The organism is Segatella copri (assembly GCF_009494395.1).
Lineage (GTDB): Bacteria > Bacteroidota > Bacteroidia > Bacteroidales > Bacteroidaceae > Prevotella.
Window position 1 is genome coordinate 1 of sequence record NZ_VZCB01000042.1, and the last position, 46041, is coordinate 46041.

Genomic DNA, 46041 nt, shown 5'->3' on the forward strand with positions numbered 1-46041 from the left:
AACCGCTTCTTGTACTACTTGTCTGTTTATGTAAAATCTTTCAAAGAACTCTTTCTTTATATTGCTAAGAGAAACCGTATTTCTCAAAAGCGAGTGCAAAAATACTAACTATTTTTCATTCCACCAAATTCTTCGGCAAAAAAGTTCGGTAAACAGATATATTTTAACACTCATAAACATTTAAAACATTCCTTATCCGTATTACACCTCTTTATATTATGCAAAACATGTGCTCGTACACACCGTATTTGAAAAGGGGAATGAAGCCACCAAGAATAACTTCATTATACACCTATACTTTAACACGTATATTTTACAATAGGTATATAGACAAATTGATTTAAATGATACCAGGATACGAATTGACCTAAATCAACAATTCTAAAACATAATTTTACCTATTAACAGGCAACTCGCCATAAAATAGCAGACATGGGCAGCTTGAATACTTAAAAAGTATAAAAAACAGCACATTTTCCGCAATTAAGTGCTTGAAAATCTTTCCAATTGAAAAAAACTATAACCTTGCAGCGGTATATATACAATTTAATAAGAAAAAATAACGAGCTAAGAATGTAATGTCAAAGCGTGACCTAAAACAACAAAGCAACTAAATGCTATTGTATAAGAGGGTCATGAACGACATATTTAGAGTTAGACAACATAAGTTTAATTAAATTTTTATCCAAAAATGAAAAGACAATTAACTAGTATTTTGCTCTTCTCTGCCCTCTTGATGGGTGGAGCTAGCACTTTTGTGTCTTGTACAGACCACGAAAGCGACAATGCTTATAACGCTAGCATTTCTATTGCAGATGCAGTTGCAAAGCAGCTTGACGCTTTGAAGTTGGCAAACCAGCAGTTGCAGGCAAACATCGACGACCTGAAGAGCGATGTTGCAACCAACAAGGACAAGATTGCTGCACTTGAAGCACAGGTTGCTGCAAATAAGGCTGCTATCGAGAACTTGAACGGCACTTGGACTGAGAAGTTCCAAAAACTCAACACACAACTTAATGAATCAATTGGTGCGCTCGGAAATAGAGCTACAGCATTGGAGGAAGCAGTTGACAAAATTAACGGTCAGCTTCCTGCTGAACTTGCAAAGTTGAACCAGGCTATTCAGGATATCGCTGAGCTCAAGACTAAATCTAAAGAGGTTGATGAGTTGCAGAAAAAGCTTGATGAACTCAACGAAAAGCTCTATGGCAAATTGGCCGGTGAGGGCGACATCAACACTTTGAAGGATGCCATAGATACTATCAATGGTCAGTTGAAGGAAGCTGCAAAATATGTACTTGCTAAGTTGCAGGATCCTAAGTCAACAAGTCTGAACCTGTCAGGTCTTGCTTCTGCTTTGTATAGCAACCTCAACAACCAGTTGACTGCATACGGCGTCCAGGCTTCTTGGAAGCAGAAGAATCAGAATGGCAATGAAGTAGAGAAGGTTGTTACATCTGAGATCAAACTGGCTGCATTTGCTGTTAAGCCATTGAGTTTCGATTTCTTGGCAAACAACAGCAAGCTCGACAACCTCAGCCTCGACCGTTTCATGTTGCCAACTAATTTGTCAGAGAAGCAGAAAGGTATCAGTGGTCTTGACTTCAATAACATTATCGACCCATCAACAGGTAAGACAATCGAGGTTGCTACAATAGTAGCTGTACCTGGCGTAAAGATTGTTCCTAATGGCACAGATCTCGACATCATCCAGATTTCTGACGGCAAGAAGCTTAACACCATCAAGAACGCTTATATCGTAAGCTGGGAAAAAGCTAGCAAGGACATCTCAATTGAAGTTAACGGTGAGGCTGGTAGCGCATCTGGCAGCACAACTTTGGATACATACATCTATCAGATCAAGGTGAAGGATGATACCATGAAGGATCTTATCGCAGACCTCAACAAAAACTTGTCAACAACATTGGGTCCTGTGAAGACAGCTCTCGATTGGGCTAACACATTAGCAGGTAAGTATGACCAGAATGTTGCTAAGGTAAACAACTTGATTAAGAAGGTAGAGGGTGTTATCACGAACGTCAACAAGTACTTGCAGCCAGCCATCATGTTCAAGGCTGATAATGGTTCATGGAACTTCGTCAGCACAGGTAGTCACTTCGCAACAAGTTTCGTAGGTGTTGGTGCAACTCCATTGGTTGCTACTTCTTACACTGCTGAACTTTTGGCTCCTGCTTACAAGAAGCAGTTGTACGTTAAGGAGGCTGGTGCTGAGATTCTGGTAAACGGTAAGGCAACAAAGTCTGCTTTCAACGGTCAGATCCAGAAGGTAGTATTCAATGCTTCTAAGGCAGGTAACTATACCATCGTTTACAAGGCTATCGATTACTCTGGTAAGGTAGTAGAGAAGAACTTCTACGTTACAGTTAAGTAATAAAACATTCGATAATAGGCAATTAAATTAATAACAATACTGCGTTAAATTAACATTTAATCGTCTGTAAATCAATAACTTATATTAAGAAATGCTTATGAAAACTTAACTATAAAAAGCTGGTCAAGTCGCTGATTTTCAGTAACTTTGTAGATCACGACAAATACAATATTACATGAATACAGGACTTGACCAATATATGGATATCTTTAAAGCTGCAGTTGAAAATTCAGCTGCAAAGATAACAAAAAGTTTCGAGAAAATACTCATCGAGGTGATATTTTTGTTCATGGTAATACCAAGAAAGATAAATTTCACCAAAATGGGGAGGTATGGCTCGCATGTTGAGCAAACCTATCGCAACGCATTCGGCTTGAAAAAGTCGAAGTGCATTAATTGGCTCAAACTTAATGTCTCACTTGCCAAGCGCTTCTTCGGTAAACAGGGAAGATGGGCTATTGCCATTGATCCCAGCTACATCAGCAAAGCTGACAAGAAAACTCCACATATCGGTCGTTTTGGGTCGGGATGTGCACAGTCTGTTAAACATGGTCTCGAAATCATGGGTATTGGACTCATTGATAGTCTTATGGACTGCCAGGCTCGCGATAAGTGGAAACTCGATTTTGCTTTCAATGCTTCGTTCACATCACTAAATGTTGCCAAGGTAACTATGAAGGAGATGGGAATGGAATATTCTATGTCTTCATTCAAGTCACTGATGACCAACATTTATCTGGTGAAACGAATTTTTAAAGCAAGCGGGTACACCCCGAACCGAACTTTAATTAGCAAGATTTTCAAAGATCTCTCGTACTTACAGCGTATAGCTGCTTAGCACATTATTGAATTATTAACGAACTATTGAAATAAAGAATCATATCAATAAAAACGCTAGAGTTTCACAATCGTAAACTCTAGCGTTTTTTATTGATGATATGAAAAATATCTTAATATTCTTTTACTTCTGCTCTTTCAATTTCTTATCCCATTTCAGCAGATTCAGATATTCCTTCTTGGTAATTCGCATAAAACTACCATGCTGAGGACCTGTTACACCCTTGATATCCACAGGGTCAGAGAAATTGCGGAGATACTTATCAGCCTTACAGATGCGATAGTGCTTAGGGTTGTCGCTATACTGGATATAAGCCACTCGCCAGGTATCATCACCCATCAACTGGAAGGCAGAGCTGCCCTCGCAATTCTTGCGGCCCTCGAAGTTGACATAATCATTCTCTACAGGCTCACCCCAACCATGATTCAAATACTTGCTTGTAGCGGTATAAATACCCGGCTTTCCTCCCTCTTTCTTGATAAGCATGTGGAAGAGGCCATCGCTCTTGAGATAGTTGATATCAGCATCGATGGTAGCATATCCCCAGTCGAAGAGCAACTTTGGAGTGGTAATCTTGGTGAAAGTCTTATCTGCATAGCTGTAGTACATGCGGTCGTACTTTTCCTCTGCACGGTTGAGCATAGAATAGTAAATCATGTATCCACCCTTCTCACCATTTTCCCAGCGATAATCAGGATCCCAAAAGATCTGAGGTGCCCAGACACGGTTGATAGTACTCCAGTCCTTATAAGGAGACTGAGCAGTGGCAGCATCGCAGAAGTTCTGCATACCCTTGCGATAATCGAAGGTAACGCTGGTCCAATGAATCAGGTCCTTACTCTTCAGGAGGTCAATGCCATAATTGTCCCATTTGTGGCTCTTACGAACGCACATATCAGTAGTAACCATAATATAGCCTTTGCCGTCATGGGTACGGGTGATGTAAGCATCGCGGGTACCGCCTTCGATACGGGCATGTTCCTCTGGGTCGAAGATAGGTTTACCATCGTTGATATCCTGATAGTTGTAGCCATCACGAGAAACAGCATAGGCTGTCCATTCACCCTTATCACTCATGTGACAGTAGAGATAGCCATAATCTCCCTTTACAAGATTCTGTGCGGTCATTGGCATGAAGGCAGCCAACGCCAAGAGAACGGTTGATAATTTCTTCTTCATTTCTTGATCTTCTTAGTTTAATTATTATTAGTCGAATTATTGGGTGCAAAATTACACTTTTTATTTGAGACTACCAAATCAAGAAGGCTACAAAGCTATAGTTTTATCGGAAAAAACTCCTTTTTGAACGATTTATACTCGGGGGACAGACGATGGAATCGCCTGGAACGGGGGCGAAAGGGGGAAAGGGAGGACGAGGAAAGGGAAACGAGGGAAAGGGAGGACGAGAAAAAGGGAGGCAAACCTCATCACAAGGTCCGTCTCCCCTACTTATAGTTATAAATAACCGATTTATTTGATTCATCTCAATGCAAGTACTTACGATGGTCATTGCAAATACTTGCGTTTGCCAATGAAGCTTACTTCGTGAATATCCGGAAATTACTTGTTTAAGAACTTGTCAACCTGGGCAGCAATCTTTCTGCCGCTTGCCATAGCACGAACTACCAGAGAAGCTCCGCTTGCTGCATCCCCTGCCACGAAGACATTTTCTGCAAACTCTGGCTGCTGTGGCTTCAGGAAACCCATTGCCAGGAATACAGCCTCTGCCTTGATGATTTCAGGCTCGCCTGCCTCTACCATCAGAGGGCGACCACCTTCTGGGTTTGGCTTCCAGTCGATTGGCTGAACCTTCACACCTGTCAGCTTGCCATTCTTTCCCAGGAACTCCAGAGAGTTGATGTTCCAGCGGCGGGTACAACCTTCCTCATGACTGGAGGTGGTCTTCAGGGTGCGAGGCCAGTTTGGCCAAGGATTCTTAGGATCCTCAGGACCCTCTACCGGCTTAGGCATAATCTCAATCTGAGTTACGCTCTTGCAGCCCTGGCGATGAGCGGTACCGATACAGTCGGAACCCGTATCACCACCACCGATGACCAAGACATCCTTGCCCTTGCAGTTGACCAGTTCATCCTTAGAGAACTCCATGCCTGCAAGGACTCGGTTCTGCTGAGAGAGGAGTTCGAGGGCGAAATAAACACCCTTCAATTCTCGTCCAGGAATCTTCAGGTCGCGGGCTGTAGGAGTACCCGTAGATACCACGTAGGCATCAAAGCCCTCTGGCAACTTAGTGACATCTATCTGCTGATTGTATTTGAACTCGATGCCTTCCTCTTCGAGAAGACGGAGGCGGCGGTCGATGATACTCTTGTTGAGTTTGAAGTTTGGAATACCATAGCGCAACAAGCCACCGGCATTCTCACGTGCCTCGAACACTGTTACCTTATATCCCTTATGGTTCAACTGGTTGGCAGCAACCAATCCCGCAGGACCGGCACCGATGACAGCCACCGTCTTGCCATTACGCTCCGGAATCTCAACATGCACATAATCCTCTGAGAAGGCGTGCTCCACGATGGCGCACTCATCCTCACGGTTGGTGGTTGGTTCATGATCCATGAGATTCAATACACACGCCTTCTCGCAGAGTGCAGGACAGATGCGTCCTGTGAACTCCGGGAAGTCGTTGGTGGAATTGAGGAGACGGTAAGCCTGCTCCCAGTCGCCCTTGTAGAGGGCATCATTCCACTCCGGTGCCTTGTTGCCCAGCGGACAAGCCCAGTGGCAGAAAGGCACGCCACAATCCATGCAACGGGAAGCCTGCTGTCGGCGGTCGTTGCTATTCAAAGTCTGTTCTACCTCGCTGAAGTCGAGGATTCTATCGTGAATTGGTCTATAACCTGCTTCCTTGCGAGGTATAGTCAAAAATGCTTTTGGATTTCCCATCTTTTTTCTAATTTTAAAATTAGTAATCGCGCTGCATATCCGCAATCTTCTGCTGCAACTTCTTTACCTGCTCCTCCTGGAGAACTCGCTTGTACTCGATTGGCACTACCTGGATGAAATCCTCTACGTAGTGGTTCCAGTCGTCGAGCATGGTACGGGCGAGCTTACTGCCGGTGTAGAGATAATGCTGACGGATCAGCTCGTGCAACTCCTTGCGATAGGTGCTGTCCTCCACGAGGTTGATCTCCACCATATCCATGTTACAGAAGTAATCGAAGTTGTGGTTCTTATCCCATACATAGGCAACACCACCACTCATACCAGCGGCGAAGTTACGGCCGGTTTCACCGAGCACTACTACTCTACCGCCCGTCATGTACTCGCAGCAGTGGTCGCCAGCACCCTCAATCACAGCGATGGCACCGGAGTTACGAACACCGAAGCGCTCGCCTACCTTACCATTGATATACAACTCACCGCTTGTGGCACCATACAATCCGGTGTTACCGGCGATGATGTTATCCTCGGCAGAGAAGTTGCTGCGGATAGGAGGAAGGATGGAAATACGACCTCCTGAAAGTCCCTTGGCGAAATAGTCATTGGTCTCACCCTCGAGTTTGAAATCCACTCCCTTGACCAGGAAGGCACCGAAACTCTGACCTGCAGAACCCTTGAACTTCACGTTTACGGTCTTGTCTGGAAGACCAGCCTCACCATATTTCTCGGCAATCATACCGCTCAGCATGGCACCTGCGGCACGGTCGGTATTCTTGATGGCGAAGTCGAGGTTCACCTCTTCCTGGTTCTCGATGGCACGCTGTGCACCACGAATCAACTGCTGGTCGAGCACATTGTCGAGGTCATGAATCTGCTCGGTAGTATGATAGAGCGAGCAATGGCCTGTCTCACGATGCAGCAAACGGGAGAAGTCGAGCAAGTCTGCCTTTTCCTCGATACTCTTAGCCACCTCTGGCTCTACGGCATCAGCACCCTCGGTAGGAACAATCTCCTCATCCTTCTTGCGGACGATGAGCTCGGTATGACCGATGATATCGTTCAATGAGGTGTAACCCATCTCAGCCAGATACTCACGAACCTCCTCGGCGAGGAAGCGGAAGTAGTTGATGAGGTACTTGTAACTGCCACGGAAGTGCGCACGGAGCTTAGGATCCTGTGTAGCAACACCCATAGGACAGGTATTCAGGTTACACTTACGCATCATAACACAACCTAATACGATGAGGGCAGCGGTACCGAAACTGAATTCCTCTGCACCGAGCAAAGCCATCAGGATGATGTCGCGACCGCTCTTCAACTGACCATCCACCTGCAGGCGAACCTGACCACGAAGACCGTTCTTCACCAGAGTCTGCTGGGTTTCAGAAAGTCCGATTTCAGGAGAGATACCTGCAAAACGCATGCTGGATGCAGGGCTGGCGCCTGTACCACCCTCGGCACCGGAGATAACGATGAGGTCTGCCTTCGCCTTAGCCACACCGGCAGCGATGGTACCCACACCACTCTCAGCTACCAACTTCACGGAGATAGCCGCCTTAGGGTTCACATTCTTGAGGTCGAAGATGAGCTGAGCCAAATCCTCGATACTGTAGATATCGTGATGAGGTGGAGGAGAAATCAGGCTGATGCCAGGGATAGAGTGACGGGTCTTGGCGATGACCTCGTTAACCTTGAAGCCAGGCAACTGACCACCCTCACCCGGTTTAGCACCCTGTGCCACCTTGATCTGGATTTCCTCTGCATTTACCAAATATTCTGTTGTCACACCGAATCGACCGGAAGCCACCTGCTTGGTCTTGCTGGAGAGGCTGATGCCATCCTGAGTAGAATGGAATCGCTCGTTATCCTCACCACCTTCACCGGTATTGCTTCGAGCACCCAGGGCGTTCATGGCGAGTGCCATTGCCTCGTGAGCCTCCTTAGAGAGGGCACCGAAACTCATCGCACCGGTAACGAAGTGCTTGACGATTTCCTCTACCGGCTCCACCTTATCTATAGAGATAGGGTTCTTGCGGAAGCTGAAGAAGTCGCGGATGAAGATAGGCTCCTGCTTATCGTCAACGAGATGTGTATATTTCTTGAAGAGATCGTAATCGCCCTTGCGGGTTGCGAGCTGCAGGGTAGCGATGGTCTCTGGGTTCCAAGCGTGCTTGATACCATCCTTGCGGTAGTGGAACTGTCCCATACTTGGCAGGAAGTCGAGCTTCTTGATCTCGAATGCCTTGTCGTGCAGGCGGATAGCATCACGGGCGATGGTCTCAAGTCCGATACCGCCGATGGTGCTCACCTCTGTTCCGAAGTAGCTCTTCAGGAGGCTCTCGCTCAAGCCGATGCTCTCGAAGATCTTGGCACCACGATAGCTTCGGATGGTAGAGATACCCATCTTAGCCATAATCTTGAACAAGCCCTTCTTCACAGCCTTGATGTAGTTCTGCTCGGCTGTATGGTAATCCTCCTGAATCTTTCCCTTCTTTACCAGGTCGTCGAGGATGGCGTATGTCAAATATGGACAGAGGGCTGATGCACCGTAACCCAGCAACAGGGCTGCGTGCATTACCTCACGAATTTCACCGCTCTCAACGATGAGGGCTGTCTGTACACGCTTGCCGGCATCAATCAGATAATGATGTACGGCACTCACGGCGAGCAGAGATGGAATGGCAGCATGGGTCTCATCCACGCCACGGTCGCTCAAGATGATGTAGTTGTAACCATCATCCACACTCTGTGCAGCCTGCTTGCAGAGTTCATCCAGAGCCTCATGCAATCCTTCTTCGCCCTTGGCGGTTTCGAAGAGCATGTGGAGCTTTACAGTATTGAAGCCCTTGTAGCGGATATTCTGAAGGATATCCAACTGAGTATTCGTCAAGATAGGATGTGGCAGACGAACCATCTTGCAGTTGCTTTCGTCCGGGTTCAGGATGCCGGAACCTACTCTACCGATATACTCGGTAAGACTCATCACGAGGTTCTCACGGATAGAGTCGATGGCAGGATTGGTAACCTGAGCAAACTGCTGACGGAAGTAGTTGAAGAAAATCTGTGGCTGGTCTGAAAGCACGGCAAGTGGGGTATCATTACCCATAGATGCAGTAGGCTCCTGCCCCTTGGTAGCCATCGGGATGATGGTACCATCGATGTCTTCCTCGCCAAAACCGAACTCCAATTCCTTGCGAGTGAGGTTTTCTACAGCGTTTTCCACTTTTCGTCCGCTGCGCAACTTTTCCAGTTCAATACGGTTGGTATTCAACCACTGGCGGTAAGGATGAGCCTCAGCCAGGCGCTCCTTGATTTCGCCATCATAATAGATTTTGCCTTCCTGGGTATCAATCAAGAGGATCTTACCAGGCTGCAGACGGCCCTTCTCGGCAATCTCGGTTGGGTCGAAATCCATCACACCTACCTCAGATGCGACTACCATCATATCGTTCTTGGTGATGGTATAGCGGGCAGGACGCAAACCATTTCTATCGAGCATACCACCGGCATAACGGCCATCGCTGAAGAGCAGGGCGGCAGGACCATCCCATGGCTCCATCAGGATAGAATGATACTCATAGAAAGCCTTCAAATCCTCAGAGATAGGGTTCTTGTCGTTGAAGCTCTCAGGCACCATGACAGCCATGGCGTGAGGCAATGACAGACCGCTCATCACGAAGAACTCGAATACATTGTCGAGGCTGGCAGAGTCACTCATATCAGGCTGGACGATAGGAGAAATCTCACGGATATCGCCCAGAGCCTCACTGCCCAACACACTCTCGCGCGCCTTCATCCAGGCACGGTTACCACGGATGGTGTTGATCTCACCATTGTGGGCAAGGAGACGGAATGGCTGAGCCAGACTCCATGTTGGGAAGGTGTTGGTAGAGAAGCGGGAGTGAACCAATGCCAAACCGCTTGTAAAATAATTATTGGTCAAATCAGGATAGTACTGACGCAGCTGGAGGCTGCTCAACATACCCTTATATACGATGTTCGAATTAGACAACGAACAGATATAGAAATCAGGATCGCTGATTCGTTTCTCGATGCGCTTGCGGATGAGATAGAGGGTGCGCTCGAAAACAGGCACCTTATCATCTGTAACACCCGTGATGAACACCTGTTTGATGGCAGGTTCGTTGCTCAATGCAGCCTCACCCAGACAGTCAGGGTTGGTAGGCACATTGCGCAGGTGCATCAGCTGCAATCCCTCGCGCTCAATTTCCTCGATCATGATAGAGAGGATGTCCTGCTGTTTCTTCTCGTCCTTAGGCAAGAAGACGAGACCCGTTCCGTATTTTCCCTTCTCAGGCACTGGGATACCCTGAAGAAGAATAAACTCATGTGGAATCTGGAGCATGATACCGGCACCGTCGCCCGTCTTGTTATCAGCACCCTCTGCACCACGATGGCGCATGTTTTCGAGTACCTTCAAGGCGTTATCGACCAGCTCATGACTCTTGTTACCGTGGATATTCACCACCATACCTACGCCACACGCATCGTGCTCATAGGCTGAACTGTACAATCCTTTTTCCATTTCTTGTTCGTTTTATATCGGTTATTTATAACTATCTATATATCATCATTTTATGTTGACTATTTATACGCCTGTTCATGAACACCCGCCACGGCTCTGCCGCTAGGATCGTTCTGGTTCTTGAACGAGGCATCCCAGGCAAGGGCTTCGGCTGTAGAGCATGCAACACTAGGAACGCTTGGCACACTGCGGGCAGCACTGTCGCTTGGGAAGTGCTCGGCAAAGATAGAGCGATAATAGTACTCCTCCTTGTTCTGTGGAGGATTGATAGGGAATCGCTCGGCAGCATGCGCCATCTGCTCATCGCTTACGGCAGAAGCGGTAATCTGCTTCAGGGTGTCAATCCATGAATAGCCCACGCCATCGGAGAACTGCTCCTTCTGTCGCCATGCCACTTCTTCAGGAAGCAAATCGGCGAATGCCTCACGAACCACCTTCTTCTCGATGGTCTTGTCCGGACACATCTTCAACACAGGATTCATGCCCATCGCTACATCCAGGAACTCCTTGTCGAGGAAAGGCACACGGCCCTCGATGCCCCATGCAGCCAGACTCTTGTTGGCTCTCAGGCAATCGTAGAGATAGAGCTTGCCCAGCTTGCGCACGGTTTCCTCGTGGAAAGCCTTGGCATCCGGTGCCTTGTGGAAGTAGAGATAACCTCCGAATACCTCATCGGCACCCTCGCCCGAAAGTACCATCTTGATACCCATGCTTCGGATGACTCTCGCCAGGAGATACATCGGGGTAGAGGCACGCACGGTGGTTACATCGTAGGTCTCGATGAAGTAGATGACATCACGGATGGCATCCAATCCTTCCTGAATGGTGTAGTTGATTTCATGATGCACGGTTCCGATGTGCTCGGCTACCAGTCGTGCCTTCGCCAAATCAGGCGCACCCTTCAAGCCCACGGCAAAGGAGTGCAAGCGTGGCCAGTATGCCTTGGTCTCGCCACCGTTCTCCACACGGGTAGAAGAATATTTCTCGGCTACAGCAGAGATGACTGAAGAATCAAGACCGCCGCTCAGCAATACGCCGTAAGGCACATCACTCATCAGCTGGCGCTTCACAGAAGACTCCAAGGCATCGTGAATCTCCTTTACGGCTGCCTCTTCCTGAGGTTCCGCATCCTTCAGCTGGGCTTCAGCCTTCTTCTTATCATCAATCTGATATTTTTTCTGCATGGCAGCATACTCAAACCACTCGCGGGTATAGTAACGCTTCATGCCAGGATTCTTGCTATAATAATAATGACCTGGGAGGAATGGCTCATAGTGGTCGCACTGACCTTCCAATGCCTTCAACTCACTTGCCACCAGCACCTTTCCATCTTTATCATAACCGATATAAAGAGGAATCACACCGATTGGGTCTCGGGCGATGAGGAACTCATCACGCTCTGCATCGTAAAGAGCGAAAGCAAAGATACCGTTCAGCTCTTCAAGCATCTTGGAGATACGGGCGTGGAGCGCATCCTCACCTTTATATATTAGGGTATCAAAGTCGGAATCTGCTCGCATCTCACGATAGAGAGAAAGAATCACCTCGCAGTCAGAACCGGTCTGATACTGGTATTTGCCGGCAAAACGGGCACGGATATTCTGATGATTATAAATCTCACCGTTTACGGCAAGCACCTGTTTCTTATCTGGTGCAAACAAAGGTTGGCGACCACTTTCCGGGTCAACGATGCTCAGACGCTCATGTGCCAGGATAGCGGAACCACCACAATAGATGCCGCTCCAGTCTGGTCCGCGATGACGGATCTTCTGGCTCATACGAAGCGCTTGCTGTCGCAATTCAGGAGTTTGCTCCTGAATATTGAAGATAGATACGATTCCACACATAATATCTTTTCCTTTCTTTTACGGTTATTTATAACTCTAATTCTTATCAGAAACTCGCTTTCAATATCATTTTGCTAAGTTTCGGGTGCAAAATTACTACTTTTTGACAATACACAAAAGATTTTCGTTACCTTTTGTCTTAAGAAAAGAGGTATAATTACATTTTTACACATAACTATCCATTTAATCTTTCATTTTGAAAGCACAAACCACACCAATCGTTACAGAATAACATAAAGAGAGAAAAATAAGATAAAAGCATTAATTCCACAGAAATCCCTACGCTCTGAAAGGGCAGGGCGTAGGGACAAACATCATACTGCAATCCACATCAATACGATGAAAGTTTAGTTAAAAAATATATAGGATTGTGCCGTTTTTCCCATTTTTTTCGTATCTTTGCAGTATTATTAGTTTTATTACAAATAACCTAATTTATTCAATTATTCCGTAGAAGTTACTATAACAATATGAGAAAGAAACTTATAAACCTATTCATGATGACTTGCGTGATAGCTGGTGGCTTCACACAGGCATCCTTTGCTCAACAGGCAAAATCAAGCAATCTCACACAGTTTGTCAACCCTAGAATCGGAACGGGTGGTCATGGACACGTATTCCTCGGAGCCAATGTTCCATTCGGATACGTTCAGTTAGGTCCTACCGAGCCATCACGTGGCTGGGACTGGTGTTCCGGGTATCACCACTCCGACTCGGTGCTCATCGGATTCGGCCATCAACACCTCAGCGGTACCGGTATCGGTGACCTGGGCGACGTGGCATTCCTGCCTGTAACCGATGCCAACCAGAAGGAAATCCTCTTCAGTCATGCCAACGAGAATGTGCGCCCGGGCTATTATGCCGTAAAACTGCAGCAGCCTAACGTATGGGTAGAACTCACTGCCACCCAGCGTGCCGGATTCCAGCGCTATACCTTCGGTGCAGATGCACAGCAGGCACAGCTGGTGCTCGACCTGAAGCAGGGCATCGGATGGGATGCGGCAAAGGATTACAACGTAGACAAGATTACATCTACCACTATGGCAGGGCATCGCTTCTCCAAGGGTTGGGCAAACGACCAGAAGGCATTCTTCTTCGCTGAATTCTCACAGCCTGTCACCGTGAAGCCATTGGGAACCGGAAGATGGTTGATTACTGCAGCAGATGTTACCAAACCTTTGTTGGTAAAGACGGGCATGTCGGCTGTAAGCGCCGAGAACGCCCAACTGAATTTGCAGAAGGAGATTCCAGGCTGGGATTTCCGACAGGTGGTGGCTGACGCTGACGAAGCATGGAACAAGGAATTGGCTAAGGTGAACATCGAGACTAACGACTCTGTATCCCGCCGCATCTTCTACACAGCGATGTATCACTGCATGACCGCTCCATCCGTGTTCTCGGATGTCAACGGACAGTATCGTGGTGCCGACGGCAAGGTGCACGATGGCAACTTTACCAACTACACCACCCTCTCGCTCTGGGATACCTATCGTGCGGCTCATCCGCTGATGACGATGATTCACACCGATATGCTGCCAGATATGGCAAGCACCTTCATCAACATCTATCGCCAGCAGGGCCAGTTGCCGGTATGGCATCTGATGGGTAACGAAACCAACTGCATGGTGGGCAACCCAGGCATCCCTGTGCTTGCCGACATGGTTCTCAAGGGCTATGTGCAGGATAAGGAAGGTGCCTACGAGGCATTGAAGCAGTCGGCCCTGCGCGAAGACCGCGGCTTGGGTCTGCTCAAGAAATACAGCTATTTGCCTTACGACCTGGAGAAGACCAAGGAAACCGTGGCAAAGGGTTTGGAATATGCTCTGGCTGATGCCTGCGTGGCAAAGGTGGCTCGCATGTTAGGCAAGAAGGAAGATGCCAAATATTTCGAGAAGAGATCTAAATCTTACAGCAAATACTTCGACAAGGAAACCGGATTCATGCGCGGCATCGGTTCCGACGGCAAGTTCCGTACTCCATTCGACCCATTCTCTGCCGAACATCGTGACGATGACTACACCGAAGGAAATGCATGGCAATACACCTGGCTGGTGCCACACGATGTTCACGGACTCGTGAAACTCTTCGGCAACGAACAGAAGTTTGTTACCAAGCTCGATTCGCTCTTCATCGTCACCGGAAACATGGGCGACAATGCTTCCCCAGACATCTCAGGCCTCATCGGCCAGTATGCCCACGGCAATGAGCCTAGCCATCATGTGCTCTACATGTACAACTATGTAGGTCAGCCTTGGAAGGGAGCCCGCCTGCTGCGCCAGACCATGGACGAGATGTATAAGGACGATTTCGACGGATTGAGCGGCAATGAGGACGTAGGTCAGATGTCGGCATGGTACATTCTTTCTTCCATGGGTCTCTATCAAGTAGAGCCAGCCGGCGGCAAGTACATCATCGGCAGTCCTATCTTCGACAAGGCATCGCTGAACGTAGGCAAGGGCAAGACCTTCAGCATCATCTGCAAGGACAACAGCAAGGAGAACATGTATATCCAGCATGCCAAGCTGAACGGCAAGCCATACACCAAGTCGTACATCATGTATAGCGACATCATGAAGGGTGGCACCCTGGAGCTCCAGATGGGCAGCCAGCCATCCAAGTGGGGAACACGTCCTGCCGACCGACCATAATATGAACTAACTAACAAAAGATAAGAAAATGAGAAAGACTATTTTAACAATGGCACTTCTTGCCTCCATGACAGCGATGGCTCAGGAGAATGCCAAGGTGGATGTCCACGCACGCTATACTAAGGTGGTGACACCAGTGGATGGCAAGTACGAATCTAAGCGTCCGCCTGTAGAGGACCGTCTCTTCACCTCCACCGCCGTGGAGAAGAAGATCAAGGAAGTGCAGAAAATCCTGAAGAAGAACCCAAAGTTGGCTTGGATGTTTGCCAACTGCTATCCTAACACCCTGGAGAGCACCGTTCACTACCGTGTGCTCGAGAATGGTGATGACGATACATTTGTATATACAGGCGACATCCCAGCCATGTGGCTCCGCGACTCAGGTGCACAGGTATGGCCATACGTGGCGCTTGCCAACAAGGACGAGAAGTTGAAGAAGATGCTAAAGGGCGTGATTCTGCGCCAGCTGAAGTGCATCAACATCGACCGCTATGCCAATGCCTTCAACGATGGTCCTACGGGTGCCGGATGGGTGAAAGACCGCACCAAGATGCAGCCGGATGTATTCGAGCGCAAGTATGAGATTGACTCCTTCTGCTACCCTATCCGCCTGGCTTACGAGTACTGGAAGGTGACAGGCGATGACTCCATCTTCGGCGACGTTTGGATGCAGGCAGTAGAGAACATTCTGAAGACTTTCCATGAGCAGCAGCGCAAGGTAACAGCCAAGGCATATCACTTTACCCGTGTTTCCGACCGTGCCTTCGATACCATCGGCTGGGACGGTTTCGGTGCTCCGGTGAAACCTGTAGGTCTGATTGCCTCCATGTTCCGTCCATCAGATGATGCCACGATTCTTCCATTCCTCATTCCTTCCAATTTCATGGCAGTATCATCTATGAACAAGGCTGCCGAAATTCTGAAGCATGTGGCAGAGAAGGATGCGGCAAAGAAGGATGCAGCTCTGAAGATTGCCAAGGATTGCAGCAGTCTGGCTGATGAGGTTCAGGCAGCCTTGCAGAAGTATGCTATCTATGATCATCCTAAGTACGGCAAGATTTACGCCTACGAGGTAGATGGTTTCGGCAACCAGCTTCTGATGGACGATTCCAACGTGCCATCTCTCCTGGGTATGGGCTATATGGGCGATGTTCCGATGAACGACCCTATCTATCAGAACACCCGCCGTTTTGTATGGAGCGAGGACAATCCTTGTTTCTTCCGTGGCAAGGCTGGCGAGGGTATCGGTGGTCCTCACATCGGATACGACATGCCTTGGCCTATGTCTATCATGATGAAGTGTTTCACAGCCCAGAGCGACGACGAGATTCGTTTCTGCATGAAGATGTTGCTGAACACGGATGCGGGCATGGGATTCATCCATGAGTCATTCCACAAGGATGATGCATCGAAGTTCACCCGTCCATGGTTTGCATGGCAGAACACGCTGTTTGGCGAGTTGGTGATTAAGCTGATCAACGATGGCAAGGCAGACTTGCTGAACAACTTATAATACACCTTATTATATATATAGAGAGAGGATGTGTCATGAGTCCATGGCACATCCTCTTTTTCGTTTCATTAATCGTCCCACAGTTTTCACAGATAACGCAGATTTAGGATTTTAGAATTTGTAAAGAATTACGAGTAAAGGAACCCCTCTGAAAAACTGAAGGTTGTGAAGGAAGGGTCACAAAAAAAAACTGAAATCTGAAATTAAAAATTCATTTTTATATGCAGCGTAGAGTAAAAGAGAGGTAATTATCTGATTATTAGAATAATAACCAATATTTACACCAAGTGTTAAAATGCAGTTTTTGACATAAAATTATTATTTTGAAAAAGTGCCTTCAGTCCTTCAGCCAACAATTTTGTCCATTCTTCTTACTTTTTAACCCTATTTTAACACTCCCAAAAACTTTGCCTTCAGTTCCTTCAGTTTTCGTGTCTTATTTTTTTATTTTCCCTCTTTTCCCAAAGAATCAAGATTTTTCAATACGCTATTATTTTATCTCTCAGAGATATAGTTTTATTTCACAGAGATAATATTTTATCTCTCAGAGATATTTTATTATTTCTCAGAGATATTTTCCCAACAGAAGTTTCGCATGTAATTCAAGTACGGACTGAAGAGACAAATGAGGGTGTGTCATGAACTTATGACACACCCTCTTTTATTATTTATAAAACTAAAAAACTATATATTATGGTTGCAAGGTGAAACCTACTACCAGGTAGGCTTTCTCGGTGCTAGGGTTAGCAGCCACCTGAGCGAAGACTGGAACAGAGAAAGAATCTGTTATCTTCAAATCCTTGGTTGCTTTCACACCTACATGAGTAACAGCGAAACCATTGGCATCACCATAGAATGATGTGGCGAATGGCACGGCACCCACGCTCGCCTCCCAATCACAACCTCCGAGTTTGAATGGAGCTGTAGCCTCGAGATAAGATGAATAGGCACGGTCGCCATCCTTGTTGACTCCATCATTGCCTGCAAAGTTGGTATACCAGTTGAGGGCAAGTGCTCCGAAATCATAACCTACGTTTGCCTCGAAGACATGAGAGGTTTCGTGCGCCTTGTAGGCGAAATACTTCTCGTTAGGCGAATTGAACCAGTAATCAGTTACACCGATATGGAAACCACCCGTCTCGTATGCCAAGGTAAGATCGAACTCCTTGGTATCCTCAGGCTGAGAAAGTCCTACGCTTCCCCAGGCTGTGAGGGAGAGGCCTTTGTATCCGATGCCCAATGTAGGCTGCAGGGAAACGGCTCCCAAATCCTGACCACGCCAGTAGTACTGGCTCACAATATCAGCACCCATAGATGTTTCCACCTTGTCCTGTGCCATAGCAGCAGGAGCAAATGCCATCAAACCGAGTGCCAACGCACCCATCTTCTTCATATCTAAATGCTTCATATTCTCTCTTTTTATGTGATACATTTTTCTTTTAAAAGTTTCGGCTGCAAAATTAATAATAATAATTTTGCTCACCAAAACTTTTGTCTATTATCTCTCTTACGTCTATATGAAAGTACCATTAGTTGTAGCAGCTCTCACCATGCTCGTAGATATCCAGACCTTCTTCCTCGATTCGCTTATCAACACGGAGACCAGCAATCTTCTTGATACCCCAGAAGAGGATGATACCTGTAGCAGCTGCCCAAAGGTCGATGCAGAGGATACCGAAGCACTGTGCGCCGAAGAAACCGAAACCGCCACCATAGAAGGCACCACCATCAAGGGCGAAGAGACCTGTCATCAAGGTACCGAAGATACCACATACACCATGAACTGAACTTGCACCAACAGGGTCATCAATATGAAGCTTGGTATCGATGAACTCAATAGAGAATACCAGAATGATACCAGCCAAGAGACCGATGATGGCAGAACCCAATGGACTAACCAAGTCGCAACCAGCAGTAATGGCTACCAAACCAGCCAGAATACCGTTCAATGTCAATGAGAATGAAGGTTTGCCATACTTGATCCAAGAGGTGAACATAGTACCGAGACCACCACAAACTGCAGCCAGGTTGGTTGTCAGGAATACGTGGCTGATAGCAACACGGTTAACCTCACCAGAAGCAGCAAGCTGAGAACCAGGGTTGAATCCGAACCATCCGAACCAGAGGATAAATACACCGAGGGCAGCAGCCATCAGGTTGTGACCAGGGATAGCAGTACTCTTGCCATTGCGATACTTACCCAAACGAGGGCCTAAGCAGATAGCACCCACCAAAGCAAGTACACCACCAACACTATGTACGATAGCTGAACCTGCGAAATCATGGAAGGCAGCACCGAAGGTGTTCATCATGAAAGAACCGGCATCAGCGTTGCAGAGCCAACCGCCACCCCATGTCCAGTGACCCTCTACTGGGTAGATGATCAATGAGATGAAGAAAGAATAGATGCAATACATGGAGAACTTGGTACGTTCTGCCATAGCACCAGAAACGATGGTAGCACTAGTAGCGCAGAAAACTGTCTCAAACATCAGGAAGCCTTCTGTTGGAAGACCGGCTGCATTCGTATAGAAAGACAAATCGCCGAAGTTAGGCATACCGATGAAACCGGCGCCATCGCTACCAAACATAAATCCGAAACCAACGAACCAGAAGAGAACGGAACCGATCATGAAATCGACAAAGTTCTTAAACAAGATGTTCGCGGTGTTTTTACTACGGGTAAAGCCCGCCTCGCAGAGGGCAAATCCCGGCTGCATGAAAAAGACCAACATGGCTGCCAAGAGCATCCATACGGTATCTACTGAAATTCCTAAATCCTGTACACTCATAACATAAAATCTTTAAAGTGTTCTTTTTTCCTGAAAACTTATTCTCTCTCCTTCCATCCCGCAATCGTTATTTCTCCTGCTCCGCATTATAAAGTGCGATGTCGCCTCTTTCACCTGTACGGATTCTCACGGTATCCTCTACAGGAATTACAAAGATTCGACCATCACCAATCTCGCCGGTACGGGCAGCCTCCTGGATGGCATTAATCGTTTTCTCTACGTTCTTGTCGCGCACGACAACATTCAGCAACACTCGCTCAATACTACTGGTATCATACATGACACCACGGTAGATACGAGCCTGTCTCATCTTACCCTCTCCTCTTACATCGTAGTAAGAGAACCACTCGATGTCGGCGGCAAGCAATGCTTCCTTTACATCCTCAAACTTAGTCTTACGGATGATAGCTTCGATCTTTTTCATGTTAATCTCTCCTATTCTTTAAATTACATTTTGTTTGTTTACGAGTGCAAAGGTACGACATTTTGCTCAAATAAACTTCATATTACTTACTTTTTGTTTTATTTATTTTCAATTGCTTACCATTTGATAAAACAAATTAAAAATTAAAATACAAAATGAAAGCAAATCACACATCTTCACTTTCATTTTGCCATTACAAACACAAAACAAAAAAGACCTGTATGGTCAGAAGCCTCAACAGGCACTGAAACCATACAGGTCGAATCATTATTAACGTAAATCTACCTTCACAATACCAGGTGAACGAAGTCCAGGCTTCAATTCACCACCCATATAATATAAGGTATGTCCTCGCAAAGCAACTTGGGCACCCGCTCGAGCCAAAAGAGCGTTTTCAGGGGATGGGATTTCCCATTGTTCTGTCTTCAAGTTATAAATCAAGAGACTATTATTGAACTTATACCATGAAATATCCTTTTTCAGATAATCCGTCTTGGCTACCATCGAATAGGTACCGCTGATAGCATCCCAGAAGATTTCTCTGTTCACACCACCGGCACAGACAATCTGAGCATTTCCTTTGGCTGAAACCTCCAGTATGGCTGTGGCTCCAGTAAGCGTGAGTTCCTTACCCTGCAAGTTGACAGGTGCAGGAAGCGAAGTCCAGCTCTTACTCATCAGCTGATAGCGCAATCCGGATGTAGCCACGATACTGGATTTACCATTCTCATAGAATCCGCCCCAAACAAAGAGTTCGCCGTTGTAGGCTGCACATACCGGCTGAACTCGAGGTTCTCCAATCAACTCTGTTTCCGGGGTCCACTTCTCATCCTTTCCGATTTCCATTGTCAGGACGGAAGCAGATGGTCGCCCGTCCTGATTACCACCCACCACGAAGAGACGAGTATCCAGGAGGCATACTCCCATATTATCCACCGTACAAGGCAGGTCTGGCAAAGACTTCAATATAGGTTTGCCGTTTTCCTGGTCCAGATGGATGCTCAAAACGGTTCGCAAACTATGCTCCGTATTACATCCACCTACCAGAATCAAGCTATCACCAGAGGCAACCACACCACCATAGGCAGCAGGCTCAGGCAGATTGCCTATCATCTCCCACTGCAAAGTTTCCTCATTACCAGTAACCTTCGCAGCATAGATGCTGGAATAATACTTTTTCTTTCCTGGCTCCGGGAAATTACATCCACCTGCCACTACCAGGTAGTCGCCAATGAAACCTGCATAACAAGCAGAAACACCGAGTTCATATCCAGCCTCCCCAGAAGGGAAGCCAGACATTGAACTGATATTTGTAAATTGTGTCTTTAAATTTGATTTCATTGTACTACAACTATTTATTATAATAATGATAGATAATGCTAAAAGCGAATTAATACATTTCATATCTTGATGCTATTAACAGTTATTATTGAGTCGGCTATCTGACCTCTCCTCTGAATGTAGAAGCCGGTAATCCTTCCTTATTGACCAGATTGGCACGGGTGAAAGGTTGCCATGCATATCTTACATATCTTGGAGTCTTGACCTCCGGAGAACTCACTCTTACCTTGCTGCCTTCTATCTTTACCTGGGCAGGATAGAACAAACCATCCTCCTCAGCTATCTCGAAGCAGGAAGGAGACTTACCGTCCGATGTACGGAGTCCATCGCCATAAGTAAAGGACACTACCAGATGATTCCCCTCTTTTACCACATTATTATATATAGGCCCCGAAGGAGTAACTGCATGTCCGTAAGTCTGGTTCAATGCCCAGCGACCCAGACGTTCGCCAACAGGCTGTTTATGGGTTGGATGCACATCAAGAGAATCACCCTGATCAGAAGAAACAGCCATTCCGGTATTTGGGATAGACTTCATCAATCTGAGCTGACTGTCTCGGAACCAGGTCCATGAAGGACGGTTCAGACTCGACAACTGCACAAAATAGAATGGCATCTCAGGGTTCTTCCAGTTGCTACGCCAACTATCTACCAAGAGTCGGAAGAGTTGTTCATGAGCATCCATATTATGTGCATTCGATTCACCCTGATACCAGATAACACCCTTGATAGGATATTGCTGCAAAGGCAAGATACCACTTTCATAAAGATAACATGGCTCATAAGGATGACGGCCCAGACGGGTGGCATCATTGGAGAGGTTCTTGGCTGCTCTGCCACGCACCCAATCCTGGATAAAGTCGTTCTGCAGCCAGTTGCGCAGGATTGCCGGGAACTGGGTCTCCAGAGTGTTTCTATCTACCCAAGCCTCAGTAGGAGCACCTCCGATGGCATTGCAAATCAGTCCCACTGGCACCTTCAGGCTGTCGCGCAGCATCTTGCCGTAGTAATAAGCCACGGCAGAGAACTGGGCTGCCGTCTCTGGGGTAGCCCCCTTCCAAGTGGTATTCTTGTAATACTGCAGATGGTTCAACGAATCCAGGCAGGATGCCGGCCATGCCACATCGTAAGTTTCCCATCTTCCCTTCATGTCGAAGAGTCGCAGGTCGGGGTCATTAGCCTGGGCGATATCACGCTTGCCAGTGGCAGCCTGGTTGAGCCGGAACGCCATGTTCGACTGACCTGAGCACAGCCACACCTCGCCTACAGCCACATGACGGAACTCCTTTTTCTGCTTGCCCGCCTGGATGGTGAGCGTATAATCCGTACCTACCGCCAATGGCTGCAAGATAACACTCCATTCACCACGGTTATTGGCAATGGCAGAAACCTTCTGACCGGCAATACTCACCACTACCTGTTCACCAGTATTGGCTGTTCCATGAATATCAAGAGGAGTATTGCGCTGCAACACCATGTGGTCTGTATAGAGATTAGACAGTTTCAAACCGCCATAGTTTCCGGTGATTCCACCATAAACGGTCTTAGCCAGAATACCAGCACCTTCTGCATTCGGATGGATGGCATCCGGCAACAGGTTAGGATATGGATAGAGAGGCGCATGGAAATCGATGAGTTCCGCTCCGCTTACTCTTGCCACCACCTTGATGGCTTCCTGTATTTCATCATGCCATTGTTTGGTTCCTGAAATAAAACGGGGATGGCGATGGGCTATCGGCGTGATATTTGCCAGAATAAATCTTACCTTTGGATTGGAAGAACGCAGAGAGTCCATCAGCGAAAGATAATCTTTCACGAACTCGTCACGATAGTTAGGCCAGTTTCTTGGGTCTGTATCGTTGATGCCCAGGTGGATGACTGCGATATCACCTTTGAAGGCCATCGCCTGCCTATACTCCTCCTGCTTCATATACGGACGGTGCCCGTGGTTCAGCAGGGTGGCGCCCGGCTTTCCGAAGTTGCCCACCAGGTATTTGTCACCCAACATATTCTGAAGCTGTACGGGATAAGAGAAATGTTCTCTGTCCTGGATTCCTGTACCATAAGTGATACTGTTGCCTACGCAAGCCACCTTGATTTTCTGCACAGTTTTCTTTCGGGCAGCCTTTACAGAGAGGGAGCCCATTGAGAGCATCGACAGCAAAATGACTGTCAATGTTCTTTTTGGAAAAATTAATTTATCATACAACATAACCTATCTTTTTATTTATTCATCTACAAATGCTGCTGTGAACATCCATTTCACGAGACGGGTCTCCTTAGAGGAGAACTTACCCACAGGAAGTTTCAACATCAGCTTGTTCCAACCCTTCTTGAGGGTAATATCTACCGCTGGACGAGACACGTAATTCTCATTCTTCAATGTAATCTCGTTGGAACGTTCTGTATTTGTATTCTCCCAAACAGGAGGCATAATTTCCTTTCCATTGAGCCAAGCACGACTGCACTTGTAATCCCAGGTACCCTGACGAGGAGCCAAATCGCTTTCCGAACGACTGTAGTTCTGGAATTCCAGCATCAGCTGAGTCTTTCTTTCCTTTGGAGAATAAATCCACCGGGTGGCATAAGCGGTATGGTTTTCCTGCGGATTGGCATAGAAACCAGGAACCAATGTACCCCAGACATGGCGCAGATAGATGCCGTTGCCGATGATCTTGCGGCTGTGATAGGACTTGCCTTCATACTGATATACGGAATCTTCCTGTTGCTCAGGTGGGAATACCTTGTTCAAATCTCCTCCGTTAGGAAAGGCATCGGTAATCTGCCACTCGCTCTGGGTCTGGCAAACGTATGGGAAGGGAACCTCTTTCAACCAGGTTTTCTTCTGCCAAAGCAGGCGGTGTTCAAACTCCTTGAACGCAGTCAACTGCTCCGGCTCGTCTTCCCACAGCAGGGTGCCCTTGCCATCAAAATAGCTGTTGCCGCCTCCACGCCAGGCACGTTCTGCCAGGGTGAGCATATAAGGATAGAAATTATTCTCAGCCAGCAGCTGAGGTGTATTGTCTATGAAGCGGTCGTTCCAGAAGGCAATGATACAGCCAGCCAGGTCGTCGCTTCCCTCAGTCTGGTTGTAGATGCGGCTGTTGAACATCGCCACCAGGTCGGCGTAGGTATCGAAGTGGTTGGCATAGTGGTAGCGGCAGTCGATGGCAGGGATGCCCTTCTGTGCCTTTCCACGATAGCTCCAGAGCTGCATCATGTCGATTTCGCCCGGTTTATAGTTCCAGCCAGGGTTATAGGAGATAACCTTCTTGCCCTTGTCTCGGATGTATCTCACCATCATCGGAACGAAATCCGGATTGGTGAACTGAACCTCGTCGGTGCCTATATGGAGATAAGGTACGTCGAAGGTTTCGCATACCTCATCGATGATATCTTTCAGAATCTGAGTACCCTTTTCGCTCTGCATATCGGTCTTGAAGGTACGCTCGAAGGCAGCACTATGTCCCGGCATATCGATTTCCGGAATCAGGAGCACCTGGTGCTGCTTGCAGAATTCCACCAGCTGACGGGCCTCTTCTAATCTATAATACTTTCCTTTCTCGCGCTCCATGTTTTCAGGTGCATTGAGCTGCGGATATTTCTTGCATTCCAGTCGCCAAGCCTGGTTTTCTGTGAGATGCCAATGGAAAACATTGATCTTGTATCTGCTCAGCAGACTGATTTCGCGCTTCAGTTCCTCTACAGGAATATAGCTTCTGCCCACGTCGTGCATGAAGCCACGGATACGGAAGGCAGGCCAGTCGGTGATTTCACATTGTGGCAAATAGGTCTTTTTATTTTTAGTGTACTTTAGTTGTTCCAGTGTCTGTTTTCCCCAATACATACCCTTAGGGGTGGTTGCCTCCAGGATAATTCTCTTGCCGGTAACCGTAAGATGGTAAGCCTCTTCCTGAAACTTAGCTCCTTCAATCTGGCTCACATATTTTTCTTCCACCGTCAACTCGTCGCTGGATTTTTTGCCGTTGAACTGATACTTCTGAGGCAGAGGCAACAATGAAGATGGATGATTGGCACTAATGCCAGCCATACACCAAAATATAGATAACAAAAATAGTAAGAAACGATTCATAATTAGGTAGAATTAAATGGATGAAATCATATCAATGATAGAGAGAAAAGCAGCATACCGAAAAAGGTATAAAGGAGAGGGGATTTGACTCCCCTCTACCTTTTTATATATAATCAAACAAGATGGAATGCTGGCGAAGCGCCCATGCATCCCCAAAATACAGCCATGACTAATTGTTTCAAATCTGAGTTCATGTTTATAAGTTGATAATTAGTTATTGTTATTTATATCTATTATTTGTTATCTGCTCAATGCTCAGGTTATAGAATCGAATGTCGTAATAATCATCCGTCTGTGTCTTCGGATCCTTAAAGGCATTCTCCTCCAGGAGGAAGTAGATGCTTCCATTCTTGCCCTGAACCATGGTTGAGTAAGCCGATGTTGTATTGCTCAACTGATAGCAGCCTTCCCAGTTCTTGGCAATCGCCTCTGGAGTGGCATAATCAGCAGGAGTCTCCAATGCCTTGTAGTAGATACCTACGTTGTTACGGCCTGGACCTACCGGAACACTCTGCAACAGCAGCTTCACCTTCTTGCCGTTCTTCTTGGCATCCACCATGAGAACCTCGCCATTGCAAGAGTTCTTATGGGCAGCAACACCCATATTCTTGGCATCAGAAGCTATTACCTTGCCCCAAGAGCCTGTGGCTGTCTTCTTATCCTCATAAGTATAGATGTTGATGTGGCGTCCACCCATTGCACGGCTGCTGAGCAACACATTGCCGTTTGGCAACTCTTCAACCTTAGCCTCATCTCCGTAAGGAGCAGCCTCAGCTACATTCTTGCCCAATACCTTCCAGTTCTGACCGAAGTCATCACTATAGATGATTCGGTTACCGCTGCGGGTACACAACACGGTATAGACACGATAGTACTTGCCTACCTTGATCTGCTTACTCTGACAGATTCTACCGCTGGTAAAGAAGGCAGATTCCACTTCTGGCATAAGGTCGTAAATCTGCTTGGTCACTTCCTCGCCATACCATGTCTTACCCTCGTCGTCGCTATAGTATCTACCCATCATCAGGAGATTACCACGCTTAGACTCCCAGTAGCCGATACCGCCCGATGCACACATCAGGAGGATTCTGCCACTCTTCTTGTCTACCACGACAGCCGCATCGCCATGGGCACAGTCGAAACTGGTAGCAATACCGTTTCCACCCTTTGCCACCATCTGCTCAGGAGAGCTCCAGGTAGCGCCCTTGTCCATACTGGTCTTCATCACGATGTCGAGATGACGGCCGCCACCAATATCCTTATTGTGATAACGATGATCGGTAAAGGCAATCAACTTACCCGACTTACACTCCACGATGGCAGGAATGCGATACTGAGCTTCCCTGTTAGGGAAGACAGTGATGCCGTCCTGAGCGTTCACAGCCTGAGCCTCAACTGCCATTTCTGGGGTTGCAGCAGCAACCTGTGCAGGCATCATCAGGGTAATACCCATTGTAGCGAGACACAATGCCTTACCTATGTTTGCTGAAAAAATCATATTTCTCATTTTTTGTTCATTTATACTTCCTTGTTCAAAATCTCCTGGCACAAAGAGTATGCCTTAATCATCATTCTTGGAATGTGGAACGGTCCCTTGAAGAGATTACCCTTGGCAGGCTGTGCCACGGTTCCGTCTCTGTGCAGATAACCATACCACTCGCCGAACTCAGCATCTGGGAAGTGGGCGTAGGTCCACTCGCTGATGCGCTGGTGCTTGTAGATATACTCGTCATCACCTGTTGCCAGGTAAGCGTAGAGCGAAGCGATGATGGTTTCGGTCTGTGGCCACCAGAACTTCATATCCTGTGAATAATCCTGTACAGGAAGATTCCTGCAGTCTCTGAAGTTGATGATGCCGCCATACTGCTTGTCCCATCCCCAGTCCCAAGACCAGTCGAAGATCTGCAGTGCCATATCGGTTATCTCCTTGTCCCAACCTCTCAGCTTAGCCTCTTCCATGATGAACCATGAAGTCTCGATGCAATGGCCTGGGTTGATGGTGCGGCCCATACAGGTATCCTCAAACTCACCGTTCATGCCAACCGTCTCCAACAGACACTTGAACTCTGGGTGGATGAAGTACTTCTTCAGCTTGGCGATTGACTCATCAATCTGCTCGGTAAGCTTAGGGTCGTTGATAACCTTGCGGATGCAGGAACCTACGTTGATGAGAATCATGATGATGCTGTGGCTCTGCAACTGCACTGATTCCTCGAACTTAGGAGCCAGGATGCCCGGAGTGGTGAGGAAGCGCTGGGTGTCCTTGAAAATCTGCAAGGCACGCTCGGCATACTTCTGGTCGCCTGTAGCCAGGGCATACTCTGACATCGCAATGGCTGCGAAGGTTTCAGAGAATACGTAGCGGCGCATGCGCAATGGCTTGCCTTCGGCTGTGACAGAGAAGTACATTCTGCCATTCTCGTCGAAACAATGCTTCTCGATGAAGTCGAGGGTGCTCTTCGCAGCCTCCAGCCACATCGGGTTCTTTTCTACATTATTATATGCATAGGAGCATATAAAGGCGAATCGCCCCTGGAACCATACCGACTTGGTGGAGTCTATCAGACTTCCGTCTCTATCCACACAGGTATAGACACCACCGTTCACCTTGTCCCATCCATGCTCCATCCAGAATGGCATGATGTTCTCCGTGAGATCGGTCTTGTAGGATTCAGCCCACTGCTTGATATATTCCTTGATATTCATTCTTATTGATTTTGTGGAGATGATTGAAATTAAAACTTATTGCAACGCTCGAAGAAGTGGATTGCCTCCAACTCTTTCTTCATAGCCTGCTCCTCCTCATCGGTCATGTTGCGGAATGGGGTGCGGTTAGGGCCCAAGTCGAAGCCCATCAGTTTCATGATACGCTTACCGCCCACGATGTTACCACGGTAGTGGCAAATCACGTTGATGACCTCCTGAGCAAAGTTCTGCTTCTCGCGTGCTGTCTCGATATCACCGTTCTTCCAAGCCTCAATGATACCCACCAGTTCCTTACCGTTGTAGTTGGTTGTTCCGCCGATGCCACCCTGTGCACCGCCCTGAGCCAAGCTAGGGAGGATGGTCTCATCCTGACCGTGGAGCATATCGTACTTGCCATCCTTGTAGAGACGGCACTGGTTGTACTCGTAGAGACTCTCGAAGGTATATTTGATACCGGCGAAGTTAGGAATGCGTCCATCTACAGCCTTCAGCAAGTCGAGCATTGGCAGGTAAGCACCGTTGAATGCAGGAATGTGGTAGTAGTAGAAAGGAAGCTCTGGTGCTGCAGAAGCAATCTCCTCGCAATACTTCACCAGTTCCTCGATGCGACCGATATGTGGGAATGGAGGAGCCATTGAACCGATACCCCAAACACCCAACTTCTGAGCATGCTCTGCAAGTCGACGGCTCTCACGGAGACAGCAGCTGCCCACATGAACGATAATCTTGAAGTCCTTTGGAGCCACCGCTACCCATCTCTCGGCAAGGAGCATTCTCTCCTCGGTGGTCAACATGTAACCCTCACCAGAAGAGCCGTTGATGAACACGCCCTTCAGACCATTTTTCTGAAGCATCTTGGCATAAGCCTCGATAGGTTCCAAGTTCACATCACCGTTGGCATAAAAAGGAGTGAACGGTGCATCAATGAGTCCAATGATCTTTTCCATAATCAAAAATATTTTATACGTTAATTATATGATTCTTAATTCTTTATTCTAAATGATCTGTCGTTGGCAGATGCTTTCGACTTATTCCAGATTATCTGTCTTTGGTTTCAGGCAGACCAACTGGAGTGTCAGTGCAGCTATCACCACGATGCCGAGTACGGCGAAGGCAAAGCCCAGGTTGCCGCCATCAGAGCACTTACCCATCACCTGTGTAACCATGGCTCCGGCAAACACACCCACCATATTCATGATACCGTATGCTGTGGCTCTGTACTTTGCCGAGATAATCTGGCAGAGGATTGGCATATTGTTGGCATCAAACATGCCGTAACCGATACCGAAGAGCAAGCCTGCTCCTACGATGGCTACCAGACTGTGACCGAAGCCGAGGAGGAAGAGCGCAGGAATGGTCATACCCAAACCGATGGCACTGGTATAGACACGGCCACGGATGTTCTTCTGTACCCACTTGTCAGAAAGCACACCTCCGAAAAGTACACCATGCAATGAAGATACGGCGATGGTGATGGTTGACATAGGACCCGCCTGCGACATTGGGATGCCCAAATTCTCAGCAAACAAGGTTGGAAGCCAGTTCTTCGTTGCCCAACCAGGGAGAGAAGGAACTGCAAAATAGAAGAGGATAACCCAGAAAGCCCAGGTAGAAAGTACTACCGACAAGCCTTGGAACAGTCCACCCTTGGCAGGTTTTGCCTGTTGCACAGGAGCCGCATTCACCGCATCCTTGTCCTTATCATGCAACAACAGGAGCAACACTACAGAATAAGCGATTCCGAGGATACCGAACCAGTGGAAAGTAGTATGCCAAGAGAAGGCTGCAGCCACTGTGGCACCGAATCCGCCGATGGCCTGACCCACATACAAACCGGTCATGTGGACACCGATGGCGAGAGAACGGGATTTGCCTTCATGCCAATCGGCAATGAGCGAGAGAGCAGAAGGGATGTAGAGTGCCTCACTGATACCCATCAAAGCTCTGAGCATGTAGAGCTGGTTGAAACTGGAAGCATCCCCCATGAGGTAAGTAACCAGCGACCAGACGAAGAGACTGCCCACCACCAATTTCTTTCGGCTGATTCTATCTGCCACGATTCCGGCGAATGGGCTCACGATTCCATACACCCAAAGGAAGACAGCCATCAAAGCTCCGAAGGCCTCAGCCTGCTGCAATTCCACGATGTCAACCTTCATTTCTGCCTGCATGGTTGAAAGCATCTGGCGATCCATATAGTTGAGAAGAGCCACCACCCAAAGGAGGGCTACAACCAACCAAGGATAAAACTTTTTATTTTTCATTACTCGATTGTTAGTTTTGTTATTCGGGTGCAAATATACAACATAATTAATCATCTGCCAAATTTTAATAAACTTATTTTCATTATTATTATTAAATAAATTAGTTTAATTATTTATTATATCCTTTTTCTACATAATATCTTATTATATATCTAAAAGAGAGCTTGTATGATTCAAAAACTATTAAAAGGCAGGAATCAGTCCAAAGTAGCTCGGAAACAAGGTAAAAACAGCAAGAAAAAGACTAAAAGATCATTTTCTCTAAAATATTTAGATTAATTAACTTAGAAATATTAATAAAACGAATTTATTTATTTAACTTTGCAGCATAAAATAATTAATTAAGAGATCTCTATATGTTAAAAGACATCATCAATCATAAAAAATGGTCTGCGTCAATGTCTGCCCTCGTCAACCAATTCATTGAACACGGTGGGCAAACTATTGCTGAGCTCTCCAAGAATTTGGGGGTCAGCGTTCCATATACCACCAAGACACTGAACGAACTCATCGAAATCGGGTTGGTGCAAACGACAGGCAAAAGAGACAACTATTCTAAAAGAGCGCCTAAGATATACGACCTTATCGCTACCTCAGGATATTTTCTCGGAATAGATACCGGAAAAGATAATCTCACTTTCAGCATCTGCGACTTCTGCGGCAATATGATTGCAGACCCGGTAAAGATTGACTTTGACTATAAAGACAACTTGGAATGCTTCGAAACCTTCATTAAATCCATCAACAGCTTTGTTGAAAAATCGGGCATTGACAAAAGCCAGATCAAGAATGCCTGCATGAGCATTGGAGGACGAGTGAATCCGGAAATAGGCTGTGCCTATAATTACTTCTCCTGCCTAGGAAAACCTTTGGCTGAGGTAATGTCTGAAAAACTCAGACTTCCTTTCTGTATTGACAACGACACCCGATGCATGACATACGGAGAAAGTCTCAAGGGAGTTTGCAAGGGAATCAAGAACGTAATCTTCGTCAATGTGAGCTGGGGCATCGGCATCGGAATCATCATCGACGGCAAACTGTACCAGGGCAAGTCGGGCTTCTCGGGAGAAATCGGTCACATGCACATATATAATAATGACATCATCTGCCATTGCGGAAAAACAGGATGCATGGAAACTGAAACATCAGGCTCTGCACTGCTCCGAAAGATGAACCAGAAGCTGCAGGAAGGAGGAACCTCCGTGCTCACCGACAAGGTGATGAAACAGCACCAGGAACTCACCCTCCAGGACATACTGGATGCCATCCAGAAGGAAGACGTGCTCAGCATCGAATCACTACAAAGGATGGCTGTGGAGCTGGGAACAAATCTCGCAGGAATCATCAACACCTTCAATCCGGAAATGCTCGTCATCGGAGGCGACCTTTCGGTTACCGGTGACTATCTTACCCAGCCTATCTGCATGGGTATCAAGAAATTCTCACTCAATATGGTTAGTGAAGACTCGCAAATCGTAACATCTGCCTTAAAAGACCATGCAGGACTGATAGGAGCCTGCCTCATGGCAAGAAGCAAAATATTACAAGGACATTCTTAAGAAAGAAATAAATAACTATTCAACTATTCATTACACAATTTAAACATGATGAAACAAAACGAGAAACCGTTTGTTATCGCCCTCGACCTGGGTGGAACGAATTCAGTGTTCGGCATCGTTGACAGTAGCGGAGAAATCAAAGCATCTACCTCTATCAAGACACAAGCCTATACAACAGTAGAAGAGTATGTCGCTGCTTCATGCCAGGCAGTGATGACTATCGTAGAAGAAACTGGTGGCATGGAGAACATCAAGGCAATGGGAATCGGAGCTCCTAGCGCCAACTACTACCGAGGAACGATTGAGAATGCAGCCAACCTGGTTTGGGGCAAGGGAATCGTACCACTGGCTAAGCTCTTCGAAGATAAGCTCGGTGTTCCGGTAGCTCTCACCAACGATGCCAACGCTGCTGCGCTCGGCGAGAAATGGTATGGTGTGGCACAGGGCATGAACAACTTCGTAGAAATCACCCTGGGTACAGGTGTAGGCTCCGGCATTGTTGTCAACGGTCAGTTGCTCTACGGATGCGATGGCTTCGCAGGAGAATTGGGTCACATGATTGTGACACCGGTAAACGGACGTCCTTGCGGATGTGGAAGAAGTGGATGTCTGGAGACATACTGCTCTGCAACAGGAGTGGTAAGAACAGCCAAGGAAATGCTTGCCAACAATCCTGACACAACTTCCAGCCTCAAGAACATTCCTCTTGACAAGCTTACCTCTCTGGATATCTACAATGAGGCTATGAAGCAGGACGAGCTCGCTCTGCAGATTTTCAAGCAGACCGGTGAAATGATCGGTGAGGCGTGTGCCAATGTTGCTACCGTACTCAGCCCTGAAGCATTCATCTTCTTCGGAGGTCTGGCTAATGCAGGCGACCTGCTGATGAATCCTATCAAGGAAGCATACGAAAAGCACGTACTGAGTCTGTATCAGGGTAAGGCTAAGTTCCTTATCAGCGGACTGAAGGGTGCATCGGCTGCCGTCTTGGGAGCATCAGCCATGGCTTGGGAAATATAATCAACATTTAAATAAAAACAACCAAAAAACATTTTGCAATTATGCGCGTAATTATCGAAAAGAATTATGATGAGTTGTCACGTTGGGCAGCTCGTCACGTTGTGGAGACTATCAAGGCCTTCCACCCAACAGCAGAGAAACCATTCGTATTGGGTTTGCCTACTGGTTCATCACCAATGGGTATGTATGCTGAAATCGTCAAGGCTGTCAAGGCTGGCGAAGTTTCTTTCAAACATGTACTCACCTTCAACATGGACGAATACGTGGGTCTTCCTGAGTCTCACCCAGAGAGCTACCATTCATTTATGGCTCGCAACCTCTTCGACCACATCGACTGCCCTAAGGAGAACATCCATATCCTGAACGGCAACGCAGAGAACCTGGAGGAAGAGTGTGCACACTATGAGCAGATGATTGCTGAGGCTGGCGGCATCGACCTTTTCATCGGAGGTATCGGTCCTGATGGCCACATCGCTTTCAACGAGCCTTTCTCTTCACTCAACTCTCTTACCCGTGTGAAGACTTTGACAACTGATACCCGTATCGCTAACTCCCGTTTCTTCGACGGCGATATGAACAAGGTTCCTAGCACAGCGCTCACCGTAGGTGTTGGCACAGTTATGGCTGCAAAGGAAGTGATGATTCTCTGCAACGGCCACAGCAAGGCACGTGCTCTCCAGGCAGCTATCGAGGGTCCTGTTACCCAGGCTTGGACTATCAGCGCTTTGCAGACTCACAAGCACGGCATCATCGTTTGCGATGAGAGCGCTACCGACGAATTGAAGGTTAGCACTTACAAGTACTTCAAGGATATCGAGAAAGACAATCTGTAAAAAACAGATAGTATCTGAATTCATACATTGTACAAGAAAAAAAAGGTTGGCGTCCTTCTGCTGAGAGGCAGGAGGGCGTTTTTTGTTGAGAAGAGCTTTTTCTTTGAGATGTTTTTTATTGAGATAGGCTTTTTATTGAGCAAAAGCTTGGAAAATAGTAAGAAAAGCCGTACCTTTGCAAACAAAAAGCAAAACTACGGATATGAAAAGAATCAAAATGCCACTATTGGCAAGAATCATCATTGCCATCCTGTTGGGTGTAATCTTCGGCAATTTCTTCAATGAAGCAGCCGTCAGAGCGTTTCTCACCTTCAACGGCATCTTCAGCCAGTTTTTGGGCTTTATGATACCGCTCATCATCATCGGTCTCGTAACACCAGCCATTGCCGACATCGGTCATGGAGCCGGAAAACTCCTCCTTGCAACCGTGGGCATCGCCTTTGCCGACACCATCCTGGCGGGTCTGCTTGCCTATGGTACAGGTTCGGCTCTCTTTCCACACATGATTGCCAACTCGGCCCATGTGGCAGTAGACAAAGTGGAAGAACTCAAACCCTTCTTCGAAATCAAGATACCTGCCATGGTAGATGTGATGAGTGCCCTCGTGTTCTCGTTCATCGCCGGACTGGGCATTGCCCATAAAGGCAGCCGCACCATGCAAAAGATATTCCAGGAATTCAAGGAAATCGTTTCCGGTGTCATCGCCAAAGTCATCATCCCCCTCCTGCCCCTTTATATCTTCGGCATTTTCCTGGGCATGACTTTCTCGGGCGAAGCATACCATATCCTGCTGGTCTTTGCACAGATTATCCTCGTGATTCTCGTGCTCCATATCGTGATATTACTTTACGAATATCTGTTGGCAGGCGGCTTGTCCCACAAGAATCCTTTCAAGCTGCTGCTCAATATGTTACCAGCCTACTTTACGGCTCTCGGCACCTCTTCATCGGCAGCCACTATCCCGGTAACATTGAAGCAGACCTTGAAAAACGGTGTCACCGATGGCATTGCCGGATTCACCATTCCGCTCTGTGCCACCATCCACCTCTCGGGTTCAATGATGAAGATTACCTGCTGTGCGCTAACCATCTGTCTCATCAATGGTATGCCGTGCAATCTCCCTCTCTTTCTCAACTTCATCTTCGTGCTCGCCATCTGCATGGTGGCTGCTCCGGGAGTTCCGGGAGGAGCCGTGATGGCAGCGCTCGGTCCGCTAGCCTCAGTTTTAGGTTTCAATGCTGATATGCAGGCGCTCATGATAGCCCTCTATATTGCGATGGACAGTTTCGGAACCGCCTGCAATGTAACGGGCGATGGTGCCATTGCCGTAGTTGTGGATAAGATATTCAGAAAGGATAAATAAAAAATAAAAAGGTGTGTCATGGAATCATGACACACCTTTTTTATTTTATCATCTTGAAAACTTAGAATTTAATCCAGGTCAGCTTCTTCCATATTCCCTCGAAAGGACCGTGGGAGTGATACTTGAGCCAGAGGTTAGAGAAGAGACATTGTACTACCACCATGGCGATGCCCACAAAGAAAGCGTAGGTGATGCCGAGCTTTGTCTGGAGATTGAAACCATAATAGGCAAACAGTCCGCAACCGATGATAGACTGGAGGAAATAGTTGGTCAGACTCATCTTACCAAACTGGCGCAGGAACGACAATCCCTTTCTGAACCATTCCTTACCATACCACAACAGTACGAAGCCTGAAACTACGAACGAGAGGATGAAGAAGTTGTAGATAGGATAAAGCCAATTGTTCCATGTTTCCATGTGGCGTACATCTACGATGCCTCCCACAATCAATACCAGCATGGAAACCGCCAGCACCTTCTTCCACAAAGCCAGGTTGTTGTTCTCATTGTAGAACCAACGCTTTCTGCCCACCAGCATTCCGAGTATGAAGAGGCAGATGGTCTGCGTATGTCTTCCCTTCATCATGCACCAGTAATAGGTAGCCACCTGTCCATATCGCAGGTTTCCATAGGCATTTTCCAGGAAACTGCCGTGCTGATGTCCATTATACATATTTCCATACACCTCTCTCAACGCCGATGTATCCACCTGCCATCCCGAAATGAGGGAGTAGATTTCTATCGGTTGGATAAAGAGGAAAGCAACCACCCACCAGAGCCATTTGGTAGGAAGATAACTCAATGGGATGAGAACCAGTCCATAGATGGCATAGGAGAAAAGGATGTCGCCATCGAAGAAGGCGGTGTTCACGATACCGAGCATTGCCAGAAGGAACATTCGCCAGGCAAATCTTCCGGAAAAGCAATTTCCCCGCTGCTGCTGATTATCATTCATGATAAAGAAGCTTAATCCGAAGAGCAGGGCAAAGATGCCATACATCTTTCCCGACAGCAGCAAAGCCAGCACATCTGCCATCCAATCATCACAACCCAGCGTATAAGCATGCTCTATGCTTCCATCGTACATATTGAAATGCTCCACGGAATGATAGAGAATAATACCTGCCACAGCCAATCCTCGCAAGGCATCAGCTACGTCAATACGACTGTTTTTCAGTCCCAATGTCTTGTAAACATTCATTTTGATATTGTATGTTAGTTATTATTAGCGTACAAAGGTAAGTGCAAGCCAATCATCGAACTTCACGTTCTGGAAGGTATGGATGCCCAGTGTCTCGGCAGCCTCACAGTTTTCCTTCAGATCATCGATGAAGAGGGTTTCATCGGGATTGATGTTCGCCTGCCTGATTACCTCCTCATAGATGCGGGCATCAGGTTTTGCCAGATGCATTCGCTGAGAGAGGAAACAGTGCTCGAAATAATCCTCTACCCCATGGTTCTGATAAGGGAAGAGATGCTCCACGCAATAACCCCAGTGCACATCAATGGTATTGCTCAAGAGGAAGAGGCGGTAGCCAGCTTTCTTCAACTGCAGGAGTCGCTCCTTTTTGTAATCAGGAATCTCCACCAGCATCTTGTTGGCAGCATCGATGATGTCTTCATTCGTCACATCAGTCCCAGTCAACTCGCGGGCTGCATCGCAGAATGCTTCGGTGGTAATCATTCCCACACCCAGTTTACCCATCAGCTTCATCCCTTCACTCTGAGGATTTGAATCAACCAACTCCCCCATTCCTATCGCCTTGAAAGCTCCGATGCATCCTTCGGGATTGAGCTTCACCAGGACATTACCTAAATCGAATATGATATTCTTGTATTGCATAATCTATACCTTATTTTAAATCGCACTTTTAATCCTCAATCAGATACTTACTGCAAAAGTACAGTAAATTCCAGAGAGAGCAAATGATTAGGGAAAAGAATGGTGGGAATATAACATTTATTAGTAAAAGAAGGATATGCCTGTAACTACTTTTACCTTCTGATAAGCCGCATTATCCCTTTGAACTTCCAAAGGGGTGGGTGTGGACGACGGTTGGAGAAATTTCTAAATCCATTTTGTATGGTGTAAGTGAATCCGCGAAAAGCAAAGGAGAATACAAGTTGCTTAGAATAACTGATATTAAAAATAACGCAGTTGATTGGAACACAGTCCCATATACTGATTATGATGAACATAAAGCAAATGCATATATAATCAGCGATGGAGATATTCTGTTTGCAAGAACAGGTGCAACTGTAGGTAAATCTTATCTTGTAAAAGGACTACAAGATAAAGCAATATATGCTTCTTATTTAATACGAGTACAAACATTCAATGAAATTCTTCCAGAGTATGTAAAGTATTTCTTTGAATCTGGTTTCTATTGGGAACAAATACAAAGAGATTCTATAGGTATTGGACAGCCTAACGTAAATGGTACTACGCTTTCACAATTAGCTTTATCGATACCTCCTATAAATGAACAACATCGTATTGTAAATGAGTTAGGTTCTTGGCTGAATATTATTGATATCATAGATAATGGAAAAGCAGAATTGCAAATAGCTATTAAGCGGGTCAAGAGTAAAATCCTCGACCTCGCCATTCACGGCAAACTCGTACCGCAAGACCCGAATGACGAGCCAGCCAGCGAACTGCTCAAACGCATCAATCCAAAGGCTGAAATCACTTGTGATAACCTCCAATATGGCAAGCTGCCGAAGGGGTGGTGTGAAACGACATTAGGAAATACAATTGTGATTAAATCAGGTGATGCTATTAAAGTTCGAGACAACAGAATAGGTAAATACCCAATTTATGGAGGAAACGGCATCACAGGGTATAATGAATCTTACAATGTAGATGGAATAAATATCATAATCGGACGTGTGGGGTTTTATTGTGGTTCTGTTCATTATGTAAATAATAAAATATGGGTAACAGATAATGCTTTTGTTACTAAAATAATGGGAAACGTATATACACCAAAATTCCTCTATTATCTTTTGCAGCAATATGATTTGAAGCAATATTCAAATTCAACAGCACAACCTGTAATTTCTGGCAAAACAGTCTATCCTATTAATGTTATGCTGCCACCGCTTTCCGAGCAATACCGCATCGTTGCAAGGATTGAAGAACTATTCGCTCAACTTGACAAGATAGAATCCTCATTGCAAGCATAAAGGCTTACAATGGGGATTCCCCATTCTTGACACGCATCTTATATTGTTACCATTCATTTTAATACAAAACAATATGGTAACACAATTTGAAAAGTATTTGGTCAAGTCAAACTTGGCAAAGAACACGGTAACATCGTACCTGTGGACTATCAACTATTTTCTTGAGCACTACAAGGAGGTGAACAAGAAGAATCTGTTGGCTTATAAGGGTTATCTCATGGAGAACTTCAAACCACAGACGGTAAACTTGCGTTTGCAAGCAATGAATAAGTATTTGGAGTTTAGCAAACAAGAGAAGCTAAAGATGAAGTTTGTAAAGGCGCAACAAAAGAACTTCTTGGAGAACGTAATCAGCGATGCCGATTACAAGTTCCTGAAAGCCAAGCTAAAGGCAGACGGTTATGATGAATGGTATTTCATCGTTTGGTTTATGGCTGCCACTGGTGCACGTGTCAGCGAGCTGCTTCAAATCAAAGCTGAGCATGTAGCGGTTGGCTATCTTGACTTGTACAGCAAAGGAGGCAAGATGCGCCGCCTTTACATTCCGAAGAAGCTATGCACTGAAGCCCAAAGATGGCTAACAGGACAAAACATCACCTCTGGTTATCTGTTCACCAATCGTTTAGGCAACCGCCTTTCCACTCGTGGCATAGCTATCCAACTGAAGTACTTTGCCGAAAAGTACGGTCTTAACCGTAATGTGGTTTATCCACACTCCTTCCGTCACCGTTTCGCCAAGAACTTCCTTGACCGTTTCAACGACATCGCCCTCCTTGCCGACCTCATGGGGCATGAGAGTATCGAAACAACACGCATTTATCTGCGACGCACAGCAAGCGAACAGCAGAAGATTGTGGACAAGGTTGTTACTTGGTAATCGTATCTATATCATTTAGCCACCGCAAGAATATAGCTTGCGATGGCTAAATATGGTAGTTATAATGAGGCTTCTATCTTGTCAAATTGGGTGAATAAATCTTCAATCTTAGCAACTATACGCTGTTGCTCTGCAAGTGGTGGCAGTAATATTCTTATTGCCAAAATTGCTTTTGCACTAATATTGGGTTGTGCACCTCCGTATACCATTTTTAATATGTTGTCAACTTGAGAATACATAAGATAGTGCATGTATGGAGTATACAAAGCTTTACTAGCTTTTATTTTTCCCACTCGTTGGTTTAAATATGAAATTTCACCATATGTATAAACTCCCATTTTGCCTGTTGTTGCACCAGACATTGCCACTAAAAAATCACCTTTTTCTATAATGTATTGTTCGTCAATTTCATCTTGAATATAAACACATGAATTTAAATCGATTTTCCCTTCATTTGTTATATTAGAAATTCTAACTAAAGGTATTCCATTATTCTTATAAGCATCGCTGCTAAAAGCAAAACCATTAGTAAAGGAACATACGTTTCTTAATGTACAACTACACCACCCCTTCGGCAGCTTGCCATATTGGAGGGTATCACAAGTGATTTCTGCCTTTGGATTGATGCGTTTCAGCAGCTCTATCGCTGGCTCTTCATTCGGGTCTTGTGGTACAAGTTTGCCATGAATAGCAAGGTCAAGAACCTTTGATTTGATTTGCTTGATGGATTCTTGTAAGTTTTCTTTTCCGTTTTTTATGACCTTGATTAATGAAAGCCAACGTTTTATTTCTTTTACAATACGCTTTTGTTCTTCAATTGGAGGCAATGGAACTCTAAAAATTGATAGCTTCTGAGCATTAATATTTGATTGATTAACAGCATCAGTTTTAACATCGTTACACCAATTTCTATGATATTGACTATTCATTACAAAATTAATGTAATCTGCATTTACAAAGATTGTTCTCAAACGAATTATATAGCCTGCATAAATCGCAGGTCTTTCTCCTTTGTAAATTGCAGTTTTACCAACCCATTCACTACTATTTGTTCTATTAAATAATAAATCATTATGTAACAGCTTGAATTTTTCAATATCTTCTTCATTATTACTGTAAACCAAATCTTTCCAATCTAAACCACCCTCACGATTAATGTTTCCCATCCTTAACACAGGAACTTTTCCCAAACGAGAGGATTTCTCAGATGTACCATACATGAGGTCATATGCAATATCTTCCAACTTGCACCACACCCACCCCTTCGGCAGTTCAAACGGATAATGCGGCTTATCAGAAGTCTTTGCAGACTTCTTTCCCTTCTTAATCTTTCCCTCTTTGATGAGTCTTTCCTTTTCAGCACGGATACGTTCGAGCAGCACCGATGCTGGCTCATCGTTGGGATCTTGTGGAACGAGCTTGCCGTGAATAGCAAGGTCGAGTATCTTTTGTCTTAATGCTTTTGTGTCCATTATTAATTCGTCTATTAATTTTAAGATTTATCTTCTTTTGAGAAGAACTGACAGAATTCCCTTAATTGTTGTTGCATTTTTTCTTGCGGAATTAAGATACGCTTATATTCCGCCACCATCGTAGGACTCATGCTGCGACTCATAGCATATTCAACAACAACCTTGTCCACATCAGGACATAAAATGATGCCTATAGAAGGGTTCTCGTTGGAACGTTTCACATCACGGTCAAGAGCTTCAAGGTAAAACTCTAATTGACCAAGATCTCGAGGATGGAATTTGGTTTTCTTCAATTCCACCGCTACAAGTGCCTGGAGACCGCGATGAAAAAACAGCAAGTCTGCCTTATAGGTAGATGCACCAACGGTGAGCGGATACTCTTGGTCCATAAAGATGAAATCTTTACCTAATTCGAGAATAAATTGCTTCATATGCTCTATTAATCCATTCTTCAATTTGCTTTCATTGTATTTCTTTGGCAACCCAAGAAAATCTAAAAACACTGTGTCTTTAAACATAATAGGAGCATCAGGATATTGCTCTAATAATCCCCTCGACATATTACTTTTATTTCCGAGAAGGTTGGAAAAAGTATCATTGTCAACACAGCGCTGCATCTCTCTTTTTCCTAGTTTTTCTTTATGTGCATAAAGAATATAGAATAACCGCTGTTCATAACGCTTACAACGACATAGTATTTCTATATGGTTAGTGAACGTTGTCAACTCCAAAATTTTAGGCATTTGTGCAGCCAGTGGCTGCACAAATGCAGCAGCACCATTTTTTGATTGTATTGCCTTACTTTTCGATACTAATTGTTTTACTTCAATTTGTGCAGCCATTGGCTGCACAAATTCAGCATCAAGATACTTATTTACTATCGTAGTGAAAGTTTCCGTAGAATATTCATCATAGAACATCACCATATTATATATGTTTCTTCTACTATATCCTTTTATCTCAGGATGTTGAGAACGGATATATTCAGATAGTTGGGAAATAACCTTGCTTCCCCATTCCTCACTTTTTAACTTCTTGGAAACATAGGCACCTACATGCCACGCAGTGAGCAGCATCTCCTTATTGACAGCCATAGACGCTTTACTTCGATGCTGAACTATCAGATTTACGACTTCAGTAAACTGCTGTTCGATGTTAGTGTTTATCAAACTTTTGTCCATTTTATACCTCCTTTATTCCACTCAATAATTTCTCCAACTCGCTTACGGCCTTGCTGATATTCATGCTCTGTTCCTTGATGTTTGACATCAATTGGCTCAATGGTAAATCTTCTGTATCATTACCCTGTTTTATCCAAGTGATATCAAGACTTGTCTTGTCACGAGCCATGATTTCATCAATGCTATACTTGCGCCATCTGCCAGATGGGTTCTTGTCTGCATCATATGTCTCTTTGCGGGCATTGATGTCCTCAGCATGATAGCAGGTTACAAAGTCATCGAGGTGGTGACGCTCTAACTTGTTCGTAGCCAAGGTGTGTTTTACACCAGTGCGATAGTCGTAGAACCAAATATTCTTAGTTGGCTGTCCCTTGGTAAAGAATAGTACGTTTGCCTTTACTCCCTGTGCATAGAAAATGCCTGTAGGTAAACGGAGAATGGTATGGAGATTGAAATCCGACAAGAGTTTCTTGCGGATGGTCTCTCCTGCGTTGCCTTCAAAAAGTACATTGTCTGGCAGGACTACTGCTGCACGTCCGCCAGTTTTGAGCATCAGCATCATATGCTGAAGGAAGTTGAGCTGGTTGTTCTTGGTTTCAACATAGAAGTCTGGACGATTGATTTCAACAGAACCGGCAGGGCGTGTGCCAAATGGAGGGTTGGCAAGGATGACATCCACTAAGGTGGAAGGTTCTTTCTCCAAAGAGTCCTCGCATACGATAGGGCTGTGGTCTGTGCCTATACCATGAAGATAAAGGTTCATGGAGGCAAGTGTAACCACAAGTGGGGTGATGTCATTGCCATGTAACGCTTTGTTGTTCAAAAAGTCCAATTTATCACGATTCTGGCTTTGTTCCTTCATGTAATCGTAGGCAGCAAGCAAGAAGCCACCAGTACCACAGGCGGGGTCGCATACAGTCTCACCAATTTGGGGTTGCAAGCAGTCAACCATAGCTTTAATCAGTGGACGTGGGGTAAAGTACTGACCAGCACCACTTTTTTTATCTTGACCATTTTTCTCCAAGATGCTTTCATATATAGCACCTTTTACATCACCATCCATGATGAGCCATTGCTCTTCATCTATCATAGTGATTACCTTCTTAAGATAGACAGGTTTGTCAATCTTGTTTTGTGCTTTGGTATAGATGGTGCCGATGAGGTCATCTTGTTGACTTAATAGTTTGAGTGTACTCTCATATTGCTTTACGAGATCATAGCCATCCAAGCCTGTCAAGTCTTTCCATCTATACCCAACAGGTATGGATGAATCCTCTCCAAAGAGTTCCATATTCTCGTCATCCATCTTTAAGAAAAGAAGATAGGTGAGTTGTGTGATGTAATCTGTAAATCCTACTCCGACTCCTGCTAATGTCGTAGCAAGATTCCACACCTTTTTTGTGAGCGTTTGCTCTGTTGTTATATTTTTTGCCATATCTATATACTATGCAGTTGTTCTTAATACTATAAATTTATATACGGAATCCAAAGCCTCGTCAGCTTTCTGCATGTTTCCGAAAGCTGCAATCAATTGGGCTGCATGGGTGACATCGTTCTTCCTTATCTCTCGCACGTTGCAGGCTCCATTGGCTGCGATGTATTCCACGATCTTGCCTATCAAATCCTTCTGCTTCGGTGTTATATCCATTTGTTTTCGACCATACCAAAGATTAAACATACTTCGAGCCGTAGGATAGGCACTTTCCAGTTTTTCTGTCTGATGGTAAGCGAAGCGTACCAGTTGGATGATGTTGGTAAGAGCCTCCGATTCTTCCTTCCTGGTCGTGCGGCGTACTTTATCACCATATACGATGGCGTATGAATTCCATAAGAGCTTTTGTGCAAAGCGGTTGTTCTCCATCTTCAACTTATTTTCCAAGTCCTTCAACATGGAATAAGTGATAGGTTCGCCCTCGTTATTATATAGAATGCGTAAAGCTTCTATGTCATCACAGTGGTCGCAGCAATATTGCTCAAATGCATCTGTGGTACTTTGAGCCTCTTCGATAGAGAAACCTTTGGATATGAGCGTATCTTCTCCTGGCATCAGCGTGTTGACAAAACCAGCTGCAAGAATCAGGATGTACTTACGGACATTGGCATGATTAGCTATCGGAGATACCAACCCCTTACGTTCATTGTTAGGTTCATTGATATCTACGTATGGTGGCAATTGTGGCTGGTGCTCAGGATCGAGAGCATTATAGATGCGTTGAGCAATTTCCTGCATGTCATCATGAGCGATGCGGACAAATTCCTGTCGCTGTACATTATCTGCCTTATTGTAAAGTCTGGATAATGTGGCAGCAAGTCGCTTGAGGTAATTGTCTGGCAGATTTCCATGAGCGATACGTTCCAATAGTTCTTTTAAGGTGATGGTCTCTGTCTCTGGACCTTCATACTGACCTGGTATGATATGCTCATGTTCGGTTACTCCTACGGCATCAACTAGGAAGAAACAGTCTTTGCTGATAGCATTAGGTGTCACGTTGCGCAGCTGTTCGTCACCTATTGTCCGGACTCCACGACCTTTCATCTGTGTATAGAGGGGAGCTGAAGCCACATCACGCATAAACATCACGACTTCCAGAGGCTTTACATCTGTTCCGGTTGCGACAAGGGTACAGGTTACGGCAATGCGAAAGTCCTTGTCGTTACGAAACTGGCGTATCAGTTCATTGCTATCTCCTGCCGAATAGGTTATCTTCTGAACAAAGCGGTCATCCGTGCGTCCAAAAACTTCTTTAGCAATTTGAACGATATTTGTTGCATGGTTCTCGTTGAGCGCAAAGATGAGGGTCTTTGGCAGATAGTCCATGTTAGGCTCTCTTTGAGGGTCATTGAACATTTCTGTATAGACAGCATCACGATAAGTGGAAAGAATAAGTTTTATCTGGGCAGGGTTGATGATGCTTCGATTTAACTCTTCTTTCGTATAAGTCTTCGTTTCCTTTGTACTTACGGTTTTAACTTCACCAGTGTATCGAGTCTCAACTTTGGTTTTCTGACCTTGCATGATAGCTCCACCTTCTTCAGTTACCTTTGTTCTGATTCGGTAGATACGGCTATCGACGTTGACACCATCTATGATTGACTGCTCAAGTGTATAGTTTACAATACGGTTGTTGTTGAAGAATGCCATCGTTTCAGGAATTGGTGTCGCAGTTAGACCTATAAGACGAGCAGTATCAAAGTATTCCAGCACCTTGCGCCAGTTGCCATAAATAGAACGATGACACTCATCTATAACAATAAGGTCAAAGAAATCGTGTGGTAAGTTTGGGTTGTCTGGTAATGCTACTTCACCATCAGATGTATCTTCATCGTCATCATCTGTATCCGTAATCTCTTCTCCTTTTAAGAGTGAGAATAATCTTTGTATGGTACAGATAACCACATTGCTGTCTGTTGGTACTTCAGCCGACTTCAACCTGTTGACTGCATAGATAGTATTGAAGGCATCACCAGTTTCCGTAAGGCGGAATGTACCAAACTCTGTTTCTGCCTGTTTTCCGAGGTTATTGCGGTCAACAAGAAACAGAACACGACGCATAGGAGTATAGCTAAGCATGCGATAGGCCGTGAGACATGCCGTATATGTTTTGCCGGCACCAGTAGCTAGAACCATCAATGCACGATTTTGCCCTATACGGAAGCTCTTCTCCAATTCCGTGACTGCCTCATATTGACATTCTCGCAGACCTTTCTTATTCAATGTAGGAAGTCCGGCAAAAGGGTCGTCTATACCTAACATCTTTACTATTTCCTTAGGAGTAAGAATGCGGCTGATAGTTTCCCATTCTGAAGTTTCACGATGTCTATAATCAAAAAACTCTATTTCCTTGCCATTTGATTTAAAAAGGAAAGGCAAAGGTTTTTGCCAGGCTTGATAACAGTCAGGTACACTCTTTGCATATGTGATAGCCTGTTCACTCACAATATTGGAAGAAATATTAATTTCTTCTCGTTTAGCTTCGAGCACACCGACAGCTTTCCCATTGATAAACAGGAAATAATCTGCTTCAAGATTGCCTTTGAGCAATCCCTCACGAATAGCTACGGCTGAGATGGTAGGCTCGTATTCATCTCGATTGACAACCTTCCATCCTGCATCAGCAAACCATTGGTCTATTTTGACTCTTGCTTTTTCTTCTGGCGTCATAGTTTTGTTACCTATTATTTTAGCTACAAATTTATATAAAATTTTCGAATTATAAGCAAGTAATATAAAAAACTTGAATG

At 45.7% G+C, this 46041-nt stretch carries 30 protein-coding genes; 10 read left to right on the forward strand and 20 right to left on the reverse strand.

What is annotated here, in order from left to right; translation table 11 throughout:
* Nucleotides 1-691: 691 nt before the first annotated feature.
* Both F7D73_RS04180 and F7D73_RS04185 read left to right on the forward strand, forming a co-directional pair.
* Nucleotides 692-2392, forward strand: coding sequence for a hypothetical protein (locus F7D73_RS04180; protein WP_153122441.1), 1701 nt, complete (start codon nt 692-694; stop codon nt 2390-2392).
* A gap of 175 nt (nt 2393-2567) precedes the next feature.
* Entirely contained in the window at nt 2568-3230 is a 663-nt protein-coding gene (locus F7D73_RS04185) for a hypothetical protein (protein WP_153122443.1), read from the forward strand.
* A 123-nt stretch (nt 3231-3353) separates the two neighbouring features.
* Here the strand turns inward: F7D73_RS04185 and F7D73_RS04190 are convergent, their stop codons facing one another.
* The 4 genes from F7D73_RS04190 to asnB form a co-directional block, all read right to left on the reverse strand.
* Nucleotides 3354-4409 carry a glycoside hydrolase family 43 protein gene (locus tag F7D73_RS04190; RefSeq protein ID WP_153122445.1) on the reverse strand — a complete coding sequence of 352 codons (1056 nt, stop codon included), beginning with the start codon at nt 4407-4409 and terminating at the stop codon, nt 3354-3356.
* A 381-nt stretch (nt 4410-4790) separates the two neighbouring features.
* Entirely contained in the window at nt 4791-6134 is a 1344-nt protein-coding gene (locus F7D73_RS04195; RefSeq protein WP_153122446.1) for a glutamate synthase subunit beta, read from the reverse strand.
* Between the two features lie 19 nt (nt 6135-6153).
* Nucleotides 6154-10677 carry a glutamate synthase large subunit gene (gene gltB / locus F7D73_RS04200; RefSeq protein ID WP_153122448.1) on the reverse strand — a complete coding sequence of 1508 codons (4524 nt, stop codon included), beginning with the start codon at nt 10675-10677 and terminating at the stop codon, nt 6154-6156.
* A 59-nt stretch (nt 10678-10736) separates the two neighbouring features.
* Nucleotides 10737-12524, reverse strand: a complete 1788-nt coding sequence (gene asnB / locus F7D73_RS04205) for an asparagine synthase B (protein WP_153122450.1) — start codon at nt 12522-12524, stop codon at nt 10737-10739.
* A 470-nt stretch (nt 12525-12994) separates the two neighbouring features.
* Here asnB and F7D73_RS04210 point away from each other — a divergent pair, with 470 nt between their 5' ends.
* A complete protein-coding gene (locus F7D73_RS04210) occupies nt 12995-15172 on the forward strand; it encodes a GH92 family glycosyl hydrolase (RefSeq protein WP_153122452.1) in 2178 nt (725 codons plus the stop codon).
* A gap of 28 nt (nt 15173-15200) precedes the next feature.
* Entirely contained in the window at nt 15201-16685 is a 1485-nt protein-coding gene (locus F7D73_RS04215; RefSeq protein WP_153122454.1) for a glycoside hydrolase family 125 protein, read from the forward strand.
* Nucleotides 16686-17376: 691 nt separating this feature from the next.
* Here the strand turns inward: F7D73_RS04215 and F7D73_RS04220 are convergent.
* The 10 genes from F7D73_RS04220 to F7D73_RS04265 form a co-directional block, all read right to left on the reverse strand.
* Nucleotides 17377-18093 (reverse strand): hypothetical protein, encoded by a 717-nt coding sequence (locus F7D73_RS04220; RefSeq protein ID WP_153122456.1) that lies wholly within the window; start codon nt 18091-18093, stop codon nt 17377-17379.
* Nucleotides 18094-18214: 121 nt separating this feature from the next.
* Nucleotides 18215-19477: an ammonium transporter gene (locus F7D73_RS04225; RefSeq protein ID WP_153122458.1), complete on the reverse strand. Its 1263-nt coding sequence runs from the start codon at nt 19475-19477 to the stop codon at nt 18215-18217.
* 67 nt (nt 19478-19544) lie between these two features.
* On the reverse strand, nt 19545-19901 hold the full coding sequence (locus F7D73_RS04230; RefSeq protein ID WP_006848366.1) for a P-II family nitrogen regulator: 357 nt from the start codon (nt 19899-19901) through the stop codon (nt 19545-19547).
* Between the two features lie 270 nt (nt 19902-20171).
* Nucleotides 20172-21242 carry a cyclically-permuted mutarotase family protein gene (locus tag F7D73_RS04235; RefSeq protein ID WP_194256846.1) on the reverse strand — a complete coding sequence of 357 codons (1071 nt, stop codon included), beginning with the start codon at nt 21240-21242 and terminating at the stop codon, nt 20172-20174.
* Between the two features lie 97 nt (nt 21243-21339).
* Complete coding sequence (locus F7D73_RS04240; RefSeq protein WP_437182288.1) at nt 21340-23418, reverse strand: GDSL-type esterase/lipase family protein; 2079 nt, start codon at nt 23416-23418, stop codon at nt 21340-21342.
* A 51-nt stretch (nt 23419-23469) separates the two neighbouring features.
* On the reverse strand, nt 23470-25335 hold the full coding sequence (locus F7D73_RS04245; RefSeq protein WP_153122462.1) for a family 20 glycosylhydrolase: 1866 nt from the start codon (nt 25333-25335) through the stop codon (nt 23470-23472).
* A 220-nt stretch (nt 25336-25555) separates the two neighbouring features.
* A complete protein-coding gene (locus F7D73_RS04250) occupies nt 25556-26833 on the reverse strand; it encodes a sialidase family protein (protein WP_194256847.1) in 1278 nt (425 codons plus the stop codon).
* 20 nt (nt 26834-26853) lie between these two features.
* The gene (locus tag F7D73_RS04255) at nt 26854-28041 is read right to left on the reverse strand and encodes an AGE family epimerase/isomerase (protein ID WP_153122465.1); all 1188 of its coding nucleotides are present in this window, start codon (nt 28039-28041) and stop codon (nt 26854-26856) included.
* Between the two features lie 29 nt (nt 28042-28070).
* Complete coding sequence (locus tag F7D73_RS04260; protein ID WP_153122467.1) at nt 28071-28988, reverse strand: dihydrodipicolinate synthase family protein; 918 nt, start codon at nt 28986-28988, stop codon at nt 28071-28073.
* An 81-nt stretch (nt 28989-29069) separates the two neighbouring features.
* Nucleotides 29070-30305 (reverse strand): MFS transporter, encoded by a 1236-nt coding sequence (locus tag F7D73_RS04265; protein ID WP_153122469.1) that lies wholly within the window; start codon nt 30303-30305, stop codon nt 29070-29072.
* Between the two features lie 356 nt (nt 30306-30661).
* Here F7D73_RS04265 and F7D73_RS04270 point away from each other — a divergent pair, with 356 nt between their 5' ends.
* The 4 genes from F7D73_RS04270 to F7D73_RS04285 all read left to right on the forward strand — a co-directional run bounded on the left by F7D73_RS04270 (nt 30662) and on the right by F7D73_RS04285 (nt 35080).
* Nucleotides 30662-31864 carry an ROK family transcriptional regulator gene (locus tag F7D73_RS04270; protein ID WP_153122471.1) on the forward strand — a complete coding sequence of 401 codons (1203 nt, stop codon included), beginning with the start codon at nt 30662-30664 and terminating at the stop codon, nt 31862-31864.
* A gap of 48 nt (nt 31865-31912) precedes the next feature.
* On the forward strand, nt 31913-32884 hold the full coding sequence (locus F7D73_RS04275) for an ROK family protein (RefSeq protein WP_420377616.1): 972 nt from the start codon (nt 31913-31915) through the stop codon (nt 32882-32884).
* Between the two features lie 41 nt (nt 32885-32925).
* A complete protein-coding gene (gene nagB, locus F7D73_RS04280; protein ID WP_153122475.1) occupies nt 32926-33717 on the forward strand; it encodes a glucosamine-6-phosphate deaminase in 792 nt (263 codons plus the stop codon).
* Between the two features lie 202 nt (nt 33718-33919).
* On the forward strand, nt 33920-35080 hold the full coding sequence (locus F7D73_RS04285) for a dicarboxylate/amino acid:cation symporter (protein ID WP_153122477.1): 1161 nt from the start codon (nt 33920-33922) through the stop codon (nt 35078-35080).
* A 61-nt stretch (nt 35081-35141) separates the two neighbouring features.
* On the opposite strand, the gene F7D73_RS04290 is transcribed toward F7D73_RS04285, so the two are convergent.
* Complete coding sequence (locus F7D73_RS04290) at nt 35142-36281, reverse strand: DUF418 domain-containing protein (RefSeq protein ID WP_153122479.1); 1140 nt, start codon at nt 36279-36281, stop codon at nt 35142-35144.
* A 24-nt stretch (nt 36282-36305) separates the two neighbouring features.
* Nucleotides 36306-36923, reverse strand: coding sequence for an HAD family hydrolase (locus F7D73_RS04295; RefSeq protein WP_153122480.1), 618 nt, complete (start codon nt 36921-36923; stop codon nt 36306-36308).
* A gap of 200 nt (nt 36924-37123) precedes the next feature.
* On the opposite strand from F7D73_RS04295, the gene F7D73_RS16375 reads away from it, so the two are divergent.
* Together F7D73_RS16375 and F7D73_RS04305 are read left to right on the forward strand one after the other, a co-directional pair.
* Nucleotides 37124-38269, forward strand: coding sequence for a restriction endonuclease subunit S (locus tag F7D73_RS16375; RefSeq protein WP_367383699.1), 1146 nt, complete (start codon nt 37124-37126; stop codon nt 38267-38269).
* A gap of 73 nt (nt 38270-38342) precedes the next feature.
* Nucleotides 38343-39146: a tyrosine-type recombinase/integrase gene (locus F7D73_RS04305; RefSeq protein WP_153122482.1), complete on the forward strand. Its 804-nt coding sequence runs from the start codon at nt 38343-38345 to the stop codon at nt 39144-39146.
* A 59-nt stretch (nt 39147-39205) separates the two neighbouring features.
* Here the strand turns inward: F7D73_RS04305 and F7D73_RS04310 are convergent, their stop codons facing one another.
* From F7D73_RS04310 to F7D73_RS04325, 4 genes are read right to left on the reverse strand one after another with little or no spacing between them, the layout of a single operon-like run.
* Entirely contained in the window at nt 39206-40618 is a 1413-nt protein-coding gene (locus F7D73_RS04310) for a restriction endonuclease subunit S (RefSeq protein WP_153122483.1), read from the reverse strand.
* Between the two features lie 20 nt (nt 40619-40638).
* Complete coding sequence (locus tag F7D73_RS04315; RefSeq protein WP_153122485.1) at nt 40639-41799, reverse strand: PDDEXK nuclease domain-containing protein; 1161 nt, start codon at nt 41797-41799, stop codon at nt 40639-40641.
* A gap of 1 nt (nt 41800) precedes the next feature.
* Complete coding sequence (locus F7D73_RS04320; protein ID WP_006848379.1) at nt 41801-43234, reverse strand: type I restriction-modification system subunit M; 1434 nt, start codon at nt 43232-43234, stop codon at nt 41801-41803.
* A gap of 9 nt (nt 43235-43243) precedes the next feature.
* Entirely contained in the window at nt 43244-45961 is a 2718-nt protein-coding gene (locus tag F7D73_RS04325) for a type I restriction endonuclease subunit R (RefSeq protein WP_153122487.1), read from the reverse strand.
* Between the last annotated feature and the right edge of the window lie 80 nt (nt 45962-46041).

Bases quoted from the DNA above. Each gene is read 5' to 3' on its own strand.
- F7D73_RS04255 (WP_153122465.1), bottom strand. From the start codon at position 28,041: ATGAATATCAAGGAATATATCAAGCAGTGGGCTGAATCCTACAAGACC.
- F7D73_RS04215 (WP_153122454.1), top strand. From the start codon at position 15,201: ATGAGAAAGACTATTTTAACAATGGCACTTCTTGCCTCCATGACAGCG.
- F7D73_RS04275 (WP_420377616.1), top strand. From the start codon at position 31,913: ATGAAACAAAACGAGAAACCGTTTGTTATCGCCCTCGACCTGGGTGGA.
- F7D73_RS04265 (WP_153122469.1), bottom strand. From the start codon at position 30,305: ATGAAAAATAAAAAGTTTTATCCTTGGTTGGTTGTAGCCCTCCTTTGG.
- F7D73_RS04270 (WP_153122471.1), top strand. From the start codon at position 30,662: ATGTTAAAAGACATCATCAATCATAAAAAATGGTCTGCGTCAATGTCT.
- F7D73_RS04305 (WP_153122482.1), top strand. From the start codon at position 38,343: ATGGTAACACAATTTGAAAAGTATTTGGTCAAGTCAAACTTGGCAAAG.
- F7D73_RS04320 (WP_006848379.1), bottom strand. From the start codon at position 43,234: ATGGCAAAAAATATAACAACAGAGCAAACGCTCACAAAAAAGGTGTGG.
- F7D73_RS04225 (WP_153122458.1), bottom strand. From the start codon at position 19,477: ATGAGTGTACAGGATTTAGGAATTTCAGTAGATACCGTATGGATGCTC.
- F7D73_RS04310 (WP_153122483.1), bottom strand. From the start codon at position 40,618: ATGGACACAAAAGCATTAAGACAAAAGATACTCGACCTTGCTATTCAC.
- F7D73_RS04185 (WP_153122443.1), top strand. From the start codon at position 2,568: ATGAATACAGGACTTGACCAATATATGGATATCTTTAAAGCTGCAGTT.
- gltB (WP_153122448.1), bottom strand. From the start codon at position 10,677: ATGGAAAAAGGATTGTACAGTTCAGCCTATGAGCACGATGCGTGTGGC.
- F7D73_RS04180 (WP_153122441.1), top strand. From the start codon at position 692: ATGAAAAGACAATTAACTAGTATTTTGCTCTTCTCTGCCCTCTTGATG.
- F7D73_RS04285 (WP_153122477.1), top strand. From the start codon at position 33,920: ATGAAAAGAATCAAAATGCCACTATTGGCAAGAATCATCATTGCCATC.
- F7D73_RS04290 (WP_153122479.1), bottom strand. From the start codon at position 36,281: ATGAATGTTTACAAGACATTGGGACTGAAAAACAGTCGTATTGACGTA.
- F7D73_RS04195 (WP_153122446.1), bottom strand. From the start codon at position 6,134: ATGGGAAATCCAAAAGCATTTTTGACTATACCTCGCAAGGAAGCAGGT.
- F7D73_RS04295 (WP_153122480.1), bottom strand. From the start codon at position 36,923: ATGCAATACAAGAATATCATATTCGATTTAGGTAATGTCCTGGTGAAG.
- F7D73_RS04190 (WP_153122445.1), bottom strand. From the start codon at position 4,409: ATGAAGAAGAAATTATCAACCGTTCTCTTGGCGTTGGCTGCCTTCATG.
- F7D73_RS04260 (WP_153122467.1), bottom strand. From the start codon at position 28,988: ATGGAAAAGATCATTGGACTCATTGATGCACCGTTCACTCCTTTTTAT.
- asnB (WP_153122450.1), bottom strand. From the start codon at position 12,524: ATGTGTGGAATCGTATCTATCTTCAATATTCAGGAGCAAACTCCTGAA.
- F7D73_RS04250 (WP_194256847.1), bottom strand. From the start codon at position 26,833: ATGATTTTTTCAGCAAACATAGGTAAGGCATTGTGTCTCGCTACAATG.
- F7D73_RS04245 (WP_153122462.1), bottom strand. From the start codon at position 25,335: ATGAATCGTTTCTTACTATTTTTGTTATCTATATTTTGGTGTATGGCT.
- F7D73_RS04315 (WP_153122485.1), bottom strand. From the start codon at position 41,799: ATGGACAAAAGTTTGATAAACACTAACATCGAACAGCAGTTTACTGAA.
- F7D73_RS04220 (WP_153122456.1), bottom strand. From the start codon at position 18,093: ATGAAGCATTTAGATATGAAGAAGATGGGTGCGTTGGCACTCGGTTTG.
- nagB (WP_153122475.1), top strand. From the start codon at position 32,926: ATGCGCGTAATTATCGAAAAGAATTATGATGAGTTGTCACGTTGGGCA.
- F7D73_RS04230 (WP_006848366.1), bottom strand. From the start codon at position 19,901: ATGAAAAAGATCGAAGCTATCATCCGTAAGACTAAGTTTGAGGATGTA.
- F7D73_RS04235 (WP_194256846.1), bottom strand. From the start codon at position 21,242: ATGAAATCAAATTTAAAGACACAATTTACAAATATCAGTTCAATGTCT.
- F7D73_RS04325 (WP_153122487.1), bottom strand. From the start codon at position 45,961: ATGACGCCAGAAGAAAAAGCAAGAGTCAAAATAGACCAATGGTTTGCT.
- F7D73_RS04210 (WP_153122452.1), top strand. From the start codon at position 12,995: ATGAGAAAGAAACTTATAAACCTATTCATGATGACTTGCGTGATAGCT.